Origin of the sequence: Pseudomonas sp. YY-1 (assembly GCF_002843095.1) — a bacterium.
Classification (GTDB): domain Bacteria; phylum Pseudomonadota; class Gammaproteobacteria; order Pseudomonadales; family Pseudomonadaceae; genus Aquipseudomonas; species Aquipseudomonas sediminis_A.
The window spans coordinates 219,918-275,414 of sequence record NZ_PJLX01000005.1; the positions used below are offsets into that span (position 1 = coordinate 219,918).

54 protein-coding genes and 1 pseudogene (2 of these 55 running past the window's edge) are annotated in these 55,497 nt (G+C 64.6%); 22 read left to right on the forward strand and 33 right to left on the reverse strand.

Translation table 11 applies throughout. From position 1 onward, the window contains the following. Positions 1-223: the final stretch of a TlpA disulfide reductase family protein gene (locus tag CXP40_RS09625; protein ID WP_106733521.1), read on the forward strand. Its footprint begins 584 nt before the window's first position; the window shows 223 of its 807 coding nt (coding positions 585-807); its start codon lies off the left edge, out of view; it ends in the stop codon at positions 221-223. A gap of 4 nt (positions 224-227) precedes the next feature. On the opposite strand, the gene CXP40_RS09630 is transcribed toward CXP40_RS09625, so the two are convergent. Both CXP40_RS09630 and CXP40_RS09635 read right to left on the reverse strand, forming a co-directional pair. Further along, entirely contained in the window at positions 228-962 is a 735-nt protein-coding gene (locus tag CXP40_RS09630; protein ID WP_106733522.1) for an ABC transporter substrate-binding protein, read from the reverse strand. A 96-nt stretch (positions 963-1,058) separates the two neighbouring features. Continuing rightward, on the reverse strand, positions 1,059-2,150 hold the full coding sequence (locus CXP40_RS09635; protein ID WP_106733523.1) for an endonuclease/exonuclease/phosphatase family protein: 1,092 nt from the start codon (positions 2,148-2,150) through the stop codon (positions 1,059-1,061). A gap of 222 nt (positions 2,151-2,372) precedes the next feature. Here CXP40_RS09635 and CXP40_RS09640 point away from each other — a divergent pair, with 222 nt between their 5' ends. Both CXP40_RS09640 and CXP40_RS09645 read left to right on the forward strand, forming a co-directional pair. Further along, a complete protein-coding gene (locus tag CXP40_RS09640; RefSeq protein ID WP_106733524.1) occupies positions 2,373-3,218 on the forward strand; it encodes an SDR family oxidoreductase in 846 nt (281 codons plus the stop codon). Beyond that, a complete protein-coding gene (locus CXP40_RS09645) occupies positions 3,218-3,961 on the forward strand; it encodes an ABC transporter substrate-binding protein (protein WP_106733525.1) in 744 nt (247 codons plus the stop codon). Before CXP40_RS09640 ends, CXP40_RS09645 begins: the two co-directional genes overlap by 1 nt. A 12-nt stretch (positions 3,962-3,973) precedes the next feature. Here CXP40_RS09645 and CXP40_RS09650 read toward each other — a convergent pair whose 3' ends face one another. The 3 genes from CXP40_RS09650 to CXP40_RS09660 form a co-directional block, all read right to left on the reverse strand. Next, complete coding sequence (locus CXP40_RS09650; RefSeq protein ID WP_106733526.1) at positions 3,974-4,408, reverse strand: VOC family protein; 435 nt, start codon at positions 4,406-4,408, stop codon at positions 3,974-3,976. Between the two features lie 177 nt (positions 4,409-4,585). Then, positions 4,586-5,254: a hypothetical protein gene (locus CXP40_RS09655; protein WP_106733527.1), complete on the reverse strand. Its 669-nt coding sequence runs from the start codon at positions 5,252-5,254 to the stop codon at positions 4,586-4,588. Between the two features lie 63 nt (positions 5,255-5,317). Then, positions 5,318-5,803, reverse strand: a complete 486-nt coding sequence (locus CXP40_RS09660) for a YbaK/EbsC family protein (RefSeq protein ID WP_106733597.1) — start codon at positions 5,801-5,803, stop codon at positions 5,318-5,320. Between the two features lie 101 nt (positions 5,804-5,904). Between CXP40_RS09660 and CXP40_RS09665 the strand changes: the two genes are divergently transcribed. From CXP40_RS09665 to CXP40_RS09675, 3 genes are all read left to right on the forward strand, one after another. After that, a complete protein-coding gene (locus CXP40_RS09665; protein WP_099526217.1) occupies positions 5,905-6,384 on the forward strand; it encodes an NYN domain-containing protein in 480 nt (159 codons plus the stop codon). Between the two features lie 8 nt (positions 6,385-6,392). Next, positions 6,393-6,995, forward strand: a complete 603-nt coding sequence (locus CXP40_RS09670; protein ID WP_106733528.1) for a PolC-type DNA polymerase III — start codon at positions 6,393-6,395, stop codon at positions 6,993-6,995. A 246-nt stretch (positions 6,996-7,241) separates the two neighbouring features. Next, positions 7,242-8,588, forward strand: a complete 1,347-nt coding sequence (locus CXP40_RS09675) for a DEAD/DEAH box helicase (protein ID WP_106733529.1) — start codon at positions 7,242-7,244, stop codon at positions 8,586-8,588. Between the two features lie 101 nt (positions 8,589-8,689). Here the strand turns inward: CXP40_RS09675 and CXP40_RS09680 are convergent, their stop codons facing one another. The 3 genes from CXP40_RS09680 to CXP40_RS09690 form a co-directional block, all read right to left on the reverse strand. After that, positions 8,690-9,121: a PAS domain-containing protein gene (locus CXP40_RS09680; RefSeq protein WP_106733530.1), complete on the reverse strand. Its 432-nt coding sequence runs from the start codon at positions 9,119-9,121 to the stop codon at positions 8,690-8,692. 4 nt (positions 9,122-9,125) lie between these two features. Then, positions 9,126-10,127 (reverse strand): response regulator, encoded by a 1,002-nt coding sequence (locus CXP40_RS09685; RefSeq protein ID WP_106733531.1) that lies wholly within the window; start codon positions 10,125-10,127, stop codon positions 9,126-9,128. A gap of 234 nt (positions 10,128-10,361) precedes the next feature. Next, entirely contained in the window at positions 10,362-11,600 is a 1,239-nt protein-coding gene (locus CXP40_RS09690; protein ID WP_106733532.1) for a TIGR03862 family flavoprotein, read from the reverse strand. Between the two features lie 113 nt (positions 11,601-11,713). Here CXP40_RS09690 and CXP40_RS09695 point away from each other — a divergent pair, with 113 nt between their 5' ends. Then, on the forward strand, positions 11,714-12,847 hold the full coding sequence (locus tag CXP40_RS09695) for an aminotransferase class V-fold PLP-dependent enzyme (protein ID WP_106733533.1): 1,134 nt from the start codon (positions 11,714-11,716) through the stop codon (positions 12,845-12,847). Positions 12,848-12,932: 85 nt separating this feature from the next. Here CXP40_RS09695 and CXP40_RS09700 read toward each other — a convergent pair whose 3' ends face one another. Then, complete coding sequence (locus tag CXP40_RS09700) at positions 12,933-13,853, reverse strand: histone deacetylase (protein WP_106733534.1); 921 nt, start codon at positions 13,851-13,853, stop codon at positions 12,933-12,935. Between the two features lie 58 nt (positions 13,854-13,911). On the opposite strand from CXP40_RS09700, the gene CXP40_RS09705 reads away from it, so the two are divergent. From CXP40_RS09705 to CXP40_RS09720, 4 genes are read left to right on the forward strand one after another with little or no spacing between them, the layout of a single operon-like run. Beyond that, positions 13,912-14,472: a GNAT family N-acetyltransferase gene (locus tag CXP40_RS09705; RefSeq protein ID WP_106733535.1), complete on the forward strand. Its 561-nt coding sequence runs from the start codon at positions 13,912-13,914 to the stop codon at positions 14,470-14,472. Beyond that, positions 14,469-16,091, forward strand: a complete 1,623-nt coding sequence (locus CXP40_RS09710) for a nitroreductase family protein (RefSeq protein WP_106733536.1) — start codon at positions 14,469-14,471, stop codon at positions 16,089-16,091. Before CXP40_RS09705 ends, CXP40_RS09710 begins: the two co-directional genes overlap by 4 nt. Further along, positions 16,072-16,941: an acyl-CoA thioesterase II gene (gene tesB / locus CXP40_RS09715; RefSeq protein WP_013717112.1), complete on the forward strand. Its 870-nt coding sequence runs from the start codon at positions 16,072-16,074 to the stop codon at positions 16,939-16,941. Before CXP40_RS09710 ends, tesB begins: the two co-directional genes overlap by 20 nt. Next, the gene (locus tag CXP40_RS09720) at positions 16,938-17,531 is read left to right on the forward strand and encodes an HAD family hydrolase (protein ID WP_106733537.1); all 594 of its coding nucleotides are present in this window, start codon (positions 16,938-16,940) and stop codon (positions 17,529-17,531) included. Before tesB ends, CXP40_RS09720 begins: the two co-directional genes overlap by 4 nt. Before the next feature lie 352 nt (positions 17,532-17,883). Here CXP40_RS09720 and adeC read toward each other — a convergent pair whose 3' ends face one another. The 3 genes from adeC to CXP40_RS09735 are packed head-to-tail and all read right to left on the reverse strand — an operon-like array spanning position 17,884 to position 23,620. Further along, positions 17,884-19,317 (reverse strand): AdeC/AdeK/OprM family multidrug efflux complex outer membrane factor, encoded by a 1,434-nt coding sequence (gene adeC / locus CXP40_RS09725; RefSeq protein WP_106733538.1) that lies wholly within the window; start codon positions 19,315-19,317, stop codon positions 17,884-17,886. Then, positions 19,314-22,457, reverse strand: coding sequence for an efflux RND transporter permease subunit (locus CXP40_RS09730; protein ID WP_106733539.1), 3,144 nt, complete (start codon positions 22,455-22,457; stop codon positions 19,314-19,316). The genes adeC and CXP40_RS09730 overlap by 4 nt, the downstream gene beginning before the upstream one ends. Before the next feature lie 14 nt (positions 22,458-22,471). Beyond that, positions 22,472-23,620 carry an efflux RND transporter periplasmic adaptor subunit gene (locus tag CXP40_RS09735; RefSeq protein WP_106733540.1) on the reverse strand — a complete coding sequence of 383 codons (1,149 nt, stop codon included), beginning with the start codon at positions 23,618-23,620 and terminating at the stop codon, positions 22,472-22,474. Between the two features lie 181 nt (positions 23,621-23,801). Between CXP40_RS09735 and CXP40_RS09740 the strand changes: the two genes are divergently transcribed. Next, complete coding sequence (locus tag CXP40_RS09740; RefSeq protein ID WP_106733541.1) at positions 23,802-24,437, forward strand: TetR family transcriptional regulator; 636 nt, start codon at positions 23,802-23,804, stop codon at positions 24,435-24,437. Positions 24,438-24,500: 63 nt separating this feature from the next. Here CXP40_RS09740 and CXP40_RS09745 read toward each other — a convergent pair whose 3' ends face one another. Continuing rightward, positions 24,501-24,683 (reverse strand): hypothetical protein, encoded by a 183-nt coding sequence (locus CXP40_RS09745; protein WP_106733598.1) that lies wholly within the window; start codon positions 24,681-24,683, stop codon positions 24,501-24,503. Between the two features lie 275 nt (positions 24,684-24,958). Next, positions 24,959-25,975 carry a zinc-binding alcohol dehydrogenase family protein gene (locus tag CXP40_RS09750; RefSeq protein WP_106733542.1) on the reverse strand — a complete coding sequence of 339 codons (1,017 nt, stop codon included), beginning with the start codon at positions 25,973-25,975 and terminating at the stop codon, positions 24,959-24,961. A 116-nt stretch (positions 25,976-26,091) separates the two neighbouring features. Between CXP40_RS09750 and CXP40_RS09755 the strand changes: the two genes are divergently transcribed. The 8 genes from CXP40_RS09755 to CXP40_RS09790 all read left to right on the forward strand — a co-directional run bounded on the left by CXP40_RS09755 (position 26,092) and on the right by CXP40_RS09790 (position 33,047). Then, entirely contained in the window at positions 26,092-27,006 is a 915-nt protein-coding gene (locus CXP40_RS09755; protein ID WP_106733543.1) for a LysR family transcriptional regulator, read from the forward strand. A 97-nt stretch (positions 27,007-27,103) separates the two neighbouring features. After that, positions 27,104-27,490, forward strand: a complete 387-nt coding sequence (locus CXP40_RS09760) for a DUF2946 domain-containing protein (RefSeq protein WP_106733544.1) — start codon at positions 27,104-27,106, stop codon at positions 27,488-27,490. Positions 27,491-27,570: 80 nt separating this feature from the next. Next, positions 27,571-28,968, forward strand: coding sequence for a PepSY domain-containing protein (locus tag CXP40_RS09765; RefSeq protein WP_106733545.1), 1,398 nt, complete (start codon positions 27,571-27,573; stop codon positions 28,966-28,968). Between the two features lie 44 nt (positions 28,969-29,012). Then, a complete protein-coding gene (locus tag CXP40_RS09770; RefSeq protein ID WP_177429646.1) occupies positions 29,013-29,507 on the forward strand; it encodes a copper chaperone PCu(A)C in 495 nt (164 codons plus the stop codon). Further along, entirely contained in the window at positions 29,507-29,881 is a 375-nt protein-coding gene (locus tag CXP40_RS09775; protein ID WP_106733547.1) for a DUF2946 family protein, read from the forward strand. Before CXP40_RS09770 ends, CXP40_RS09775 begins: the two co-directional genes overlap by 1 nt. A 59-nt stretch (positions 29,882-29,940) precedes the next feature. After that, complete coding sequence (locus CXP40_RS09780) at positions 29,941-32,025, forward strand: TonB-dependent copper receptor (protein WP_106733548.1); 2,085 nt, start codon at positions 29,941-29,943, stop codon at positions 32,023-32,025. A 219-nt stretch (positions 32,026-32,244) separates the two neighbouring features. Next, positions 32,245-32,511: a PepSY domain-containing protein gene (locus tag CXP40_RS09785; RefSeq protein ID WP_106733549.1), complete on the forward strand. Its 267-nt coding sequence runs from the start codon at positions 32,245-32,247 to the stop codon at positions 32,509-32,511. After that, positions 32,511-33,047, forward strand: a complete 537-nt coding sequence (locus tag CXP40_RS09790) for a cytochrome b/b6 domain-containing protein (protein ID WP_106733550.1) — start codon at positions 32,511-32,513, stop codon at positions 33,045-33,047. The genes CXP40_RS09785 and CXP40_RS09790 overlap by 1 nt, the downstream gene beginning before the upstream one ends. Positions 33,048-33,109: 62 nt before the next feature. On the opposite strand, the gene CXP40_RS09795 is transcribed toward CXP40_RS09790, so the two are convergent. The 18 genes and pseudogenes from CXP40_RS09795 to CXP40_RS09875 form a co-directional block, all read right to left on the reverse strand. Next, on the reverse strand, positions 33,110-34,057 hold the full coding sequence (locus tag CXP40_RS09795; protein ID WP_106733551.1) for an adenosine deaminase: 948 nt from the start codon (positions 34,055-34,057) through the stop codon (positions 33,110-33,112). A gap of 160 nt (positions 34,058-34,217) precedes the next feature. Beyond that, positions 34,218-35,177 (reverse strand): 2-oxoglutarate and iron-dependent oxygenase domain-containing protein, encoded by a 960-nt coding sequence (locus CXP40_RS09800; RefSeq protein ID WP_106733552.1) that lies wholly within the window; start codon positions 35,175-35,177, stop codon positions 34,218-34,220. Positions 35,178-35,368: 191 nt separating this feature from the next. Further along, positions 35,369-36,451, reverse strand: coding sequence for a BMP family ABC transporter substrate-binding protein (locus CXP40_RS09805; RefSeq protein ID WP_106733553.1), 1,083 nt, complete (start codon positions 36,449-36,451; stop codon positions 35,369-35,371). A gap of 356 nt (positions 36,452-36,807) precedes the next feature. Then, on the reverse strand, positions 36,808-38,163 hold the full coding sequence (locus CXP40_RS09810; protein WP_106733554.1) for an 8-oxoguanine deaminase: 1,356 nt from the start codon (positions 38,161-38,163) through the stop codon (positions 36,808-36,810). A 213-nt stretch (positions 38,164-38,376) separates the two neighbouring features. Beyond that, positions 38,377-38,826, reverse strand: coding sequence for a transposase (locus CXP40_RS09815; RefSeq protein ID WP_106733555.1), 450 nt, complete (start codon positions 38,824-38,826; stop codon positions 38,377-38,379). 144 nt (positions 38,827-38,970) lie between these two features. Continuing rightward, the gene (locus CXP40_RS09820; protein ID WP_106733556.1) at positions 38,971-39,897 is read right to left on the reverse strand and encodes an ABC transporter permease; all 927 of its coding nucleotides are present in this window, start codon (positions 39,895-39,897) and stop codon (positions 38,971-38,973) included. Between the two features lie 108 nt (positions 39,898-40,005). Beyond that, entirely contained in the window at positions 40,006-41,109 is a 1,104-nt protein-coding gene (locus CXP40_RS09825; protein ID WP_106733557.1) for an ABC transporter permease, read from the reverse strand. An 11-nt stretch (positions 41,110-41,120) separates the two neighbouring features. Continuing rightward, a complete protein-coding gene (locus CXP40_RS09830; protein ID WP_106733558.1) occupies positions 41,121-42,668 on the reverse strand; it encodes an ABC transporter ATP-binding protein in 1,548 nt (515 codons plus the stop codon). 374 nt (positions 42,669-43,042) lie between these two features. Beyond that, the gene (locus CXP40_RS09835) at positions 43,043-43,603 is read right to left on the reverse strand and encodes a DUF4234 domain-containing protein (protein ID WP_106733559.1); all 561 of its coding nucleotides are present in this window, start codon (positions 43,601-43,603) and stop codon (positions 43,043-43,045) included. A gap of 185 nt (positions 43,604-43,788) precedes the next feature. Further along, positions 43,789-44,223: a GNAT family N-acetyltransferase gene (locus tag CXP40_RS09840; protein ID WP_106733560.1), complete on the reverse strand. Its 435-nt coding sequence runs from the start codon at positions 44,221-44,223 to the stop codon at positions 43,789-43,791. Between the two features lie 65 nt (positions 44,224-44,288). Next, entirely contained in the window at positions 44,289-44,975 is a 687-nt protein-coding gene (locus CXP40_RS09845; RefSeq protein WP_106733561.1) for an SDR family oxidoreductase, read from the reverse strand. A gap of 45 nt (positions 44,976-45,020) precedes the next feature. Further along, a complete protein-coding gene (locus CXP40_RS09850) occupies positions 45,021-45,587 on the reverse strand; it encodes a DUF922 domain-containing protein (RefSeq protein WP_106733562.1) in 567 nt (188 codons plus the stop codon). Then, a complete protein-coding gene (locus CXP40_RS09855; RefSeq protein WP_106733563.1) occupies positions 45,584-46,168 on the reverse strand; it encodes a YigZ family protein in 585 nt (194 codons plus the stop codon). Before CXP40_RS09855 ends, CXP40_RS09850 begins: the two co-directional genes overlap by 4 nt. Positions 46,169-46,239: 71 nt before the next feature. Beyond that, positions 46,240-48,120: a PhoX family phosphatase gene (locus CXP40_RS09860; RefSeq protein ID WP_106733564.1), complete on the reverse strand. Its 1,881-nt coding sequence runs from the start codon at positions 48,118-48,120 to the stop codon at positions 46,240-46,242. A 54-nt stretch (positions 48,121-48,174) separates the two neighbouring features. After that, on the reverse strand, positions 48,175-48,840 hold the full coding sequence (locus CXP40_RS09865; RefSeq protein ID WP_106733565.1) for a TetR/AcrR family transcriptional regulator: 666 nt from the start codon (positions 48,838-48,840) through the stop codon (positions 48,175-48,177). A 152-nt stretch (positions 48,841-48,992) separates the two neighbouring features. Continuing rightward, positions 48,993-49,856 (reverse strand): methyl-accepting chemotaxis protein, encoded by an 864-nt coding sequence (locus CXP40_RS24235; RefSeq protein ID WP_371916946.1) that lies wholly within the window; start codon positions 49,854-49,856, stop codon positions 48,993-48,995. Beyond that, positions 49,851-51,065: pseudogene (locus CXP40_RS24240) on the reverse strand (HAMP domain-containing protein); the annotation flags it as partial. The pseudogene CXP40_RS24240 and the gene CXP40_RS24235, both read right to left, overlap by 6 nt. 159 nt (positions 51,066-51,224) lie before the next feature. Continuing rightward, positions 51,225-52,142 carry a LysR family transcriptional regulator gene (locus CXP40_RS09875; protein WP_106733567.1) on the reverse strand — a complete coding sequence of 306 codons (918 nt, stop codon included), beginning with the start codon at positions 52,140-52,142 and terminating at the stop codon, positions 51,225-51,227. A gap of 184 nt (positions 52,143-52,326) precedes the next feature. Between CXP40_RS09875 and CXP40_RS09880 the strand changes: the two genes are divergently transcribed. Next, entirely contained in the window at positions 52,327-53,673 is a 1,347-nt protein-coding gene (locus tag CXP40_RS09880; protein WP_106733568.1) for an aspartate aminotransferase family protein, read from the forward strand. An 82-nt stretch (positions 53,674-53,755) separates the two neighbouring features. Further along, positions 53,756-55,252 carry a CoA-acylating methylmalonate-semialdehyde dehydrogenase gene (locus tag CXP40_RS09885; protein WP_099526167.1) on the forward strand — a complete coding sequence of 499 codons (1,497 nt, stop codon included), beginning with the start codon at positions 53,756-53,758 and terminating at the stop codon, positions 55,250-55,252. Between the two features lie 102 nt (positions 55,253-55,354). On the opposite strand, the gene CXP40_RS09890 is transcribed toward CXP40_RS09885, so the two are convergent. Then, on the reverse strand, positions 55,355-55,497 hold the 3' portion of the coding sequence (locus CXP40_RS09890; RefSeq protein ID WP_256579270.1) for a hypothetical protein. 64 nt of this gene lie beyond the right edge of the window; the window shows 143 of its 207 coding nt (coding positions 65-207); its start codon lies off the right edge, out of view; the stop codon is at positions 55,355-55,357.

Here is a 55,497-nt window from a genome sequence, read left to right on the forward strand (position 1 = left end):
GGGAGAAAGCGCTGGGCTGGTGAGCGAGTTCATCGCTGCGCAGCAACTTAGCCTGGGCCATTTGCTGCTCGACGAACAGGTCAAGCTGGGGCTACTGGTGGGCTCGCGTGCACTGCCCACCACGCTGTTCTACGACGCCGAGGGGCGGCAGATTGGCAGCCATCTCGGCGAGCTGTCGCACGCGAGTCTGGAGCGAGCGCTGGCCAGGCTGCGAGGCGATTGAAGGGTCAGTACAGCCACAGGTTCTCGCCTGACTCCTGCAAGCGCTGGTAAACCTTGTCCAGGTCGTCGCGCAGGCGCTCGGCACCTGGTGCATGGCGAGAGTAGATCAGCCTCAGCGGCAGGCGTTGCACTTCGACGAAGGGTAGTTCGTCCATGCCCAGCGTGCGCATCGCCTGCTCGACGGGGGCGCGGTAGTCCAGCAGGTAATCGGCGCGCCGCCGCTGGAGCATTTCCAGAGCCGAGGTATGGCTGCGGGTGCGGTGATGGATGATGTTGCGCGCCGGATCTTCCAGCCATTGATTGACGTCCTGCCAGTAGCTGTAGCCAGTGATCATGATCACCCCACGGCCCTGTAGCTCGTCCGGAATGATGGGCGCCGGCGTGTCGAGGCGAAAGTACAGGTTGAGGGTGATTTCCCCCAGCAGGTGTCGGCTCTCCAGAGTGTGGCCGGCCAGCTCGGGCTTGCCGGATGCGCCTGCCCAGAGCTGGATGCTGCCGTCGAGCAGGCCACCGTAGAGGCGGGCGCCGGGGTAGGAGCGAAAGTCCGCCTGGTATCCCGCCTCGTCGAGCAGGCGGGCGGTCAGCTCCAGGCCCGAGCCACTGGGCTGGCCTTGTGCGTCGGTATAGGAATAGGGTGGAAACTCGTAGTAACCGACGTGAACGCGTTGCCTGGTTTCGGCAGCATGGGCGGCGTGTAACCAAAGCAGGGCGATGAATATCAGGCAGAAGCGTCTTGGCATCCGGGTATCGCGGCTCTTCGCCGTCTTTTCGTTGTTATCGAGTGGTGCTCGCCGAGCATGGACAAGTCTCGGTGGATTTGTCCAGCCCTGCCTCGGTTATTCCTCGCTGGGTAGAAAGAAGCGACCTATGACCGGCAGGTGGTCGGAGATGGCCAAGGTATCGCGTTGGCGAACCTGGCTGGCGAGTGGGGTCAGGCGTGGGCTGTAGAACAGGTAATCGAGGGTGCGGTCCGGGCCGCTGGCGGCCGGATCATTGGGGTAATGGGTGTACCACCTGGCCTGGTCGTCACCACTGGCCTGCTGCAGGCTGGGTATCATCGGGTAGCGACGGGCCAGGTCCTGCAGTTCGCTGTCAGCGGCGTACCAGCTACGTTGATCTTCCGGAAGATGCTGAAACTGACCGGGTGGCAGCAGGTTGAGATCGCCGCCCAGCACCCAGGGTTTGTCGCTGTTTTGCAATTGCTGGAGCAGACCGTCGGTCATCTCTACCTGGCGCTGCATGGTGTCCGCGCCCTGAGCGAAGGCATCGAAATGGGTGTTGATCGCTACCAACTCTTCACCACCACGAATCGGCAGGTAGCTGACCAGCAGCGCGCGCTTGAGTTGAAACTGACGGCTCAGCAGATCCGTTTCGAGCATGGGCAATTGCAGGCGCTCGGCGCGGGCGATCTGGAAGCGGCTGAGGGTGCCGAGCTTCATGCCAACGCTGCCCAGGATGTGCGGGTGCGGGACGAAGCCGGCCTTCCAGTAGAACGCCTGAGTGCTGCAGGGGTAGAGATCGCCCAGGCGCGCCTGTAACAGGGCCAACTGATCCTGGTAGTCGCTGGCCCTGGCGTTGTCATGCAGCTCCTGCAGTAGCACCACGTCGGGCTTTTCGTCGCGCAGGATGCGCACCACTTCATCCAGCGTCAGGGCCAGGTCTTCCCTGCTCGGGCGTTCGTCCGGGCCATCGCCGCCGGGCAGGTCGTACCAGAACACGTAGCGTTTGCCGGCCAGGTATTGCACGTTCCAGGTCATCACCTTGAGCGCTTGGCCAGGTTGCAGTTGTGCGACCTGGCCGCTACACGACACGGCCGCCTCTTCATGGGGTTGCGGGCGCCAGGTCAGGGCGTAGACCAACGCGAGCAGCACGGCGAGCGAGGGCAGCGCGATGAGCAGGAGCAGGCGAAGCGGACGATGCAGAGACATGATGAAACGGGCGACTATGCTGGAAGGAGGCGAGGATACCCGAGTGCGTCGGATCGGCCCAGGCATGCGCAGTGCATAGCGGTTCCCGCTCCGTTTCGCCCCGCCAGGGACAGCGGCCAGAGGCTGCAGTACCATGCCGAAAGGTTCGATAGGCTGCGCGTCGGCCGTCATGTGGGATGCTGACCGGCAGCGTCGCCGACACTGGGCTTTGGGGAGCCGTGCATGTATCGCAAGGTGTTTGCCAACAAGGTATTCGACCGCAAGGTGGTGCTGATCACCGGTGGCTGCGCTGGCATTGGCCGGGCGTTGGCCATGCGCCTGGCACAGGCGGGCGCGCGCCTGGTGATTCTCGACCTCAATCAGGCGGCGCTGGACAGCCTGGTGCAGCACCTGGCCGATCATCACAACGCCGAAGCGCTCGGCCTGCTCTGTGACGTCGCTGATGCCGGGGCCGTGCAGCGCGCCGTGGCGCTGGCAATCGAGCGTTTCGGTGGGATCGACGTGCTGGTCAACAACGCCGGCATCACCCACAGCAGCACGTTCGCCGAGACCAGCCTGGAGGTCTTCCAGCGGGTCATGGCGGTCAACTATTTCGGTGCCCTGCATTGCACGCAGGCGGCATTGCCCAGCCTGATCGCCCGGCGTGGGCAGATCATCGTGCTCAGTTCCTTGTCCGGTATCGCGCCCTTGCTCTATCGCAGCGCCTACAACGCCAGCAAGCACGCACTGCACGGCTTGTTCGAAACCCTGCGCTACGAGCTCAAGGGCTCGGGGGTGAACGTGATGCTGGTGTGCCCGGGCTTCACCGCCACCGACCTGCGCAAGAATGCCCTGGTCGGCGACGGCTCGGTGGCGGCCCAGGCACCGCTGGCGATGGGCAAGGTCGCCTCGCCGCAGGATGTGGCGGACGCCATCTACCAGGGCGCGCTCAAGCGTCGCCGCCTGTTGGTGCTGTCGAACGTCGATTGGCGCGCGCGGGTGCTGGCGCGTTTCTTCCCCAGGCTGTTCGAGCGCGTGCTGCTGCCACGCCTGTCCGGCCTGAAGCCGCGCAACCAGGGGCGCATCTGATGCGTGCCTGGCTGTTGATCCTGCTGGTGCTGGCGCCGTTGTGCCGGGCCGATGAGGCGCCGCCGCTGCGTGTGATGACCGATCTATGGCCGCCGTTTCGCATGCTCAGGGAAGATGGCCAGCTGCAGGGGCTGGATATCGATCTGCTCAACGAGCTGTCACGCCGCACCGGCATGCGTTTCGACGTGCAGCGCGCCCCCTGGGCGCGTGGGCTGGCGGCGTTGGAGCAGGGCTCCGCAGACATGATGACCGGCCTGGCCAAAACGCCTGAGCGCGAGCGCTACATCCGTTACCTGGATGCGCCGTACTACGCCTGCTCGCCGCGTTTCTACGCGAGCCCGGCGCGGGCTGCGCAATTGAACGACTATGCATCGCTACGCGGGCTGCGGATCGGCTATGTTCTGGAGTCGGTGTATTTCCAGCCGTTCGACAGCGACGAGGCGCTGGACAAGGTTGGCGTCAGCAACGAGCAGCAGCTGCTGGAAATGCTCGCGCGTGGTCGCATCGATGCCCTGGTCGGCACCGACTGCCAGGTCGACTATTCCCTGCTCGATCCAAAGCTGGCCGGGCGGATCGCCAAGGCTGCCTACCAACCCGAGGCGCGCACCGAACTCTATATCGGTTTCTCGCGCAAACGCCTGGCGCGTATGCCAGAGCTGGCTGCTGCGCTCGATACCCTGCTGCATGAAGGATGGCTCGCCAACGCCGCGCTGCGCTACCAGCCAGTGGTGGCGAACCAGTAGGCGCTTGGTGCGTCAGCCGTGGTCGTGCTGCGCCTCGCCGGCAAGCATCAGCGCCACGTCCCAGAAGGCAGCCTCGATCTTGTGGCCGTCGAGATCTCTGACGAAACACCCGTAGTAGGGCTCGCCATAATCCGGGCGCGGCCCTGGCTGGCCTTCGTCCTTGCCGCCGGCTGCCAGTGCTGCTTCGTGAAAGGCATGCACCGAGGCCTTGTCCGGAGCGACGAAGCCGAAGTGGCTGCCATTGCCCAGTGTTGCGGGTTGGCCGTTGATTGGTGTCTGCACCCAGAACTCCGGGTACTCGCGGCCGAAGGCCACCGCGCCGGGGTGGCTCATGATCTCCCGGCAACCGAGGGTGGCCAGCACCTTGGCGTAAAAGGCGCTGGCGGCATCGAAGTCATTGGTGCCGATGGATACGTGGGACAGGATGCTCGGGTTCGTTTCGCTCATGGCGCTCTCCTTACGCTGGCCAAAGCTGCAAGCCTAGCAGGTCGTTGAAAAACGTAGGCGAGGCAGCCACTGCAAGGCAAAAATAGGCGAAAAAGCGGAGTTTACGGGCTGTAAATGAGCATTTTGAGCCTGTTTTTAACGCAGCAAGGGCAACGCAGGTAGTTTTTCAACAGCCTGCTAGTCACTGTTCTCGGCATTCGCCGCTGGCTGCGGTTCGAGCAGCATGAACAGGCGGAACAGCACGACGATGGCGAACAGTTGCAGGAAGCCGTTGCCGGCCTGATGCAGCACCCACAGCAGGGGGTCGCTCTGGCTCGGCTGCGTCCACCAGTCGAGCAGCCACAGCGGTACCAGCACGTTGGCCAGGCAGGCGAATACCGGCCAGAAGCGCCCCTCGGTCATCGTGAAGCTGGCCTGCAGTGCGCGTAGCGGTGGCTCCTGGCGCAGCACCAGGATCAGTTCGGAGAAGGCCAGGCGCATCATGATCCAGATGCCCGGCACGATGAACAGCGACAAGCCGAGCATGATTGCCAGGGTGCTCAGCCCCGCCATCAGGGCGAAGGTCGGCCACAGCTGCAGGCCAGCCGCGAACAGCTGCGCATTGCCGGGCGTCTGACCGATGCTGCGTGCATGCAGGAAGAGAATCAGCGGCGCGGCATACAGCGGGTAGAAGAGAATGCCGAGCAAGATGCCATAGGCCGGGTTGGCGCCTTCGCCGAGCTGGGCGGCGAGCAGCGTCTGGGCGATGGCTTCGAGCAGCAACAGTGGCAGGGTCAGGCGGGCAATGGCCGCCAGGTTGTGGCTGGAGAAAAACCAGGCGTCGCGCAGGACGGACAGAGGCTTCATCGGCAGGTCACCAAGTGTGGGGGCGTGGGCGCTGTGGCCGTTCGCCGGGGCAGTCGAATGGGTTCAAGGGTACTCCAGCTGTGCGTTGGGCTGCGCCTTGAGCAGACGCGGCAGTTCGCTGCCGGGCACTTCCAGGGTCAGTTCGGGCGGGCCGGGCGAATACAGCAGAAAGTCGCAGGTCAGCACCGCGCGGTCGACCAGCAGGGTGATGCTGGCGTCATGCCCGAACGGGCAGGCGCACATCGGAACGCAGCCGGTTTGCTCGATCAGCTCCTCGTCGCTGGCGATGCGCGGGCGACTGCCGAGCAGCGCCTTGAGCCTGGCCCAGTCGGCGCGGGCGCCTTCGAGGGTGATCAGCATGGCGTAGCGCTGTGCACCGTTGCGCAGGAACAGGCTCTTGCTCTCCACGCCGCGCAGACCGAAACGTTGGCGCACGGCATGGGCGGTGGGGTAATCCAGCACCGGCTCATGCTCGACCAGGCGGTGGCTGATTCCCAGGCGCTGGAGCAGGTCGAGGTTACGCTGGCACAGCTGTTGGAGAGGCGTCATGGCGCCAAGGATAGGGGCTGCGCCGCGCCCGGGCCAGCCCTGGGCGCGCCTGCCGCCCGGCTCTGGCATACTGGCGCCTTCGTCGCCCCCGAGGACTCCAGGTGAAGAAGATCGCCGTATTCGCCGATGTGCAGAACCTCTACTACACGGTGCGCCAGGTTCATGGCTGCCATTTCGACTACAGCGTGCTGTGGGCCGAGGTCAGTCGTCGTGGGGTGATCGTCGAGGCCTACGCCTACGCCATCGACCGGGGTGACGCCAAACAGCAGCAGTTTCAGCAGATCCTGCGCAAGTTGGGTTTCACTGTGAAGCTCAAACCCTATATCCAGCGTGCTGACGGCTCGGCCAAGGGCGACTGGGACGTGGGCATCACCATCGACGTGCTCGACGCCATCGAGCGCGTCGACGAGATCGTTCTGGCCTCCGGTGACGGCGATTTCGACCTGCTGCTCGAACGCGTGCGCAGCCGTGGCGTCGAAGCCATCGCCTTCGGCGCGCCGGGGCTGACGGCGCAGTCGCTGATCCGCGCCGCCAGCCTGTACGTGCCCATCGAGGGCGAACTGTTACTACGCAATAACTGAGGTTTTACGTGGAATCCATCGCCGTCATCGACTTCGAAACCACTGGCGTGTCGCCGAGCCAGGCGCGCGCCACCGAAATCGGCGTGGCGATCATCGAGGACGGGCGCATAGTCGACCGCTATCAGAGCCTGATGAACAGTGGCGCCTGGGTCCCGCCGTTCATCGAGCAGCTCACCGGCATCAGCAATGCCATGCTGCGCAAGGCGCCGCCCTCCGATCAGGTGATGAACGAGGTGGCCGACTTCATCGGCGAGCGGCCGCTGCTGGCGCACAATGCCTCCTTCGACCAGAAGTTCTGGGACGCCGAGCTGGCGCGGGTGCGCCGGCGTCGCTTGCAGCCGTTCGCCTGTTCCCTGCTGCTGTCACGGCGTTTGCTGCCGGAGGCGCCGAGCCACAAGCTGGGCAACCTCAACACCTGGGCCGGCCTGCCGGATACTGGCCGCGCTCACCGTGCGCTGGCTGATGCCGAGATGGCGGCGAACCTGACCCTGCACCTGTTCGGCCTGCTGCGCGAGCGCCATGGCCGGCACCAGGCCGATCATGCCTTTCTCTGCCAGTTGCAGAACCTCTCGGCGGCCAAGGTGCGGGCGTTGCTGGCCAGCGCTTGCTGAGCTGACCCCGTCCCTGTAGGAGCGGCTGGGCGGCATCCCGCTTTAGCCGCGAAGCCTTTGTATTCGGGAGAGAACGCCGCGGATTTCAGGATGTTTCGTGAGAGACGCTTTCCACTCGGGCATCCTGCTTCGTTCTGCCTCCCGCATGCATGCAGTCGCAGCGGCGATTTTCGCGGCTGAAGCCGCTCCTACGGGTGGGGAAAGGGTAAACTGCGCGACTGTTTCCATTGCCATCCTGGTTGCCCCATGACCTTCGCCTCCCTCGGTTTGATCGAGCCGCTGCTGCGCACCCTCGCTGACCTCGACTACAAGACGCCGACCCCGGTGCAGAGCCAGGCCATACCCGCCGTGCTCAAGGGTCGTGACCTGATGGCGGCGGCGCAGACCGGCACCGGCAAGACCGCCGGTTTCGCCCTGCCGCTGCTGCAGCGCCTGACCCTGGAAGGCCCGCAGGTCGCCAGCAACAGTGTGCGTGCGCTGGTGCTGACGCCGACTCGCGAGCTAGCCGAACAGGTGCTGCAGAGCTTCCAGGCCTACGGCCAGCATCTGCCGTTGACCAGCTACGCGGTGTACGGCGGGGTCAGCATCAACCCGCAGATGATGAAACTGCGCAAGGGCGTGGACGTGCTGGTGGCCACGCCAGGTCGGCTGCTCGACCTGTACCGGCAGAACGCGGTGAAGTTCTCCCAGCTGCAGACGCTGATCCTCGATGAGGCCGACCGCATGCTCGATCTGGGATTCGCCCGCGAGCTGGACGAGTTGTTCAGTGCGCTGCCGAAAAAGCGCCAGACCCTGCTGTTCTCCGCCACCTTCTCCGATGCCATCCGGCAGATGGCTGGCGAGCTGCTGCGCGACCCGCTGTCGGTGGAAGTCAGCCCGCGCAATGCCGCCGCCAAGACCGTCAAACAGTGGCTGATCCCGGTAGACAAGAAGCGCAAGAGCGAGCTGTTCCTGCACTTGTTGCAGGTCAAGCGTTGGGGCCAGGTGCTGGTGTTCGCCAAGACCCGCAAGGGTGTCGATCAGCTCGAACAGGAGCTGCTGGCCATGGGCGTGTCCGCTGATTCGATTCACGGTGACAAGCCACAGCCCAGCCGTTTGCGCGCACTGGAGCGCTTCAAGGCCGGCGAGGTGCAGATCCTGGTGGCCACCGACGTGGCCGCACGCGGTCTGGATATCGACGACCTGCCGCTGGTGGTCAACCTCGACCTGCCGATCAACGCCGAAGACTACGTGCACCGCATCGGCCGTACCGGTCGCGCGGGCAGCACGGGTGAGGCGATCTCCCTGGTCTGCGCCGACGAAGTGGATCAGCTGGCAGCGATCGAGAACCTGATCCAGCAGTTGATCAAACGTGTCGACGAGCCGGACTTCATTCCCGATCACCGCGTACCGCTGACGGCGGTCGGCGGCCAGGTGCTGAAGAAACCGAAGAAGCCCAAGCAGAAGCTGATCCCCGGTGCGGGCAAGCCTGCCGGCAAGGGCAATATCCACCTTGGCCGCTGGTTCGAGGAAGAGGACGCCAAGCCCAAAGCCAAGGCGGTACGCAAGGTACCGAGCTTCGGCAGCAAGCCCAAGGGTGGCAAGAAGTCGTAGGTTGCGCCGTGTGCACCGGGCATGGACGCGGTCTCGGCGGGTTTCACCCGCCCTACGAGGCTGCGGTCGTATCGTAGGGCGGGGGCACCCCGCCATGGATTTCACCCGTTCGCCTGCGCCGCCACGGCCGCCGCCGTCATGTCATAGATCACCAGGCACACATGCTCCACCGGCTGGCCGGCCAGCGGCAGCAGGGTGACGTTCTGGTACATGAAGTCGGCCTGGCCGGTGATTGGCTGGTAGCTCTTGAAGCGCATCAGGTACGGGCGCTGTTGCCACAGGCTGAAGGCACGGGTGCCCAGCTGCACCACGCTTTCCACCTTGCGTTCCAGCCAGGGGCGGTCGATGTCCGGGAACAGTTCGAACAGCGAGCGGCCCTGAGCCTGATCCGGCCCCAGCCCGGAATGGTTTTCCATGAAGGCGTTCCACACCTCGACGCGGTACTGGCGGTCGAGCACCACCACGCCGACGTCGATGCATTGCACGATGTCGAGCAGCCAGTGAACTTCCTTGATATCGATCTGCGCGGGCATGGCCTCACTCCATCAGGTAGCCGATCTTGGCGGTCAGGCGCTTGATCGAGTCTTCGGTGAACAGCAGCAGCAGGTCGAAGTGGATGGCATGGCCCTCCAGGCTGTAGCTGATTTCCACGGCCAGAGTCTTGCGCCAGCGCCGCGAGTTGACCTGAATCAGCTGGTCGAGGCTGGCGTGTTGCCCGAGCAGTTGCGGGTGTCCCTGGGAAAAACGCAGGTCGAGCTGCTCGGCGATGCCGGCCAGACAGGCACCGATCAGGATGCTGGCCAGGTCCAGCAGCATCTCCGAGGTTTCTGCTTCGTTCTTCGGCTGCCAGCCAAGCAGGCGCGCCATGTCGTTCACTTCCGAATCATGGAACAGCAGCAGCGCCTCGCCGGCGATGGCCTCGCCGATGAAACCCTGACAGATGGCGCTGAAACGTTCACCGCGCTGGGCGTCGAGCAGGGTCATGTGCAGTTCGCTGACTTCGAAGATGTTCACCTGTGGCACCGGCAACTGCACGAATACTCCGAGCACCTTGGCCAGCAGCGCGGCGGCGCGGCCCATGGCGACGTTGCTCACCTCGCGCAGCGCATCGCGGAAGCTCACCTTCAGCTCCGACAGCGCCGCCGCCTGGGCCTGTGCCGCCGGCGTGCCCTGAGGGTCGAACAGTTTCAGCTCGATCAGCGTCTGGCGCAGGATTTCCGGATCGGCTGGTTTCTTGATGAATGCCAGCGCACCCAGTTCGCGTACGCGACGCACGGCTTCTTCCTGCACGTCGCCGGACACCACGATGACCTGGCTCTTGAGCGCTTCGGCGCGCAGCGCCGCGAGGGTCTGGTAGCCGTCGAGCACCGGCATGGTCAGGTCGAGCAGCATGACCTGGCCCAGGCCCTGGCGGATCAGCGCCAGCGCCTCCTCGCCGTTGCTCGCCTGACTGAGGGAAACCGGCCATTCAGCCGGCAGGGCGCGGATCAATTGCTTGCGCGCCATATTGGAGTCGTCGCAGACCAGCAGCGGGATCACGGCGGGGGGATTACCTGTGTGGGAGAGCGCTGAAACTCAGCATAGTCGCAGCCCGTGCGGCGTCACAGTGGTTTCAGCGGTTTTTCAGGCGTAGGGCGGGTGAAACCCGCCAACCGGATATGGCGGGTTGTACCCGCCCTATGGCCTTAGCCAGTCCGTAGGGTGGGCTTCAGCCCACCGACAGCGGCCAGCCTGGGTGGGCTGAAACGGAGCGCCGCCCGGCCCACCCTACAACTACACGGCATGCAACCAGTCGAGTACGCCCTGCGCGGCCACCCGGCCACTGGCGAAACATGCAGTGAGTAGATAGCCGCCGGTTGGCGCTTCCCAGTCGAGCATCTCACCGGCGCAGAACACGCCGGGCAGTGCCTTGAGCATCAGACCGTCATCCAGTGCCGCAAAGGGCACGCCGCCGGCGCTGCTGATCGCCTCGTCGAGCGGCCGGGTGCGTAGCAGGGTAATCGGCAGCGCCTTGATCCAGGCTGCCAGATCGGCCGGCTCGGCAAAGGCTGCGGCCGGCGCCAGTTCGCGCAGCAATGCGGCTTTCACGCCGTCGAGGCCGGCCTGGCGGTGCAGGTGCTTGGCCATGGAGTGCTTGCCGCGTGGTTTGCCCAGCGCCTGCTGCAGTTTGGCCAGGGGCATCTGCGGCAAGAGGTCGAGGTGGGTCAGGGCCTGGCCGTCGGCCTCGATGGCGCGGCGGATATCGGCGGAAAAGGCGTACGCCAGGCTGCCTTCGATACCGCCAGCAGTCAGCACGAACTCACCGACGCGAGGCGCCTGGCCGGGCAGGCTCAGGGCGACGTTCTTCAGCGGCGCCCCGGCGAATTTCTCCCTGAGATATTCACTCCAGCCAGCCACTTCGAAGCCGCAGTTGCTCGGCTTCAGCGCTGCCACCTCGATGCCGCGCGCCTGTAAAAGCGGCACCCAGGCGCCGTCGGAGCCCAGTCGTGCCCAGCTGCCACCGCCCAATGCCAGCAGGCAGGCGTCGGCGGCCTGTGCGCGTTCACCGTCCGTGCCGGCGATACGCAGGCTGCCGTCATCGTTCCAGCCCAGCCAGCGGCTGCGGGTATGGATGGTCACGCCCAGCTCGCGCAGACGGCGCAGCCAGGCGCGCAGCAGCGGCGCGGCCTTCATATCGGTGGGGAACACGCGGCCGGAGGTGCCAACGAAGGTGTCGATGCCCAGGCCATGAATCCAGGCGCGCAGGGCATCAGCATCGAACTCACGCAGCAGCGCCGCGACCTCGGCCTGGCGCTCGCCGTAACGGCCGATAAAGGCGTCCTTGCGCTCGGAATGGGTGATGTTCATGCCGCCGACACCGGCCAGCAGGAACTTGCGCCCCACCGAGGGCATGGCGTCGAACAGCTCCACACGCACACCGCCCTGTGCCAGCACTTCGGCGGCCATCAACCCGGCCGGGCCGCCGCCGATGATGGCGACATTATGAACGTTGGGCTTGGCGGCTGTGGTCATGGTGATGAGCAGACAGGAGAAAGGCCGCGCATTCTACCCGAGTGCCTTGCGGCCTTGTCATTTGCCCCGGGTTGGGGCAGGTTCAGCTCGAACCTTTTCGGCTGGAGCCCGTTATGTCTCAGATCTGCCCCGACATCGATCCCGATGGCCTGCTCGAATATTCGGTGGTCTACACCGACCGCTCGCTGAACCATATGTCGCAGTCGTTCCAGGGTGTGATGCGTGATATCTCCGCCACCCTGAAACAGGTGTACAACGCCCATGCCGTGGCTGTGGTGCCGGGCAGCGGCACCTATGGCATGGAAGCGGTGGCGCGCCAGTTGGCGACCGGGCAGAAGTGTCTGGTGATTCGCAACGGCTGGTTCAGCTACCGCTGGACGCAGATCTTCGACATGGGCCGGATTCCCGCCGCGGCGCAGGTACTCAAGGCACGCCCGGTCGCTGAAGGCCCTCAGGCTGCCTTCGCGCCGGCGCCGCTGGACGAGGTGCTGGCCACCATCGCCGCCGAGAAACCGCAGGTGGTGTTCGCCCCGCACGTGGAAACCTCCTCGGGCATGATCCTGCCGGACGACTACCTGCGCGCCGTGAGCGACGCGGTGCATGCGGTCGGCGGCCTGTTCGTGCTCGACTGCATCGCCTCCGGCACCCTCTGGGTGGACATGCGGGCCTGTGGCATCGACGTGCTGATCAGCGCACCGCAGAAGGGCTGGAGCGCTTCGCCGTGCTGCGCTCTGGTGATGCTCAGCGAAGCGGCGCAGGCGCGCGTCGAGGCGACGCAGAGCAGCAGCTTTGCCTGCGACCTGAAGAAGTGGCTGCAGATCATGCAGGCCTACGAGCAGGGCGGCCACGCCTACCACGCCACCATGCCTAGCGATGCCCTGGCGCGTTTCCGCGATGCCATGCTCGAGGCGAAGACCCTCGGCTTCGCCAAGGTGCGTGAGCAACAGCAGGAACTCGGTGATCGGGTACGCGCACTGCTGGCCGCCCGCGGCTTCAAGAGCGTCGCGGCCAAGGGCTTCGAGGCGCCGGGCGTGGTGGTCTGCTACACCGACGACGGGCAGATCAAGAGCGGCGCCAAGTTCGCCGCCGTCGGCCTGCAGATCGCCGCTGGCGTGCCGCTGCAGTGCGACGAGCCGGCCGACTTCCAGACCTTCCGCCTCGGCCTGTTCGGGCTGGACAAGCTGGGTAACGTCGAGCGCACGGTGAATACGCTGGAGCAGGCGTTGGACAAGGTGTTGGCCGGCTGAGTCATTCGCTGAACTGGCGGGTTGCACCCGCCCTACGTGTTGAGCAGGCCTGTAGGGCGGGTGCAACCCGCCATCGGAAGCACGCTTAGCCCAAGCCTCGCGCCGCCCACACCCTTGCCGCGCTGTGATGCAGGATGCCGTGGCGGCGGGCGAGGGCGGCGTGATCCTTCGAGTAGCCGCCGCCAATCACCCCCAGCACCGGAATGTCGCGGCCCAGGCAGTGCTGCAGCACGGCTTCGTCACGGGCGGCCAGACCGGCGTCGGTCAGTTGCAGGTAGCCCAGGGCATCGTCCTTGTGTACATCGACGCCGGCGTCGTAGAGCACCAGGTCCGGCTGGTAGAGCGGCAGCAGGTAGTTCAGCGTGTCGTCCACCACCTTCAAATAATCGGCGTCGCCCATGCCGCGTGGCAGGGGGATATCCCAGTCGCTTTCGGCCTTGCGCGCCGGGAAGTTCTGCTCGCAGTGCAGCGATACGGTGATCGCGTCCGGCTCGTTTTCCAGTAGCCGTGCGGTGCCGTCGCCCTGGTGCACGTCGCAGTCGAAGATCAGCACGCGGTGCACGCGACCCGCTTCGAGCAGGTAACGGGCGATCACCGCCAGGTCGTTGAAGATGCAGAAACCCGAGGGAAAGTCATAGTGCGCATGGTGCGTGCCGCCAGCCAGGTGGCAGGCGAGACCGTGGCGCAGGGCCAGCTCGGCGGTCAACAGCGAGCCGCCCACGGCGCGCACCGTGCGCCGCGCCAGCGCCTCGCTCCAGGGTAGGCCCAGGCGGCGCTGGTCCTCGTATGACAGTTCGCCCGCCATGTAGCGGGCGATGTAGTCCGGGCAGTGAACCAGGGCGAGAATCTCCGCCGGGCACAGCTCCGGGCGTTGCAGCTCGGCATCGCTGGTCAGGCCGCTATCGACCAAGTGATCGCGCAGCAGGCGGAATTTCTCCATGGGGAAGCGATGCCCGGCCGGGAAGGGCGGGCTGTAATCCTCGTGGTAGACCAGCGGTAGCGGCATACAATGACGACTCAAGCGAATTGACGGCTTATGGTCGCAGCCAATCGAGACAACTGCCATGCCCCTGATCGAAACCTCCACCGAACGCCTGCTGCTGCGCGCCTGGCGCGACAGTGACCTGCCGGCGCTGGCCGCGCTGAATGCTGATGCCGAAGTGATGCGCCATTTCCCCGCGCCACTGGATGCCGAACAGAGTGCGCACCTGCTGGCGCGCCTGCGTGCGCATCATGAGCAATATGCTTTCACCTTCTGGGCACTGCAGCGGCGCGACAGCGGCGAGCTGATCGGTTTCACCGGCCTGGCGCAGGTCGACTTCGACGCGCCTTTCGTACCGGCCGTTGAAATCGGCTGGCGTCTGGCACGGGCACACTGGCGCCAGGGCTATGCCAGCGAGGCGGCGCGCGCCGCGCTGGCCGTGGCCTTCGAGCAGCTTGGGCTGGACGAGGTGGTGAGCTTTACCGTGCCGGCCAACCTGCCGTCGCAGGCGGTGATGCGCTGCATTGGCATGCAGCGTGACGAGGCTGGCGATTTTCTCCACCCGCGTGTACCGGACGGTCATCCGCTGCAACTGCACGTGCTCCATCGCATCCGCCACGAGCAGTGGGAGGCAGGGCGATGAAGGATGTATTGGCCTACCACCAGCTCAGCAACCACGCACCCGAGCGCTTTGCGCCGGGGCCGGGGCAATTGGACTGGGCGACACAGCCTGCGCCGTTTCGCCGCTACGCTGGGGCCCGGCTGATCGAGCTGTACCACCGCCCGCTGGAAGAGGGGCCGGGCTACGACGCGGCATTCGCGGGGCCGCAGACGCCGCCCGCACCACTGGATCGCGCCAGCGTCTCGCAGCTGCTCTACGACAGCCTGGCCATTTCCGCTTGGAAGGAGGCCGGTGGCAGCCGCTGGGCGCTGCGGGTCAACCCGTCGTCCGGCAACCTGCACCCGACCGAAGCCTATCTGCTGTTGCCGCCGGGTGTCGTGGATGAGGGCGGTGTGCTGGCCCACTATGCCCCGGATATCCATGCGCTGGAGATACGCAGCGAGCTGCCCGCGCAGCTTGGCCGGCAGTTGGCAAGCAGCCTGCCGCCCGGTGGTTTTCTCCTCGGCCTGAGCAGCATCGCCTGGCGCGAGGCCTGGAAGTACGGCGAGCGCGCCTACCGCTACTGCCAGCACGACCTGGGGCACGCCCTGGCGGCGCTGGCCATCGCTGCCAGCGTGCAGGGTTGGCAGGTGCGCATGCTGCACGGCGTTGCCGAGGCGCGTCTGGACGGCCTGCTGGGGCTGGATGATGAAGGCTTTCACGAGGCCGAGCACGGCGACTGCCTGCTGTGGATCGGCCCGGCGCAAGCGATGGAGTTCGTGCTGCCCGAAGCTCTGCTGAGCGGATTGGTGCAGCTCGAGCGGGTTGGGCCGCCCAATCGTCTGTCGCGCGAGTATCGCCACTGGCCGGAGCTGCAGCGTGTACACGGGCTGTGCCGCGCGCCGGCGCGTCCTCGTGCTGCGTGGAGCGCGGAGGCAGCCAGGGTTCGCGATGACAACCCCGGCCTGCCACTGCGGCCGATCCTGCATCGCCGACGCAGTGCGCAGGCCATGGACGGCCGCAGCGGCATTCAGGCGTCACTGCTGCTGGCCTGGCTGCGTCGCCTGCTGCCGCAGCACTCGCCGGTGCCCTTCGCCGTGAACGGTGAGCCGAGCCAGATCGACCTGCTGCTGTTCGTCCATCGGGTGCAGGGCCTGCAACCGGGCCTGTACTGGCTGGATCGCACGGGCAGCGGTGTGCAGCCGCTACGCGAGGATTATCTGTGGCAGCAGGTGGACGACAAGCTGCCGTTGTACCGCCTGCTCGAAGGCGATGCCCGTGGCTTGGCGGGCTTTCTCAGCTGTGGCCAGGACATTGCCGCCGATGGTTGCGTGGCCTTGGCCATGCTGGCGCGGGTGGAACGCGTGGTGGCCAATGGCAATTGGCGCTATCCCAGGCTCTACTGGGAGTGTGGCCAGATCGGTCAGATGCTCTATCTGGAAGCCGAAGCGGCAGGGCTTTCCGGTACGGGCATCGGTTGCTATTTCGACGATGCTTTGCGCGAGTTGCTTGGAGATGCCGACAGCGGGCTGCAAAGTCTTTACCATTTCACCCTTGGCCGCGCCGTTTGGGATGAACGCCTGACATCGCTGCCGGCCTACCCGCAATTGCGTATACCCCCATGCAAGGAGACGACACCCCATGACTCAGGTTCTCGATGATCTGGTGGCGCTGCTCAGCCTGGAGCAGATCGAGGAAAACCTGTTCCGTGGCCGCAGCCAGGATCTTGGTTTTCGCCAGCTGTTCGGCGGCCAGGTGCTTGGCCAGTGCATCTCCGCTGCCAGCCAGACGGTCGAGGAAGCGCGTCACGTGCATTCCATGCACGGCTATTTCCTGCGCCCGGGCGATGCCAGCCTGCCGGTGGTCTATCAGGTCGAGCGCACCCGCGATGGCGGCAGCTTCAGCACCCGCCGGGTGGTGGCGGTGCAGAAGGGCAAGCCGATCTTCTTCTGCAGTGCGTCGTTTCAATATGAAGAAGAGGGCTTCCACCACCAGAGCCAGATGCCGGATGTCCCCGGCCCCGAGGGCTTGAAGTCGGAAACCGATCTGGCGCGGATGGTGGCACCAATGATTCCCGAGCGTATGCGCGAGCGTGCGATCAGCGACAAACCCATCGAGATTCGCCCGGTCACCCTGATCAACCCCTTTGCTCCGCAGCCTTGCGAACCGGTCAAGTACGTGTGGTTCCGCGCCGCCGGCGAGCTGCCGGACGACCCGCAGTTGCACAAGTACCTGCTGGCCTATGCCAGTGACTTCAATCTGCTGACCACCTCGATGCAGCCGCATGGCGTATCGGTGTTCCAGAAGTTCATGCAGGTGGCCAGCCTCGACCATTCGCTGTGGTTCCACCGCAACCTGCGCATGGACGACTGGCTGCTGTACGCCATGGACAGCCCCTGGGCCGGCAATGCCCGCGGCTTCTCCCGTGCCAGCATCTACAACCGCCAGGGCGAGCTGGTCGCGTCGGTGGCTCAGGAGGGGCTGACGCGCGTGCGCGAGGACTGGAAGTGAAGGTACTGCGCGAAGCACGTCACTGGGTGTTCGACATGGACGGCACCCTGACCCTGGCGGTGCATGATTTCCCGGCGATCAAGCGGGCGCTGGGCATTCCTCAGGAAGACGACATCCTCCACCACCTGGCGGCGCTGCCGGCAGACGAGGCAGCGGCCAAGCATGCCTGGCTGCTGGAGCACGAACGCGAGCTGGCGCTGGCCTCACGCCCGGCACCAGGGGCCATCGAGCTGGTGAGGGCGCTGTGCGAGCGCGGCTGCCAGCTCGGCATCCTGACTCGCAATGCCCATCCGTTGGCCCTGCTTACCCTGCAGGCCATCGGCCTTGATGACTGCTTCGCCACGGCCGATATCCTCGGTCGCGACGAGGCTCCGCCCAAACCGCACCCGGGCGGTTTGCTGCATCTGGCCGAGCGCTGGGCGGTCAAGCCGCAGGAACTGGTGATGGTCGGCGACTACCGCTTCGACCTGGAATGCGCCCAGGCTGCCGGTGCGCGCAGCGTGCTGGTCAACCTGCCGGACAACCCCTGGCCGGAGTTGACCGAGTTGCATGCGCAGGATTGTGCGCAGCTGCTGGCTGCGTTGGCCTGAGTGGCGGCACGGCGCTCTTAGGGCGAAATCGGGGCGAGCGGATCGCGAATGAATTCGCTCCTACAGAGAGGGCACTGCGCAGCAGTCGCCTTCAACGTTCTCTGAGGCCTCGGGTGTCTGCCACTGAATAAGGCGGCTTCAGGTTCTGTAGGAGCGAATTCATTCGCGAAAGCGAACTTCAGGCCGCATCCGAATTGCCGCCATACAGCTATCGCCAAGCCTCAGGGTCCCGGATTTCATCCGGGCTACGGTGCGGCGTCAGTCCGTCAGAACTCCCACAAAAAAACGCCCCCGCAAAGACTGCGGGGGCGGCGCGTTGGATAAGGTCGTCCTTGAAGCGGGTTACGCGCGGTCAACCTTGTGGGGCGTTGTTCCCGGTATTGCTCCAGCCACCCCCCAGGGCCTTGTACAGCTCCACTTCGCTGCTGAGCTGGGCCAGGCGGTCGGTGATCAGCTGCTGGCGCACGCTGAACAGCTGGCGCTGGGCGTCGAGCAGGGTCAGGTAGCTGTCCACGCCGGTGCGGTAGCGGCGCTCGGCGAGTTCGTAGTAGGTCTCGGTGGTTTCCAGCAGGGCGCGCTGGGCGTCCAGTTGCTGACGATAGGTGGTGCGCGCGGCGAGGCGGTCGGCGACTTCCTGGAAGGCAGTCTGGATGGCCTTCTCGTACTGGGCCACCTGGATGTCCTTCTGCAGCTCGGCATAGTCGAGGTTGGCGCGCAGACGCCCGGCGTTGAAGATCGGCAGGTTGATCTGCGGCTGGAACAGCCAGGTGCCCGAGCCGCTGTCGAACAGGCCGGACAGCTGGCTGCTGGCGGTGCCGGCATTGGCGGTCAGGCTGATGCTGGGGAAGAACGCCGCACGCGCCGCGCCGATATTGGCGTTGGCGGCCTTGAGCTGGTACTCGGCCTGCAGCAGGTCGGGGCGACGCTGCAGCAGGTCGGCGGGCAGACCGGCCGGAACCTGTTCCAGCAGTTCTGCATTGAGCTTCAGCCCCTGCGGCAGGTCGGCCGGCAGGCCGGTGCCGAGCAACTGGGTCAGGGCGTTGCGGTCCTGAGCGACCAGGCGCTGGTACTGCGCCAGGCTGACGCGGGCGCTGTCCACCGAGCTGCGCGCCTGGCTCAGGGCCAGGGCGTCGGCGACGCCGACGTCGAAGCTGCGCTGGGTCAGCTGGTAGCTTTCTTCAAAGGTCTTCAGGGTGTCCTGGGTCAGCTGTAGCAGCGCCAGGTCGGCCTGCCATTGCAGGTAGGCGTTGGCGACGCTGGCCACCAGGCTGATCTGCGTGCTGCGCTGCGCCTGTTCGGTGGCCAGGTATTGCTGCAGGGCCTGCTCGCTGAGGCTGCGGATACGACCGAAGAAATCCAGCTCCCAGGCGTTGACGCCCAGGGTCGCGCTGTACTGGCCGCTGGTGCGGGCTTCACCGGTCTGGCTCAGATCAGCCGGTAGGCGCTGGCGAGTGCCGGCACCATCGGCGGAGACCGAAGGCAGCAGGTCGGCGCGCTGGATGCGGTACAGCGCGCGATAGGCTTCGACGTTCAGCGCAGCGACACGCAGGTCGCGGTTGTTCTCCAGTGCCACCTGCACCAGTTGCTGCAGCGCCGGGTCGCGGAAGAACTCGCGCCATTGCAGGTCAGCCGCTGCACGGCTGCCTTCGCTGGCGGCGCTGCCATAGGCTTCGCCTTGCGGCCAGTCGGCAGCCACCGGAGCGTCAGGGCGTTCATAATCGGGAATCAGGCTGCAGCCGCTGAGCAGAGCGGCGGCCACGGCCAGGGACAACAGGGACTGCCTCATTGCAGTACCTCCTTCTCTTTTTCACTTGCCGGCTCGGGGCGCTTCTTCTCGAAAATCGAGCAGACCACTACGTAGAACAGCGGAATCCAGAAGATCGCCAGGATCATCGCGCTGAGCATGCCGCCGATCACCCCGGTGCCGATGGCGTGCTTGCTGCCCGCGCCGGCACCACTGGCGATGGCCAGCGGCAGACAGCCGAGGATGAATGCCAGTGAGGTCATGATGATCGGGCGCAGACGCATGCGGCAGGCTTCGATGGCGGCTTCAGCGAAGGTCATGCCCTGCTCGTACTGGGCCTTGGCGAACTCGACGATAAGGATCGCGTTACGCGCCGATAGACCGATGGTGGTGAGCAGGCCGACCTTGAAGAACACGTCGTTGGACAGCCCGCGCAGTTCGGTGAACAGCAAGGCGCCGATGATCCCCAGCGGTACCACCAGCATCACCGAGAACGGGATCGACCAGCTCTCGTAGAGTGCTGCCAGGCACAGGAACACGACGATGGCGGAGATCACGAACAGTGCAGTGGTCTGCGAGCCTGCCAGGCGCTCCTCGTAGGACAGACCGGTCCAGGAGTAGCCAACGCCCTGTGGCAACTGCGAGGCGATTTCCTCGACCGCTGCCATGGCATCACCGGTGCTGTAGCCGGGCGCCGGGGCGCCGAGGATTTCCACCGCCGACACGCCGTTGTAGCGTGCAAGCTTCGGTGCACCGTAAGTCCATTCACCGCTGGCGAAGGCACTGAACGGCACCATGCGGCCCTGGTCGTTGCGTACGTACCACTTGTTCAGGTCTTCCGGGCTCATGCGTGCGTCGGACACGCCTTGCAGGTAGACCTTCTTCACGCGACCACGGTCGATGAAGTCGTTGACGTAACTGGCGCCCCAGGCAATCGACAGGGTGCTGTTGATGTCCGCCAGCGACAGGCCGAGGGCACGGGCGCGCTCGTCATCGATCAGCAACTGATACTGCGCTTCGTCGCGCAGGCCGTTGGCACGTACGCTGTCGAGCACTGGATGCTCGTTGGCCAGTTTGAGGAACTTGTCACGTGCCTCGTTCATCACCTGATGGCCGACGCCCGCCTGGTCTTGCAGGAAGAAGTTGAAGCCGGTGGCGTTACCCATCTCCATCACCGCCGGCGGGGCGAAGGCGAACACCATCGCATCACGGAAGCTGAAGAAGTGCATCTGCGCACGTTGTGCCAACGCGGCGACGCCATTCTCCTCGCCCGGACGTTCGCCCCACGGCTTGAGCATGATGAAGGCCATACCGGAGCTCTGGCCGCGGCCGGCGAAGTTGAAGCCGGTGACAGTGAACACCGATTGGACTGTGCTCGCTTGGTCTTCCAGCAGGTACTGGCGCATTTCGTCGACCACCACCTGGGTACGCTCGGCACTGGAGCCGGACGGCGTCTGCACCTGGGCGAACAATACGCCCTGATCTTCCTCGGGCAGGAACGCGGTGGGGATGCGGGTGAACATCCAGGCCATGATGATGACGATCACCAGATACAGAATCAGGTACGGCGCCTTGCGCTTGATCATGCCCGCAACGCCGCGCTGATAGGCATTGCTGCCGCGCTCGAAGGTGCGGTTGAACCAGCCGAAGAAGCCGCGCTTGGCCTCATGGTGGTCACTGTCGATAGGCTTGAGGAGGGTAGCGCATAGCGCCGGAGTGAAGACCAGTGCCACTAGCACCGACAAGGCCATGGCCGAGACGATGGTGATGGAGAACTGCCGGTAGATCACCCCGGTGGAACCGCCGAAGAAGGCCATTGGCAGGAACACCGCCGAGAGCACGAGGCCGATGCCCACCAGCGCGCCCTGGATCTGGCCCATGGACTTCTTGGTCGCCTCCTTGGGCGACAGGCCATCCTCGCGCATCACCCGCTCGACGTTCTCCACCACGACGATGGCGTCGTCCACCAGCAGGCCGATGGCCAAGACCATGGCGAACATGGTCAGGGTGTTGATGGAAAAACCGAACGCGGCAAGTATGCCGAATGTACCCAGCAGTACCACCGGCACCGCCATGGTCGGGATGATGGTGGCGCGCAGGTTCTGCAGGAACAGGAACATCACCAGGAACACCAGCACGATCGCCTCGAACAGGGTGTGCACCACCCCTTCGATGGAGGCCGAGATCACCGGTGTGGTGTCGTAGGGGAAGACCACTTCCATGCCGGCCGGGAAGAATGGCTCAAGATTGGAGATGGTTTCACGCACCGCCTTGGCGGTGTCCAGGGCATTGGCCCCAGTGGCCAGTCGAACCGCCAGACCGGAGGCCGGCAGACCGTTGAACTGCGCGTTGATGGCGTAGTTCTCACCACCCAGCTCGACCTTGGCGATATCACCCAGGCGCACCTGGGAGCCATCGGCCTGCACCTTGAGCAGGATCTTGCGGAATTCTTCCGGGGTCTGCAGGCGGGTCTTGCCGATGATGGTGGCGTTGAGCTGATTGCCCGGCGACGCTGGAAGACCGCCGAACTGGCCAGAGGAAATCTGCACGTTCTGCGCCTGGATGGCGCTGCGTACGTCAACCGGAGTCAGCTGGAAACTGTTGAGCTTGGCTGGGTCGAGCCAGATGCGCATCGCATACTGCGCACCGAACACCTGGAAGTCGCCGACGCCCTTGGTCCGCGAGATCGGGTCCTGCAGGTTGGAGACGATGTAGTCGGACAAGTCCTCACGGGTCATGCTGCCGTCCTTCGACACCACGCCGATGACCATCAGGAAGTTACGCACCGACTTGGTCACACGGATGCCCTGTTGCTGGACTTCCTGTGGCAGCAGCGGGGTGGCCAGTTGCAGCTTGTTCTGCACCTGAACCTGGGCAATATCCGGGTTCACCCCCTGTTCGAAGGTAACGATGATCTCCATGCTGCCGTCGGAGTTACTCGACGAGCTGACATAGCGCAGGCCGTCGATACCGTTGAGCTGCTGCTCGATCACCTGCACTACGGTGTCCTGCACCGTCTGCGCCGAGGCACCCGGGTAGGAAACCTGAATGGCAACGGCGGGCGGCGCGATGCTCGGGTACTGGTTGATCGGCAGCTTGAGGATGGACAGGCCACCCGCCAGCATGATCACCAGGGCGATCACCCAGGCGAAGATCGGCCGGTCGATAAAGAATCTGGACATTCAGTACTTCTCCGTTAGTCCTGGCCGCTGGCTTGTTCGGCGTCTTGGGCAGGCTGTTCGGTCTTGACGTTGCCGGCCGGCACGGCCTTGACCTCGGCGCCAGGCTGCACGAACTGCAGGCCTTCGGTGATCAGACGGTCGCCTTCCTTCAGGCCTTCCTCGACCAGCCAGGCACTGCCGGCGGTGCGATCAGCCTTGAGTACGCGCAGCTCGACCTTGTTGTCGGCACCCACCACCATCGCCGTCGGCTCGCCGCGCTGGTTGCGCGTCACGCCCTGCTGCGGAGCGAGAATGGCGTTCTGCCTGACCCCGGAGAGCAGCTCGGCATGCACGAACATGCCCGGCAGCAGCAGATGGTCCGGATTGGGGAACACCGCGCGCAGGGTCACCGAGCCGGTGCTTTCGTCCACTGCCACCTCGGAGAATTCGAGGGTGCCTTCATGGGCGTAACGGCTGCCGTCTTCCAGTTTCAGCGCGACCTTGGCGGCGCTGTCGCTGGCCTTCTGTAAGCGGCCTTCGGCCAGGTCGCGGCGCAGACGCAGCAGTTCCTTGCTCGACTGGGTGACGTCGACGTAGATCGGGTCGAGCTGCTGGATGGTGGCCATGGCGTTGGCTTGACCATTACTGACCAGTGCACCTTCGGTCACCGCGGAGCGGCCGATGCGCCCGCTGATCGGCGCCATCACCTTGGTGTAGCGCAGGTCGATGCGCGCCTGTTCCAGTGCGGCATCGGCCTGTAGACCGGCAGCACGTGCCTCGTCATAGGCCTGCTGACTGACGGCCTTGTCGGCTACCAGCAGCTTGTAGCGGTCAGCCAGGGACTTGCTGGAAAGCTGAGTGGCCTGCGCGCTCTTGAACGCGGCTTCGTAGGTGGCCGGGTCGATCTGGTACAGCTGCTGACCTGCCTTGACCTCGCTGCCTTCGGTGAACAGGCGCTTCTGAATGATGCCGTTGACCTGAGGGCGTACCTCGGCGATGCGATAGGCGCTGGTCCGACCTGGCACCTCGCTGGTCAGTGCAAAGGGTTTGGCTTCGAGCGTGACCACTCCGACTTGCGGGGTTTGCTGGGTTTGTGGGGCGCTGGATTCCTGGCAACCGGTAAGACCGAGCATTGCCACGGCGATGGCGGAAACCAAGACAGCGAAGGCTGGCTTCGAGTGCATCTGAGAACCTCGTTTTTATCGAATCATGGCCCAAAGGGCGAAGGGGACGAAGGCAGGGGAAAAAATCGATGGGGAAATATACTTACGTACGTGAATGTTTGTAAATGCCTAAAGCTGCCTGCATACTCTCGCCCGTCCTCCTTTACCGGAGCTTTACATAGAGGCGAAATCGGGTAGACAGATGGCCAGAAGAACCAAAGAAGAAGCGCAGGCGACGCGAGTACAGATACTCGATGCTGCCGAGCGGGTGTTCCATGCCCAAGGCGTTTCCCGTGCGTCTCTGGCCGAAGTGGCGAAGGAGGCCGGCGTCACCCGCGGCGCCATTTACTGGCACTTCGAGAACAAGATAGACCTGTTCCAGGCCATGCTCGAGCGCCTGCGTCTACCACTCGAAGAACTGGCGCGTGCCAGCGAGAGCGAGGACGAGCCGGACCCGCTGGGCTGCATGCGTGAGTTGTTGATCAAGGCACTAACGCGTCTGGCCTGCGAGCCACAGACCCATCGCACCCACGACATCCTGCGTTACAAGTGCGAATACACCGGTGAGCTGCTCGGCCTGCGCGAGCGCATGCAGGCGCTGAGCATCGAGTGCGATCAGCGCATCGCCAAGGCGCTGGGTAATGCGGTCAACAAGGGCCAGTTGCCGAGCGACCTGGATTGCGCGCGCGCAGCCATGTGCCTGCACGCCTACATGGAAGGCATCGAGGCCAACTGGCTGCTGGTGCCCAACTTCGACCTGGCAGCCCAGGCCCCGGCGCTGGTCGATACCGTGCTGGATATGCTGCGCAGCCCGGCGCTGCGCCTGATGCCGGTGTAGGAGCGAATTTATTCGCGATTGCATCGCGGATAAATCCGCGCCTGCAAGGCACTGGGCCGAACCTCAGCCCGCCTTACGCTGCGCAGGCCAGTCAGGCAGGACGTGTGGCGCGAGCAGTCGTGCTTCCAGCCTGGCGACGAACTGCTGCGCCTCTGCTTCGCTGCGAAAACTCACGCAATGCTGATCCAGACGGACCTGCCACAGGCGCTCGCCGCCCTGATCGTAGGGTTGGACGACAATCTTCATGTTGACCACCTCCCTGAGCTGCGATGCCTCGCAGCGCTTGTTGGGGAGGCTCAGCATAGTCCTCGTGCATGACCTTTTTCTGACGTGGATCAAACAGCCGAGCAGGGCGATGACGGCTTTGCGATAAGCGGTACCGCGAAGGAAACGTGACCGGCTCGAACGAAGCGGTGGGCTGAAACGGATCGCTGCTCGGCCCATCCTACACGCCGTGACACGACCGTAGGGTGGGCTTCAGCCCACCACTCCAGCCCACCACAGACCCACCACCATTGGCTTCAAAACCCTTCGAGCACGATCTTGCCCTTGGCCTTGCCACTTTCCAGCAGCGCATGGGCGCGGCGCAGGTTGGCGGCGTTGATGGTGCCGAAATGCTCGCCGAGGGTGGTCCTGAGCACGCCGCTGTCGACCAGCCCGGACACCCGTTGCAGCAGGCGATGCTGCTCGATCATATCGTCGGTCTGGTACAGCGAGCGGGTGAACATCAGCTCCCAGTGCAGTGACAGGCTCTTACGCTTGAGCTGCATCACGTCCAGTGGTTGCAGCGGGTCATCGATCAACGCCAGACGCCCCTGCGGCTGCAGGCATTCGACCAGTTGCGCGTAGTGCTGGTCAGTCTGGGTCAGGCTGGCGACGTGGGTGACCTGGCCGACGCCAATGCGCGCCAGTTCCTCGCTCAGCGGCTTGCCGTGATCGATCACATGATGCGCGCCCAGCTCACGGACCCAGACCTGGGTTTGCGGGCGCGAAGCGGTGCCGATCACGGTCAGGCCGGTCAGGCGTCGCGCCAGCTGGGTGAGGATCGAACCAACACCGCCGGCCGCACCGACGATCAGCAGGCTCTGGCCCTGATCGGTCGAACCTTCGGCGATCTGCAGACGCTCGAACAGCAGCTCCCAGGCGGTGATGGCGGTCAGCGGCAGGGCCGCCGCCTCGGCGAACGAAAGGCTTTGCGGCATTTTGCCGACGATGCGCTCGTCGACCAGGTGCAGCTCACTGTTGGCCCCGGCACGGTCGATGGCGCCGGCGTAGAACACCCGGTCGCCAGGTCGGAACAGGGTCACTTCGCTGCCCACGGCCTTGACCACGCCGGCTGCGTCCCAGCCCAGCACCTTGGCGGCACCGTTTTCGGGGGCGACGCCTTTGCGGATCTTGGTATCGACCGGGTTGACCGAGATGGCACGCACCTCCACCAGCAGGTCATGCGGGCCGGGTGAGGGAGCGTCCAGTTGCACGTCCAGCAATGCTTCGGGATGGTCGACCGGGAGGGATTGGTAGTAGGCGATGGCTTTCATGCTAGGGCTCCGGTTTACGGGTTCAGGCGATAGGACTCATGGTCATCCGTTCTGCTGGTTGAAAAAAGCGCCTGCGGATAGAGTCTCTTTCATTATTATTTTGAAAGTGAGCCGCCATGCTGCGTTTCGACGACCTGCAACTCTTCGTGCGTACCGCTGAAACCGGCAGCCTGTCGGCCGCGGCGCGGCTACTCGACGTATCACCGGCGGTAGCCAGCGCCGCGCTCAAGCGCCTGGAGCAGCAACTGCAGGTGCGTCTGCTGGCGCGCTCGACGCGCAGCCTGCGTCTGACGCCCGAGGGCGAGCTGTATCTGGTGCACGCGCGCCTGGCCTTGCAGAGCCTGGAAGAGGGGCGCCAGCAACTGGCCGGCAGCCAGGAAGGCATTCGTGGAGTGTTGCAGCTGTCGGCGCCCTCGGACTTCGGCCGCAACACCCTGCTGTCCTGGCTGGACGAGTTCCAGGGCGAGCATCCGCAACTGCAGCTGCGCCTGCTGCTGGCCGACCGGGTCGCCGATCTGTTCCGCGAGCCGGTGGACATCGCCCTGCGCTATGGCGCGCCGGAAGACTCCAGCCTGGTGGCCTTGCCGGTGGCGCCGGACAATCGCCGCGTGCTCTGCGCCTCGCCGGCCTATCTCGCGCGGCAGGGTACGCCGCAGACGGTGGAGGAGCTGCGCCAGCACAACTGCCTGCTGTACATGCTGCACGGCCGCGTGCATGACCGCTGGCGCTTTCAGGATGGCAAGCGCGAGATGGTCATGAGCGTTGCCGGCAACCGGGTGTGTGACGATGCCGATGTCACCCGACGCTGGGCCGTGGCCGGGCAGGGCGTGGTGTATAAGTCCTGGCTGGACGTGGCCGACGACGTGCGCGCAGGCCGGCTGCAGGTGCTGCTGCCCGGCTGGCTGGGCGAGCCGACGCCGCTGTATCTGGTGTGTGCGCACCGGGCACAACTGAGCAAGGCGGTGCATCTGCTGCGCGAGTTTGTGCAACTGCGTTGCGAGACGCTGCTGGCAGCGGCGCTCTGGCGTTGACGATAAAGTGCCGGACGCCTGCTAGACTCCTTCACTTGACCGCTGCGGCAATGCACCGCAGTGCCGTGCTGCCATCCTCTGTTTAGAGTCGCGCCCCATGAAACTGGCCCGCAAAGACCGCTCACTGACCGCCTGGGTGCTGTACTTCAGCATCCTGTTCAGTGCGTTCGTCTGCGCCATCAGCCACGGCCAGATGGCCGGCATGCAGCTCAGCGGTCTGGACGGGCAGTACTGTTCGTTCGAAGGCAACTTCGGCGCGGGCGCCGATCTGGACGGCTCCGGTATCGTCGCGCCGAACCCGGCCACCGGTGCGGGCTGCGCCCTGGCCAGCCTGTTCAGCGCGATCATCCTGGCGGCGTTCTTCGGCCTGCTCGGTTTGCTCGCTGCCGAACGCGTGCGTCCGCTGCCAGCCCTGCATATCCCTCGGCTTGCCCGTTATCGCTGGCCTCCCGCCAACCCTCGCGCTTCTCCCTTTTTCGCCTGATCCGTCCGCCCGTTTGGGCGTCCCTATCATGCGTATGCCTTGCCGCACATTCACGCCTGCGGCTGGCTGGAGAAAGCTTCATGGCGTCTTCCCCCAATAGCACCGCACCTGCTCGTGAGCGTGCGGCGCCGTCGTTCTACAACCTGGCCTGGCGCTGGCACTTCTATGCCGGGCTGTTCGTCATCCCGTTCATGATCCTGCTGTCGGTCACCGGGATGATCTACCTGTTCAAACCGCAGCTCGATGCGTGGATGTACGCCGACCTGATGCAGGTGCCGGTCGCCGAGCAGCGTCTGAGCGCCGATCAGCAACTGGCCATCGTCCGCGAGGCATACCCGCAGGCCGCTGTCAGCAAATACCTGCCGCCTGCTGCGCCTGATCGTAGCGCGCAGTTCGTGATCAATCAGGATGGACGCGATCTGAACCTGTTCGTCGATCCCTACAGCGGCAGCATTCTCGGCACCCAGGATGCGCTGTGGAATTTGCAGGCGGCCTCGCGCAAGTTGCATGGCGATCTGCTGATCGGCACCGTCGGTGACCGCCTGATCGAGCTGGCCGCCGGTTGGGGCATCGTGCTGGTGGTGTCCGGGATGTACCTGTGGTGGCCGCGGGGCAGCAGCGGGGCGGGTGTGCTGTGGCCGCGCCTGAGCGCACGCGGGCGTTTGTGGTGGCGCGACCTGCATGCGGTTACTGGTTTCTGGGGCAGCGCGCTGCTGTTGTTCATGCTGCTCACCGGCATGACCTGGACAGGCTACTGGGGCGCGCAGTTCGCTGGCGCCTGGAACCACTTCCCCGCCGCCATGTGGGATGACGTGCCCAAGTCCGGGCAACTGACCGGCAGTCTCAACAGCAGCAGCCAGCAAACCGTGGCCTGGGCGGTGGAGGTCACGCCGCTGCCGGCGTCCGATCCGCATGCCGCGCACCAGGGCCATGCCGGGCATAGCGCCCCGGCAACTTCCGCGAGCCTGCTGCAGCATGTCGTCGACACGGCGGCTGAGCGTGGTGTGCAGCCTGGCTACAGCATCAGCCTGCCCAAGGGCGAGCAGGGCGTTTACACCGTCGCGCTGTTCGCCAACGACCCGCGCAACGACGCCACGCTGCATCTGGATCAATACAGCGGCGCAGTGCTGGCCGACGTGCGCTGGGCGGACTACGGCCCAGTGGCGCGGGCCGTGGAGAGCGGGGTGAAGCTGCACGAAGGCAAGATGTTCGGCCTGGCCAACCAGATCCTGATGGCGCTGGTCTGCCTGCTGATCATCTTCAGCTCGCTCAGCGGCCTGGTGCTCTGGTGGAAACGCCGCCCGGCTGGCCGCCTCGGTGTACCGCCACTGCGCCATGACCTGCCGCGCTGGAAGACCGCCATCGGCGTGATGATCGTGCTGGGCATGATCTTCCCGCTGGTGGGCGCCTCGCTGTTGCTGATTTGGGCGCTCGACCGCTCGCTGTGCTTGCTACCCAGAACCCGATTCGCCAATTGAGGCGTGCCATGTTTTTCGACCTTACCCACCCGGAGACAACCCATATGAACCTGCGCAAAAACCTGCTGGGCCTCGCTCTGATCCTGCCCGCGATGCTGGCCCAGGCCCACGAGTACGAAGTCGGCGAACTGCATATCGACCACCCCTGGTCGCGCGAGATGCCGCCCGTGGCGCCGACCGCGGCGGCCTATTTCGTCGTGCACAACAAGGGCAGCGAGGCCGATCGCCTGCTCACAGTCAGCAGCCCGGTGGCCGGCAAGGCCGAACTGCACGAGCACGTACACGCAGATGGCGTGATGAAGATGCAGCAGGTGCAGGACGTGACCATCCCGGCCGGTGGCGAGGTTAAGTTCGAGCCCATGGGCTATCACGTCATGCTGTTCAACCTGAAGCAGCAGGCCAAGGCCGGTGAGCGTTTCCCGCTGACGCTGACCTTCGAGAAGGCCGGCAGCGTCGAAGTGGAGGTGGCCGTGCAGCAGGAGGCCCCGGCTGGCCATGATCATGGTGATGCTCACGACCACGGCAAGCACCAGCACTGATGCTGTTCACGGCACGCAGGCGCACCTTCGCCGCCCATCTCGGGCTGCTGGCGCTGGTCCTTACCCTGCTGGCGCCTCTGGCGTCGCAGTTGCGTGCCGAGCCCACTGACTGGCGCTGGCTGAACGAGCTGGCCTGCCATGACGGCGGCGACCCTGAACCGGTTGCCAGCGATGGCGGCAGACCGGCGCTGCAGGTGGATGCCTGCGGCTACTGCTCGCTCTTCTCCCATTGCCCCGCGCTGGCGGGCAGCCGTTGGGCAATCGCCGCGCGACAGTCGCCCGTTCACCAGAGGGGCGCAGCGCTCCCGCTTGCACCGCTGCCCTGCACTCATTTCCCCCGCGCACTGTCACGTGCGCCTCCCATGCACGCCTGAGTTCTTCTTTCGCGAGGGCTAGCCGGCCCTTTTTGCAAATCGACCATTCAGGTATTCGCATGTCCGTTTCCTTCGTTCCGGGCGCTGTTTCCGTTCGCCCTGGTTTTCCCCTCTCTGCCCTGGCCATCGCCTGTGGCCTGTGCACCATTACGCCGTTGCATGCCGAGGAGCATGTTCACGAACTGCCGCCCACGGTGATCACGGCAATCCAGCAAAGCTCACCGCTGACCGTGGTGGCCGATCCCAAGGACCCGCGCCAGCCGGTGCCAGCCAGCGACGCTGCTGATTACCTCAAGACCATCCCGGGTTTCTCGGCGATTCGTAGCGGCGGCAGCAACAGCGACCCGGTGCTGCGCGGGATGTTCGGTTCGCGCCTGCTGCTGCTCACCGACGGCGGGCAGATGCTCGGCGCCTGCCCCGGTCGGATGGATGCCCCAAGCTCCTATATCGCTCCAGAAACCTATGATCTGCTGACCGTCACCAAAGGCCCGCAAACGGTGATCTGGGGCCCAGGTGCTTCGGCCGGCGTGGTGCGCTTCGAACGCGAGCCGGAGCGTTTCGGCGAGCTGGGCGCGCGCCTGCATGCCAGCGTGCTGGCAGGCTCGAACGGTCGCTTCGACCGCCTGATCGACGGCGCCGTGGGTGGTGAGCAGGGTTACCTGCGGGTGATGGCCAACCGTTCGCATTCGGATGATTACGACAATGGTGACAGCGACACCATCGGCTCGCGCTGGGATAAATGGAACACCGACGTGACGTTGGGCTGGACGCCGGATGCCGACACCCTGATCGAACTCAGCGCCGGCCGTGGCGATGGTGAGGCGCGCTACGCCGGGCGAGGCATGGACGGCACCCAGTTCAAGCGCGAAAGCCTGAGCCTGCGCGTGGAGCGCAGCAACCTCGGTGGCGTGCTGGATAAGGTCGAGGCCAAGGTCTACTACAACTACGCCGACCACATCATGGACAACTTCCGCCTGCGCGTGCCGAACCCGGCCAGCATGATGGCCATGCCGATGGCCTCGCAGGTCGACCGGCGCACCCTCGGTGCCCGGTTGGCGGCGATCTGGAAGTGGGATGACCTCGAGCTGATCACCGGCATCGATGCGCAGCGCAGCGAGCACCGTGGACGTCGCTCCACCTACAGCATGATGACGGGCTACACGGACGCCGACCGCTTCCCCTGGAGCAAGGACGCGCTGATGCACAACTACGGCGCCTTCACCGAGGCCACCTGGAGCCTGGCCGAGCGTGATCGGCTGGTTTCCGGGGCGCGGGTGGATCGAGCCTCGGCCAAGGATTACCGGCAGAGTTCTCGCAGCATGATGGGCATGACTCGGCCCAACCCAACGGCGGGCGAAACGCGCGCCGAGACCCTGCCCAGCGGCTTCGTGCGTTATGAGCACGACCTGTCCGGCTCGCCGACCACCCTCTATGCCGGCATTGGCCACGTACAGCGTTTCCCGGATTACTGGGAGCTGTTCTCTGCAGGGCTGAACGGCCCGGCCGGTTCGCGCAATGCGTTCGACGGCATCGAGCCGGAGAAGACCACCCAGCTCGATATCGGTATCCAGTACCAGGACGACAAGCTGCAGGCCTGGGCTTCGGCCTATGCCGGGCAGATCCGCGACTACATCCTGTTCGACTATCGCGGCATGGGCACCCAGGCCGACAACATCGATGCGCGCATCATGGGCGGTGAGTTGGGTGTGGCCTATGCCTTCGCCTCCAACTGGAAGGCCGATGCCACACTGGCCTACGCCTGGGGCAAGAACAGCTCGGACGGCGAGGCGCTGCCACAGATGCCGCCGCTGGAGGCGCGCCTGGGCCTGAGCTATCAGCGTGACGCCTGGAGCGTCGGCGCGCTCTGGCGTGTGGTCGATGGCCAGGGCCGCACCGCCGACGGGCGTGGCAACGTGGTAGGGCAGGACTTTGGCGACAGTGCCGGCTTCGGCGTGCTCTCGCTCAACGGTGCCTACCGCCTCAGCGAGCAGGTCAAGCTCAGCGCCGGTGTGGATAACCTGCTCGACAAGCGCTACGCCGAGCACCTTAACCTGGCGGGCGATGCCGGCTTTGGTTTCCCGGCCGAAAGCCGCATCGACGAGCCGGGCCGCACCCTCTGGGCCAAGGTCGATTTCGATTTCTGAGCCACTCGGTTGTGGGAGGGGCTTTAGCCGCGACTGACAAGGCTCCAGTCCCTCCCTGCGGTATTGGACCCGTAGCCCGGATGCAATCCGGGAGTTTGCTGTTGACCCTCCCGGATTGCATCCGACCTACGATTTGGCGCGCTAATACAGCCTTAAGGTTCACGCGCGAGAGTGGTCCTCGCAGACCCACTTTCACCCTGCACCGAAGAGGACTTCATCATGCGCAAACTGCTTCTGCTGTCTCTGGCTCTGGCCAGCCCGCTGACCTTCGCCGCCACCGAATGCACCACCGCCGACAAGGCGCAGTGGCAGGATCAGGACATCTTCCAGGCCGACCTCAAGGCCCAGGGCTACCAGATCAACAAGTTCAAGGTCACCAAAGGCAACTGCTACGAAATCTACGGCTTCGACAAGGACGGCAAGAAGGTCGAGATCTACTTCGACCCGGTCAGCGGTGATGCCGTCAAGAGCAACGTGGAAAGCTGATGAACGCCGCGACCGTACGCCTGTGGGACCCGGTGGTGCGCCTGTTCCACTGGTCCCTGGCCGGCGCTTTCCTGGCCAACTACTTCCTTACCGAAGAGGGCGAAAACTGGCATCGCTGGTTCGGTTACTACGCCGTGGCCTGGTTGGCGATTCGTCTGGTCTGGGGCTTCGTCGGTACGCCGGCGGCGCGCTGGGCCGATTTCTGGCCGACCCCGGCACGCCTCGGTGCGCACCTGCGTGCGTTGATTGGCGGGCAGCCGTATCACCGGCTGGGCCACTCGCCGCTGGGCGCGCTGGTGATGATCCTGATGATGACGCTGATGCTCGGTCTGGGCGTGACCGGCTTTCTGATGGAGGAGGTCGACTACTTCTGGGGTGCGGATCTGCCGCAGGAGATTCATGAATTCTGTGCCAACGCGCTGATGGCGCTGGTCGGCCTGCATATCGCGGCCGCCTTGTTCGAGAGCTACCGGCTGCGTGAGAACCTGCCGCTGTCGATGGTCACCGGCAGGCGGCGCAAGCTGCCGGAACACTGATACGACAGTCGCGGCTAAAGCGCCTCCCGCTGTGGGAGGCGCTTCAGCGGCGACGGCCTTGCTCAGGCCAGTCGCGCGTCCAGGCTGTTCTGCGCCAGGCGCCTGGCCTGTGCTTCGGTCATACCCAGGTGCTCATGCAGGGCGGCGAAGTTCTCGCCGACGTAGCCGCCGAAGTAGGCCGGGTCGTCCGAATTCACCGTCACCTTCACACCGCGCTCGAGCATGTCGAGGATGTTGTGCTGGCCCATATGCTCGAACACGCACAGCTTGATGTTGGACAGCGGGCAGACGGTCAGCGGAATCTGCTCGTCGATGATGCGCTGCATCAGGCGCTCGTCCTCGATGGCGCGCACGCCGTGGTCGATGCGCTTGACCTTGAGCAGGTCAAGCGCTTCCCAGATGTACTCGGGCGGGCCTTCCTCGCCGGCATGCGCCACCGCGTGCAGGCCTTCGCTGCGCGCCTTGGCGAACACGCGCTCGAACAGGCGCGGCGGGAAGCCCTTTTCCGAACTGTCGAGGCCGACGCCGATGAAGGCATCGCGGAACGGCATGGCCTGTTCCAGGGTCTTGAACGCCTCTTCCTCGGGCAGGTGACGCAGGAAGCTGAGGATCAGCCCATGGCTGATGCCCAGTTGCTGCTCGCCATCGCGCAGCGCCTGCTGGATGCCGCGCAGCACCACCTCGAATGGAATGCCTCGGTCGGTGTGGGTTTGCGGGTCGAAGAAGGGTTCGACGTGGATGACGTTCTGCGCCTTACAGCGTTGCAGGTAGGCCCAGGTCAGGTCGTAGAAGTCCTGCTCGGTACGCAGCACGTTGGCGCCGGCGTAATACAGGTCGAGAAATTCCTGCAGGTTGTTGAAGGCGTAGGCTGCGCGCAGGGTCTCGACATCGGCCCAGGGCAGAGCGATCTGGTTGCGTTCGGCGAGGGCGAACAGCAGTTCAGGCTCCAGCGAGCCCTCCAGGTGCAGGTGCAGTTCGGCCTTGGGCAGGGCGTTGAGCCATTCGGGCATGGTCGGTTCTCGTTATCAGGCTTGGGTAGGGTAGAAGTTTAACCCTTTTGATCCTTCCCACGCTCCGCGTGGGAATGCCCTTGCAGACGCTCTGCGTCTGAGGGATGCAGAGCGTCCCAGGCTGGTCTCCCACGCCGGAGCGTGGGAGCCATCATCAGCCCTACGCTTCCTCGCGCCGATAGGCATAGGTATCGGCGAAGCGCGACAGCAGGTACGCGGCGCTGGTCACCGGTGTGTACCTGGCCGGGTTGGCCGCGCTGGAGCAGTTCGGCAGGCAGTCGATCAGCGTGTCGGGATGCGGTTCGGCGAAGAACGGCATCGAGTAGCGATCCACCCCCAGTGGGCTGATCACCCGATGTGGCGTCGAGGTGTACCGGTCGTTGCTCCAGCGCGCCATCATGTCGCCGATGTTGACCACGAAGCTGCCGGCAATCGGTGGCGCGTCGATCCACTCGCCATCGCGTGCACGTACCTGCAGGCCGCCGGCATCGTCCTGGTAGAGCAGGGTGATGCAGCCGTAATCGGTGTGCGCGCCAGCGCCTTGCTGATCACTGCTGGTGGCGGTGTGGCGCGGCGGGTAGTGGATCATGCGCAGCACGCTGATCGGCTCATGAAAGCGCGCGTCGAAGAAGTCGTGCTCGATGTCCAGCGCCATGGCCATGGCGCGCAGCAGGGTCTTGGCCAGGTCCTGCATGTCGGCGTAATGCTGTTCCATCAGCACCTCCCAGCCGGGCATCTCCGGGTGGCGATTCGGTCCGCGCAAGGGTTTGTCGGCCAGCACCTCGGGGTGATCGGCGGGCATGTGGAAACCCATGTCGAAGGTTTCCTTCAGATCGCTCGGTTTGCTCGGGTCGAGCTGCTCGGTGGCGATGGCGCCGTAGCCACGATGGTGGGTGGTCTGGGTGATATCGATCCTGAGTTTCTCTTCGGCGGGCAGTGCGAAGAAGGTCTTCGCCGCACTGAGCAGGGCGTCGATGCGCTCGGCGCCGATAGGGTGACCGACGATGTAGAAGAAGCCCCAGTCGCGGCAGGCGCGGTCGATCTGCTCGGCGACGGCAGGCCAGGCCGAAGCGTCGGCGGCGTAGAGCGGGGCGATGTCGATGATGGGCAGGCTGTTCATAAAAGCTCCGGGATGTTGCTGCGAGTCTTCTCGTACCCAGGGCAGCGATGCGTGGCACCAAAGGCCGGCGCCACGGTGATGCGGTTCTGCTGAGATAAGCAGGGACGGCATCGGTGATTTCCAAATTATCGCGGCTGAAGCCGCTCCTACAGGTGTGGGAGCGGCTTCAGCCGCAGGCTTTACCAATCTGCTTACTTCGGCATTTCGGCCTTCACGTTTTCCACGTAGTAGTTCATCGAGGCCAGCTCGGCGTTGGTCGCGCTCACGCCCTCGGCGATGCGTACCGCGCCACTTTGGTCCTTGATCGGACCGGTGAAGGGGTGGAACGCGCCGCTACGAATGTCGGCGATGATCTGCTCGGCCTCGCTCTTCACGTCAGCCGGCACCAGATCGCTGATCGGCAGTTCGATGGTGTCCTCCGCCAGGCCACCCCAGAAGTCCTGTGGCTGCCAGGTGCCGTCGATCACCGCCTGGGTGGATTTGACGTAGTGCGGGCCCCAGCCGTTGACGATGGAGGTGAGCACTGCCTTGGGTCCGAAGTGAGCCATGTCCGAGGCGTAGCCGACGGAGTAGATACCACGACGCTCGGCGGTCTGGATCGGTGCCGGGCTGTCGGTGTGCTGGAACATCACGTCCACGCCCTGGTCGATCAACGCGTTGGCGGCGTCGGATTCCTTGCCCGGATCGAACCAGGTGTTGACCCACACCACCTTGATCTCGGTGCCGGGGTTGTATTTGTCCAGCGCCAGCTGGATGGCGTTGATGTCGCGGATCACCTCCGGGATCGGGAAGGAGGCGATGTAGCCGACTTTCTTGGTCTTGGTCATCTTCGCCGCGAGGAAGCCGCCAACGTAGCGACCCTCATAGGAGCGCGACAGGTAGGTGCCGACGTTCTTGTCCTGCTTGTAGCCGGTGGCGTGCTCGAAGGTCACCTTGGGGAATTGCTTGGCCACCTTGATGGTTGGGTTCATGTAGCCGAAGGAGGTGGTGAAGATCAGGTCGAAACCGCCCTTGGCCATGTTGCGGATCACCCGCTCGGCGTCGGCACCTTCCGGCACGTTCTCGACGAAGCTGGTGGTGACCTTGTCGCCCATTTCCTTGATCAGCATCTGCCGGCCTTGTTCGTGCTGGTAAGTCCAGCCGTGGTCGCCGATAGGGCCGATGTAGACGAAGCCGACCTTCAGCGGATCGGCGGCGGAGGCGCTGAGCATGGCGCCAAAGCCCAGGGCGGCGACGAGGGTGCGCAGCAGCGGTTTTTTGCTCTTCTCGAACATGGTGGGTGCAGCTCCAGTCTTGGTATTGGGATGGCCGTTGGTTGGCTGATCCCATGACTGCAAAAAGCTGACCAACAAGACAGATAGCCGTGGCGGACCCATTTCATGCAGATGCGGTTGTACGGGATGGAACGGTCTTGGTGCGCAGCGCGTGCAGTTGCCGTTTTGTGGTGCGCAAAGGGCGACTGCTTGTGGGATGTACGCAGGTAGGAGCGAGCTCTGCTCGCGAAGCGTTCGAGGTATGAGCCTTCGCGAATAGTGCTCGCTCCTACAGCCGATTAATCGCTGACCGCTCGTAGGGTGCGCCGTGCGCACCTTGGTTCACCAGCGCGCACTGTTCACCCTGCGGATCGTCCTCAGCCGTTGATCAACTCACGCGCCGCCTGGCGGTGATCGGCGATCAGCTGCGCCACATCGAGTCCTTCGATCTGCCCATCGATAACGCGCCAGGTGCCGCCGATCATCATCCGGTCGGCGCGGTCGGCGCCGCACAGCAGCAGTGCGGAGAGTGGATCGTGGCTGCCGGAGAAGCGCAGCTCGTCGAGCTTGAACAGCGCCAGGTCGGCCTGCTTGCCCACCGCCAGCTCACCGATGTCGCTGCGCCCCAGCAGTTTCGCCGAGCCCTTGCTGGCCCAGCCAAGCACGCGCTGCGGGGTGATCTGCTCGGCGCCGTAGCGCAGGCGCTGGATGTACAGCGCCTGGCGCGCCTCGAGGATCATGTTCGAGGCATCGTTGGAGGCGGAGCCATCGACGCCCAGGCCCAGCGGCGCGCCGGCGGCTTCCAGCTCGACGCTGGGGCAGATGCCCGAAGCCAGGCGCATGTTGGAGCTGGGGCAATGACAGATGCCGGTGCCGGCAGCGCCCAGGCGGGTGATTTCGTCGGGGTTGAAATGGATGCCATGGGCCAGCCAGGTGCGTGGGCCGAGCCAGCCGACGCTGTCCAGGTAATCCACGGTGCGCAGGCCAAAGCGCTGCAGGCAGAAGTCTTCCTCGTCGAGGGTTTCGGCCAGGTGGGTATGCAGGCGCACGTCTAGCTCCTCGGCCAGTTCGGCGCTCTGGCGCATGATTTCCTGAGTCACCGAGAAGGGCGAGCAGGGCGCCAGGGCGATCTGGATCTGCGCCCCGTCGCCGCGCTCATGGTACTGGCCGATCAGGCGCTGGCTGTCCGCCAGGATCACCTCACCCTGCTGCACCGTTTGCTGCGGCGGCAGCCCGCCGTCCGCTTCGCCCAGGCTCATCGAACCGCGGGTGAGCATGGCGCGCATACCCAGTTCGCGTACCGCTTCGACCTGCACATCGATCGCGTTCTCCAGGCCGCCGGGGAACAGGTAATGATGATCGGCGGTCGTGCTGCAGCCGGACAGCAGCAGTTCGGCCAGCGCCACCTTGCTGGCCAGGGCGAGCTTCCCGGGAGTGAGGCGTGCCCAGACTGGGTAGAGCGTCTTCAGCCAGGGGAACAGCGGCTGGTTGACCACCGGCGCCCAGGCGCGTGTGAGGGTCTGGTAGAAGTGATGGTGGGTATTGATCAGGCCCGGCAGCACCACGTGCTCGCGTGCGTCGAACACTTGCTGGCAGGGAGCGGCAGGTTGCTGGCCGGCGCCGAGCACTTCGGCGATGCGGCCATCCTCGATCACCAGGCCGCCGGAAGCGTCCAGGTCATTGGCGGTGAAGATGGCGAGGGGGTTCTTGATCCAGATACGGGTAGCTGCCATGAGCAGGCTCCTCTGAGGTTGATGTCAGGTAAGCCAGCTCAGTGTTGACCCTGTCTGCTGATCCAGGTGCGTCGGAAATGACGTGCGCGGAAGATAGCTGACTCTGAAGTCAGGGGCAACAAGCCTGTCGCGGCTAAAGCCCCTCCCACAATGCGATATGACACCTGTAGGCGGGCTTTTGTGGGAGGGGCTTCAGCCGCGACTCTCCCAAGCTCAGAGCCATACCGAATCCCACAATGGATAATCGCCTACCCGGTTGACTAAACCAGCCCTCAGGGGATTGGCGACGATGTAACGTGCGGCGGGCAGAACATCCTCTTCCCGGCGCAGCGCTCGGTCATGAAAACCATCCTGCCAGAGCTTTCCCTGACGATCGACCAACGCGTTGATTCGCTTGGCGCTGCGTCCCTTGATGCGCCGCATCAGGTCGCTGATCGAGCCTTGCTGCAGTGCAATCAGCCAGTGAAGGTGATCCGGCATGAGCACCCAGGCCAATGATTCGGCCAGACCTTCTTGCTGGGCAGTTTTCAGTTCCGCGACGACGAGTCGACCCACAGTGAGGTTCGAAAACAGCATTTCGCGGTTTTCGGTCGTTGCGGTGAGTAGATAGATGCGCTGCGTTTCCGAGAAACGGCCAGCACGCAAGCAGGCTGAGTGGGGCATTCCTTTGCCTCCTGATTGGGGTGTGGCTGAAGGTATAGCCGAAAAAGGCTTGTCGCGGCTAAAGCCCCTCCCACAGTGCGATATGACACCTGTAGGCGGGCTTTTGTGGGAGGGGCTTCAGCCGCGACTAATAACTGTCGAACCTCAATGCCCCGGCTGCCAAGGCTGGCCCAGCGACACTGGCGCATACAGCCGGGTCTTGATCGCATCACGTGAGAGCAGTACCAGCACCACGATGGTGGCCACATAAGGCAGCATGGCCAGCAGGTTCGACGGGATTGATAGGCCGATGCCCTGCGCCACCAGGTGGAGGATGCTGGCCAGGCCGAACAGGTAGGCGCCGAGCAGCACACGGAATACGCGCCAACTGGCGAACACCACCAGCGCCAGGGCGATCCAGCCGCGGCCGGCGGTCATGTTTTCCGCCCACATCGGCGTGTAGGCCAGCGACAGGTAACCGCCCGCCAGACCAGCCATGGCGCCGCCGAACAGCACCGCCAGGGTACGCACGCGCAGCACCGGCAGGCCCATGGCGCTGGCAGCGTCCGGGTTCTCGCCGACGGCCTGGATGATCAGGCCGATGCGGCTTTTCAGCAGCACCCAGGCCACCAGCGCGAACAGGGCGAAGGACAGGTAGATCAGCACGTCCTGGGCGAACAACATGCGACCGATCAGCGGAATATCGGACAGCAGCGGAATGACGATGGGCTCGAAGCCGGACAGCGGTTTGCCGACCCAGGCGGCACCGACGAAGGTGGAAAGACCCACGCCGAAGATGGTCAGGGCCAGGCCGGTGGCTACCTGGTTGGCGTTGAAGCCCAGCGCCACAGCGGCGAACAGCAGCGACAGCAGCATGCCGGCGGCAATCGCCAGCAACACGCCCAGCCACAGGCTGCCGGTGCTGAAGGCGACGATGAAACCGATCACCGCGCCGAACAGCATCATGCCTTCCTGGCCGAGGTTGAGCACGCCGCTCTTCTCGCACACCAGCTCGCCCAGGGCCACCAGTAGCAGCGGCGTGCCGGTGCGCGCCATGGCGTAGAAAATATTGGTCAACAGATCGAGATCCATGGGGATTCCTTTGTGTATAGCTTTGTAGGCGCGAGGGGGACGCCCAATTCTTGCTCGCGATCAGTGTCGCCAAGGATCGCGAGCAAGCTCGCTCCTACAGGTTCTTTGTCAGGCCATGGCCTCGGTGTTGTTTTTGGCGCCGCGCTTCGCCCATTTCCACTTCAGCCGTGGCCGGTAGAAGATCAGCACGTCACAGGCCAGCAGGTAGAACAGCATCATTCCCTGAAACAGCTGGGTGATCGCCTGCGGCAGGTTGAGGTTCATCTGCGCGTTCTCGCCGCCCAGGTACAGTAGCGCCATCAACAGGCTGGCAAACAGAATGCCGAGCGGATTGAGACGGCCGAGAAAGGCCACAGTGATCGCCGCGTAGCCGTAGCCGGGCGAGACCTGCGGTACCAGTTGGCCAATCGGCCCGGCCACTTCGCCGACGCCGGCCATGCCGGCCAGCGCGCCGCTGACCAGCAGGGCGAACCACACCAGGCGCTTCTCGCGAAAGCCGACGAAACCGGCGGCGCGCTTGTCCAGGCCGAGCACCTTGATCTGAAAACCGAGAAAGCTCTTGTGCAGCAGTACCCACACCGCCACCAGAGCCAGCAGCGCCAGGTACAGGCCGCCGTGCAGGCGCCCGTCCTCGCTGACCAGCGGCAGGCGGCTGGCATCGCCGAACATGGCCGACTCAGGGAAGTTGAAACCAGCCGGGTCCTTCAGCGGGCCATGCACGAAGAACAGCAGCAGGTTCAGCGCGATGTAGTTGAGCATGATGCTGGTAAGGATTTCGTTGGCGTTGAACTGGGTGCGCAGCCAGGCGGTTAGCCCGGCCCAGGCCGCACCGGCAGCGGTGCCGGCCAGCACCACCCAGGCCAGTGCCCAGCGGCTTTCCCAGTCGATCAGTTGCAAGGCCATGGCACTGCCGGCCAGGGCGCCGATCAGCAACTGGCCTTCGGCGCCGATGTTCCAGATGCGCGCCTGGTAGGCCACCGCCAGGCCCAGGGCGCACAGCAGGATCGGCAGTGCCTTGACCAGCAGCTCAGACACGCCGTACCAGTCGCTGACCGGGGCGATCAGCAGGGTGTGCAGGGTTTCCAGCGGGTCATGGCCGAGCAGAGTGAACAGCAGCATGCCGCTCACCAGCGTCAGTACGGCGGCCAGCAGCGGCGACAGCCAGAGCATGGGGCGCGACTCTTGGCCGCGCGGTTCCAGGGATAACAGCATGACGGGCTCCGTCAGCAGGCCGCAGCAGCGGCGGGTTGATAGAACTCACCGGCCATCCAGCGGCCGACTTCCACGGTGGACACCTGAGCCGTCTCGGCCAGCGGCGACAGCCGCCCGCTGCACAGTGCGCCGATGCGGTCGCTGATCTGGAACAGCTCGTCGAGGTCTTCGGAGATCACCAGGATCGCCGCGCCGGCATCGCGCAGGGCGATCAGCGCGCGGTGGATGGCCGCAGCGGCGCCAACGTCCACGCCCCAGGTCGGATGCGCGGCCACCAGCAGTTTCGGGTTCTGCAGAATCTCGCGGCCAAGGATGAACTTCTGCAGATTGCCGCCGGACAGGCTGCGCGCGGCGGTGTCGGCATCTGGCGTTTTCACCGCGAAGCGCTGGATGATCTGCTCGGCCAGCGCGCGCACCTTGCCGCGCTGCACCAGGCCACCCTTGACCAGGCCCTGACCGAAGGCAGTGAGCAGGGCGTTGTCCACCAGGCTCATCTCCGGCACCGCGCCATGGCCGAGGCGCTCGGCGGGCACGAAAGCCAGACCCAGCCCGCGCCGTGCATCCGGATGCAGATTGGCTACCGGTTTGGCATCCAGGCTGACTCGCTCGCGTTCGCCACGGGGCAGGCGGGTTTCGCCGCTGAGCAGGGCAAGCAGCTCGTCCTGGCCATTGCCGGCCACGCCTGCGATACCGACGATCTCGCCACTGCGTACTTCCAGACGAATACGCTCCAGCGAGCAGCCGAAGGGATCGGGGTTGTGCCAGCTGAGGTCATCGACGCGCAGCCGTGGCAGGCCGCCGCTGACTTTCGGGTAACTGCTTTCCAGCCCCTCGGCGTCGCCGACCATCAGTCGCGCCAGCTCCAGGTCGCTGCATTCTGCCGGTACGCAATGGCCGGACACCCGCCCGCCGCGCAGCACCGTGGCGCTCTGGCACAGCGCGCGCACTTCGCCGAGCTTGTGGCTAATGAAGAGGATGCTGCAGCCTTCGACGGCCAGGCGGCGCAGGGTGACGAACAGCTCTTCGGCCTCCTGCGGGGTGAGTACCGAGGTGGGCTCGTCGAGGATCAGCAGTTTGATGTCCTGCATCAGGCAGCGCACGATCTCCACTCGCTGGCGTTCGCCGATGGACAGGCTGTGCACCAGACGCGTCGGCTCCAGCGCCATGCCGTAGCGCTGCGATACCTCGCGAATTTTCGGCTCCAGCTGCTTCGGCGTGCCGGCCTCCGCGCCCATGGCCAGGGCGATGTTCTCGGCCACGGTCAGCGTCTCGAACAGCGAGAAATGCTGGAACACCATGCCGATGCCCAGACCGCGCGCCATGGCCGGGTCGCGCATCTTCAAGGCCTGACCCTGCCAGTGAATCTCGCCGCTGCTGGGCTGAGTGACGCCGTAGATGATCTTCATCAGCGTGCTCTTGCCGGCGCCGTTCTCGCCGAGCAGGGCGCGGATCTCGCCGGGGGCGATGGCCAGGTCGATACGGTCGTTGGCCAGACAGCCGGGGTACTGCTTGCTGATGGCAGTGAGCTGCAAGCGGGGGGAGTCGGGTGAGGCAGACATGGAAAGCGCTCATGGTGATAACTGAGCGGGGTTAAAGCAAAAACTTGGCCAGGGAGTCAGAAAATGTGCTGGCACGAGGTTCGCCCACTGCTACGAGTGTTTTAGTGCCCACTATTGGTGCTCGCCTCTGCGTGCGCAGCGAAAGGCGCACCTTATTCGCGCGCTCGCGGTTATAGCGGCTACGACGTTATGGGTGACGCTCGTGTAGGAGCGGCTTCAGCCGCGATTCGTAACCCCAAAGCCTCGACGCCTGGGCTTGGCGACCTTCTGGCGGAGGTCACCTGGATTCAGCACCGCGATACCCAAGTTGTGTGGTCATGAGGGTTTTGACTGCGCTCAATCCACCCTACAACTGCGCTGCCTGTATTCGAGCGTCAGATAAAAATGCCCATCACAGCCAGTATCCACAGCAAGGAGCAGGGAATGATGAACAGCAGGTTCTGGCCGCTGATCCGTGCATTGCTCTGCCCATCCTCATCACCGCTGGCCTGGTTGGCTTGTCGCTGGATCTGCGCCAGAGGAAAGGCTGGCGCCATTACGCAGCCGAGCAATAGCAGCAGGTCGAGAGCGCCGTTCTGGATATCCACGCGTGACAGGCCATTGCTGGCGAAGAGCAGCAGGACATAGAGCCAGGCGGTGCCCGAGTAATCCCATGATCCCAGACCCTGGCGCTGCTGGTGCTCGCTGATCAGGCGGCACAGCGAGTGGGTGTAGAAAATCTGAAAGAGTGAACGTGCCGCCGGCATGATGTGTTTCGGCAGCATCGTGGCGCGCTGACTGTCCCACTGCTTGTAGAACCAGTAGAGGGAGTACAGGCCGAAGGTGGCGAAATTCAGCAGGTAGAGTTTGTTCTCTGAGGTGACGAAGAAGGCGTTACGAGAGGGCGATTGTTCGTCCAGCAGCTCGGCTTTGGGAGGCTGATACAGGTTGTCCATTGACCTGGTTCCGATTGACGGTGGTGGGAGGCTCGCATCCGGCGAGTGTTTGAAGCACGCAGAGTATACGGACTCTCTGCCTAAGCACGCTGGCGAAATGGCGTTGGCCTATCCGGCCCGGTAGAAACGCTGGGCGTCGCACTCTCGCCCTCACGCTGGTGCCTGGGAGCTATCGTCTTAAGCCGCTATGCGCGTGCGAGTTGGCGTCGCATTTCAATGAGCTGATGTTCGCCCACGATTTCAACTTCCTTGATGAACTCAAACCCGAATTTTTCGTAATAGCCTTTCAGGTGGCTGTGAGCATGAAGTTCAATGGAGGTGGCGCCTATCTCTTGCGCATGCTGCATCAATGCCTGGACAACGGCCGACGCAACTCCCGCGCTCCGATAAGCCTCACTGACCGCCACCCTGGCCAGGGTAGAAGCCCCGTCTTCTCTCAGTGTTAGGCGGGCCGTGGCAATTGGCTCACCCTGTTCTATCGCCAGCGCATGGTAGGACTCTTCATCCAGTCCATCGAGGTCCAGCTCCGCAGGAATCCGTTGTTCACATGTGAAGACCTGATAGCGGATACCTTGAGCCAGGCGGATCAACGCTGGGTCATTACCGATGTTTACTTCCATCGTTATTCTTCTCCAACACAATTGCACGGCCTGCCTGGTGGCAGGCCGATATCCAGCGCTGAGGCTTACCAGGGCAGCGCATTGCCCTCGAAGTCGAGATAGCGCAGGCCGGGTTGGCCGACGGCGGCGCTGACCTGTCGGACCATGCCCTTGCAACTGCTGTCGATATCCAGCGGCGCGTCGGCGCCGCCCATGTCGGTGCGTACCCAGCCCGGGTGCATGAGCAGCACGCCGAGCTTTGGGTTGTCCTGAGTACGTACGAAGCACTGCGCGAGGTGGTTGAGCGCGGCCTTGCTGGCGCCATACAGCGGCATGCCCAGGCCGGCGCCGGTCTCGATGCTGCCGAGGATCGAACTCATGAATACGATCAGCCCGTGCCCGGCGGCCAGCTGCGGCAGCAGGCGCTCGGCCACGCGTAGCGGGGCGACGGCGTTGGTCAGAAACAGCTGACCCATTTCCTCGGCGCTGGCCTGGGCAGTGCTGTGGTGGTCGGGACCGGCAACGCCAGCGTTGACGAAGATGACGTCGAACTGCTGGCCGCTCAGGCGCTTGGCCAACTGTTCGAGGCTGTCTGGATCGGTCATCTCCAGTTGCTCGACACGTACGCCGGGCAGTGCCTGCAGCGGCGCTTGTTGCGCAGCGCTGCGCACGGTAGCGGTCACGGCCCAGCCCTGGGCAGCGAATTCACCGGCCAGACCAAGGCCGAGGCCGCGCGAGGCACCGATGATCAGGATGGATCGGGAGGCAGTCATGTCAGGCTCCATGAGAGATGAGAACGGTGAGTCAGGATAGCGCACTTATTCCGTCAACCAGGCGCCCTGGCTACGGCCATGGCCGGTCTGCTGGTCGTACTGCCGCTCCTGTTCGGCATGTCGCTGCAGGATGGCATTGGCGCGCTGGTTGGCCTGCTGTTGCAGCTCGGCGCAACTGGGGTATTCGGGCGTTTGCAGCAGGGCGGCGTCGATCTCGGCGGCGGCAGCCTGGCCGATGCGGTAATGGCCCAGCTCATGCTCGCGCAGTGCATTCAGGTACTGTTCGAAACGCTGGCGCTGCTGCGCGTCGCCACCGCCCAGGCGGGGCAGGGTGACGGTGGCGTTCAGCTGGGTGCGGGTGAGGTCGATCTGGCAGCGACCGTCGCGTTGCTCGCGCCACCAGAAATTCCATTGCACCTGCCAACGGGTGTAGGCGTGGTAGATCTGGCCGTTCTGGCGAATCGGCGAGGCCTGGTCGATGGCGCGGCTGAGGGACTCGCCAGACGCCACCTGCAGGTCGTAGTACTGCTCCTGCAACTGCTCCTGGACTTCGGCCAGGGCCGGCAGGGCCAGCCATAGCAGCGGCAGCAGTGCAGTAGTCGTCCGCTTCATGGCGCCCTCAGGCTTTCGCGGCCGCGGCTGATATCGCCCAGCAAGCGCTCCATCGCGGCGCGCTCGGCCGGCGCTACGGCCAGGTGCAGGCATGCGCCGGTGGCGTCGTAGTCCTCGCGCTCGATCAGGCTGTCGAAGTCGTTCAGGCGTGCCTTGAACAGCGATAGTTCGGCGAACTGCAAATGGCAGGTGAAGGCCTGGCGCACGATCAGTTCGCGGCGCTCGCCGGCCTGCAGGCATTTGGCGGCGCTGCCGCCGTAGGCGCGGGCCAGGCCGCCGGTGCCGAGCTGGATGCCGCCGTACCAGCGGATCACCAGCACCACCACCTGGTCACAGTCCTGCCCTTCGATGGCGGCGAGGATGGGCCGCCCAGCGGTGCCGCCGGGTTCGCCGTCATCATTGAAACGGTACTGATTGCCGACCTTCCACGCCCAGCAGTTGTGCGAGGCCGCCAGGTCGCTGTGGCTGTCGATGAAGGCTTGCGCCTCGGCTGCGTTGCTGATTGGCGCGGCGAGGGCGAGGAAGCGGCTCTTGCGGATTTCCTCGCGGTACTCGCAAGGGCCGAGCAGGGTAGTGGGCATGGCACGCGGGTCTGCAAACGAAAACGCCCGCCAGTATAAGCCGGGCGGGCGTCATTTCATGCGGCGCGGGTTCAGGCGCCGATCACGCCGCCGTCGTTACGGCGAACCACCACCACCGAGGAGCGTGGGCGCATGCCCGGCTGATGGTCGGGGAAGCTCGAGTCGCCGTCTTCCCCCGGATGCTGCACGCCGATGAACAGCGCGCGGTGATCGGGGCTGAAGGCCACACCGGTAATCTCGCAGCCCCTGGGGCCGACCAGGAAACGACGAATCTCGCCGCTGACCGGGTCGGCGCAGAGCATCTGGTTGTTGCCCATGCCGGCGAAGTCGCCGCTATTGCCATAGTTGCCGTCCGTCTGGATCCACAACCGGCCATCCTGGTCGAAGGCCAGCCCGTCCGGGCTGTTGAACATGTTGTCGGCGTTGACGTTGGCCGACCCGGCGTTGGCGCTGCCGGGGTGCACCACCGGGTTGCCGGCGACCACGAACAGATCCCAGTCAAAACGCTCGGCGGCGGCGTCGTCAGCCGCTTCGCGCCAGCGCAGAATCTGCCCGTAGAGGTTGTTGGCGCGCGGGTTGGCGCCGTCCACCGGCTGACCTTCGCTGCCACGCTGCACATTGTTGGTCAGGGTGCAGTAGACCTGGCCGTCCTGCGGGCTGACGGCGATCCATTCCGGGCGGTCCATGCGGGTTGCGCCCACATGGCTGCCGGCAGCGCGGGCGCGAATCAGCACATCGCCCTGGTCGCTGAAGCCGTTTTCCGGGGTCAGGCCATTGTGGCCGAAGCCCAGTTTGATCCAGCGGCCGGAGCCACGCGGCTGCTGCGCGTCGCCATCCAGTTGGGCCACGTACAGATCGCCATGATCGAGCAAGTGACGGTTGGCCTTGGGGTTGCGCTTGTCGAGATGGTCACGGCTGACGAATTTGTAGATGAACTCACCGCGCTCATCATCGCCCATGTACACCACCACACGGCCATCGCGGCTGAGGGTGATGGCCGCATTCTCGTGCTTGAAGCGGCCCAGCGCGGTGCGTTTGATCGGCTTGGATGCGGGATCGAAGGGATCGATTTCGGTGACCCAGCCGTGGCGGTTCAGCTCGTTGGGGGTGCGGGCGATATCGAAGCGCTCATCGAACAGGTGCCAGCGGTTGTCGCTGGCACCTTCGAGTTTGACGCTGTAGCGCTTTTGCGCAGGCGTCAGTTGCAGCGCGGCATCGGTGCTGCCAAAGCAGTCACTGAAGTTCTCTTCGCAGGTCAGGTAGGTGCCCCAGGGCGTCATGCCGTTGGCGCAGTTCTGAAAGGTGCCGAGCACTTCGATACCGGCAGGATCAGCGGCGGTCTTCATCGATGCATGGCCGCGCGCCGGGCCGCTGACTTCCATGGGCAGGTTGGCGTGGATGCGGCGGTTGTAAGGCGAGCCCTGGACGAACTGCCAGGCGCCCCCAGTATCGCGTTTGACCTCGATGACGGTGACACCCACGGCAGCTTGCGCCTTGCGCACATCGTCCAACGACTGCGGCGGCTTGCCGTGTGCCAGCAGGTAGGGGTAGTTGCAGTATTCGTTGTTGATCGCCATCAGCGCACGGTTGGCGTCGCCCGGCCAGGGGAAGAAGCTCATGCCGTCGTTGTTCTCGCCGAACTGGCCAAGCTGCTCCTTGGCGCTGTGGCTGCCGTCGCCGCGATAGGGGGTGGAGTCGGCATGCAGCGGCTGGCCCCAGCTGATCAGCACGTCGAAGCTATAGCCTGGCGGCAGGGTGATGGTGTCCGCCGTGGTCGCGGCGATGTTGTCGAAACCCAGCAGCGGGGCGGCGCTGATGGCATTGGCCAGTGCCGTACGGCCCAGCGGGGTTCCAGCAAGGAACAGGGCGGCACCTGCCAGGGCGCCGGTACCGATGAAGCGGCGGCGGCTCAGTACCAGGCGCTGCAGGTCCGTCAGATCATGGTTATCCATCAGGCATGTCTCCTCCAGAAATGGAGGGCAGCCTAGTGCGCGGATGTGACGAATCTATGAAGCTTTTTTGGCGGGCGTCAGGCCGCAGCCCTTGAGAATGATCTGCACCAGTTGATCGGCAGCTTCCTCGAAGTCCTGCTTGGTCAGGCGCGAGCTCTGCTTCACACGGCAGATCTGCGAGGCGAAGTCCGCATAGTGTTGGGTGCTGCTCCACAGCAGGAAGATCAGGTGGATCGGGTCGACCGGGTCCATCTTGCCGGCGGCGATCCAACCTTCGAACACGGCGGCACGGCCACGGAACCAGTCCAGGTAGTTCTGGTTGAAGTACTGCGACAGGCAGTCGCCACCGCTGATCACTTCCATGGCGAAGATGCGCGAAGCCTTCGGCTGGCGCCGGGAAAATTCCATCTTGGCGCGGATGTAATGCTCCAGCGCCTCGGCCGGATCGTCGTCGACCGTGAGGTTGTTGAAGGTGCTGTCCCACAGCTCGAGGATATTGCTCAGCACCGCCAGGTACAGCCCCAGCTTGTTGTTGAAGTAGTAGTGCAGGTTGGCCTTGGGCAGGCCCACGTTCTGCGCGATGGTGTTCATGCTGGTGCCCTTGAAACCGTGCCGGGCGAATTCTTCCTCGGCAGCCTTGATGATGGCTTCTTCGTTCTTCTGGCGGATGCGTCCGGCGGGCTTGTCGTTGGCGCTGTGGGCGGGGACTTCGAAGGTCATGAGGCGATTCCGGACTGATCAGGGAGCGGGGCGTTTGCACAGATACCCCAGCACCGCCTGGGTGACAAGTATTACGGCGTGAAAAAGCCCGTTTGCGTCGGCTGCGTCACCCCAGGCCGGCCGTGAGCGGGTCTCGCTGACGGCCACGCGGGTCATACCTTGAAGTTGGCAATCAGGCTGTGCAGGTTGCGGGTCATGCCGGTCAGCTCGTCGCTGACGTTCACCGTGCTCTGCGCTTCATGGGCGTTGCTGTCGCTGAGGCTCTTGATCTCCAGGGTGTTCTGCTCGACGCCCTGAACCACCGCAGCCTGCTGCTCGGCGGCCGAGGCGATCTGGATGTTGTGGTCGATGATCTGATCCATGCTGCCGGTGATCTGCTCGAAGATGTTCGCCGTCAGGGTGATCTGCTCGACGCTCTGCGCCGCGCTCTGGTGGCTGCCACGAATGGTCTTCACCGCGCTGCCGACCTGCTGGCGCAGGCGGGCGATGGTCTGGTCGATCTCGCCGGTCAGCTCGTGAGAGCGGATCGCCAGGCTGCGCACTTCGTCGGCCACCACGGCAAAGCCGCGGCCCTGTTCGCCGGCGCGCGCGGCCTCGATGGCGGCGTTGAGGGCGAGCAGGTTGGTCTGCTCGGCGACGCTCTTGATCAGGTCGACGGCCTTGGCGATCTCTTCACTTTCCTTTTCTACCGAGGTGATGGCACCGATGGAGTCGTCCATCTCGCTGAACAGCTGGTTGATGCGCGACACGGCGTGATCGACCTGCACGCGGCCTTCGCGGCATTTCTCGCCCGCGGTATTGGCCTTGTCGGCCGTCACGTGGGAGTTCTGGCTGACCTCCTGAACATTGCTGACCAGCTCGCTCATCGAGGTGGCGATCAGCTCCAGTTCATTGGCCTGACGCTCGACGCTGCGCTGGCTGGTGGAGGCGCTGTCGCTGACGCTCTGCGCCTTGTCCAGGGTGGTTTCGGAGAAGCGTGCGACCTGCGCGATCAGTTCGCTCATGCGCGTCTGCATCTCGTTGAAGTCCTTGGCCAGGTCGCCCAGCTCGTCACGCGCAGCGGTCTTCACGCTTTGACGCAGGTCACCTTCGGCCATGCGTCGGGTGGCATTGGTCAGGTCGCGAATGGCGCCGCGCACTGACAGGTAGAAACCGACGAACAGGTACACCAGCAAGGCGATCACCACTAGCAGGGTGCCAGCCCACAGCACCAGTTCGCGCAGGTTGGCGTCGGTGCGAGCCTGCAGCAGTCCGGCAGTTTCCTCCAGCAGCAGGCTCGCGGCCTTTTCCAGCTCGGCTGCCTGCGGCGCATAGGATTCGTAGCGCTGCAGCCAGTGTTCCACCGCGTTCTGGTCGAAGTAGCCGCTCCGGGTATAGATATCGACGATCTCGCGCTTGTATTGCTCGGCGGCATCTCGCGCGGCGCTCGTCATCAACTGCTGGGCCTCGGCGTTGCCCTTGGCCTCGATGCCGCCGGCGTAGCGTTGCAGGGTGCTGAGCTGGTTGGTGATGGCCGAACGCGACGAGGATTCGAGGAAGCCGTAGGCAGTCATGTAGCCAGCATAGGTGCGGGTCTGGGTCAGCACTTCGTACAGCGGCAGCAGTTGATTGAGCAGCAGGTCTACGTTGCGGTAGATGCGCGGGTTGCTGTCCTGGCTCAACTTGGACAAGGCGGCGATCTCGCGCATGTTGGCGCTCAGGTCATGCACCGAGCTGACGTGCTCGATCATTTGCGAGCTCAGGCCCTGTGTCGAGAGTTTCCTGTCCATGCTGAAGCCAGGGTCGCTTTCGGCGAGCTTCATGTCAGCGAACACGCCGCTATCGAGGCTGGCATTGAGTTCCGCGATGGCCGCGACGAAGCTCTGGCTGCGGCGCTCGATCTCCTGCTTGGCGTCGTCCTTGTTACGCGCATAGCCGATCACATGCATGCCGGCCTGCTCCAGGGCCTGGCGATACACCGGCAGGTAGTGCTCGATGGTCTGCAGGCCTTGTAGCTCGTGCTGCGACTGCTCCAGCGTGGCGTTGACGTCGAGCAGCTTGCTCACGGATAGCCAGCAGTAGGGCAGCATGAACACAGTAAAGATCAGCAGGAACTTGTGGGCGTAACGCGCGCGGTTCATCAACGCCAGAACCGGTTTGAAGAAGAACATCATGAGCCTCGAGAACCAGGAGTAACGACAGCCGAGTGGCCGGCCATGCGAAGGGCGTAAGCGCAGTGCGATCATCGCTCTGGCGATTTGCCAGCAAGAAACTTGCCGTCATTAATATGGCGACATGATATCGGCGTTCTGCGCCGGTAAGTCTGATTTCGACTGGGTTGTTCGGGCGCGACAGGGACTAAGGGTTGCCCGTTATTGGTGCTAGGGCGCTTTTTTGGTGCGCGGTCAGGCTTCGGCCAGGGCTTCCAGAAAGCTCTCCAGCACCAGGTGCGCGCGACGCCCCTTGCGCGTGACCGCAGCCAGGTTGATGTCGTAGAAGCGGCTGCTGGCCTTGAGTGCGCGCAGGCGGCCCTGCTGCACCCAGGCCTGGGCATAGTGGTCCGGCAGATAGCCGATGTAGCGCCCGGTGAGAATAAGGAAGGCCATGCCTTCGCGATCCGAGGCGCTGGCCGTGCAGTTCAGTGCCTGATAGTGGCTCTGCACCTCGGGGGGCACGCGGAAGGTTGGGGCGATGGCCTCCTGAGCGTTGAGACGTTGGTCTTCAAGCTGCTGGTCATCGACATAGAACAGCGGGTGGCCGACCGCGCAGTAGAGCAGCGAGCGCTCGTCGTACAGCGCCTGGTATTCCAGACCGGAGAGGGCGCCTACCTGCGGCACCACGCCGATATGCAGGCGGCCGTCGAGCACGCCCTGTTCCACCTCTGACGGCGGCGTCATGCGAATATTGATGCGCACGTCCGGCCCCTGCACCTTGAGGCGCGCCAGGGCGTTGGTGATGCGCATGTGCGGGATGGTCACCAGATTGTCGGTCAGGCCGATGTTCAGCTCGCCACGCAGGTGCTGGTGCAGGCCGTTGACCTCGGTGCGAAAGCTCTCCAGCGCCGCCAGCAGTTGCAGGGTGCTCTGGTACACCTCGCGACCTTCCTCGGTGAGGGCGAAGCCGGCGCGCCCGCGCTGGCACAGGCGCAGGCCGAGGCGTTGCTCCAGGTCGCTCATCTGCTGGCTGATGGCCGAGCGACCGATGCCCAGAGCGCTTTCCGCCGCAGAAAAACCGCCACATTCCACCACGCTGCGAAACAGTTTGAGCAGGCGGATTTCAAAGTCGCTGACCTGGGCCAGCGGATCGGGACGGCGGCTGCTCATTTGTTTAGTAGGCCTTGAACTGAAGATAAGAAGAGTACTGTTTTACTGACTCTATGCCCGTGGCACATTTCCGTGCAACCACCCTGTAGGAGCGAGCTCTGCTCGCGAACGAGCATTTGCAAGGCAGCTTCGCGAGCAGAGCTCGCTCCTACACCGAATTGCCTGCCCGAACGAGGCCACCCCGATGAACATGCCGCAGACCGCAACCCCGTCCCTGGCCAGCCAGCTCAAGCTGGATGCGCACTGGATGCCGTTCTCCGCCAACCGTAACTTCCAGCGCGACCCGCGTCTGATCGTCGGCGCCGAAGGCAGCTGGCTGACCGACGACCAGGGCCGTAAGGTCTACGACAGCCTGTCCGGTCTGTGGACCTGCGGCGCCGGCCACTCGCGCAAGGAAATCCAGGAGGCCGTGGCCAAGCAGCTCGGCACCCTCGACTATTCGCCGGGCTTCCAGTACGGCCACCCCCTGTCGTTCAAGCTGGCCGAGCAGGTCGCTGACCTGATGCCGGGCGACCTCAATCACGTGTTCTTCACCGGCTCCGGCTCCGAGTGCGCCGACACCGCGGTGAAGATGGCCAAGGCCTACTGGCGCCTCAAAGGCCAGGCCTCCAAGACCCGCTTCATCGGTCGTGCCCGTGGCTACCACGGCGTCAACATCGCTGGTACCGCGCTGGGCGGCATCGGTGGCAACCGCAAGATGTACGGCCAACTGATGGACGCCGACCACCTGCCGCACACCCTGCAGCCGGGCATGGCCTTCACCAAGGGCATGGCCGAAACTGGCGGCGTGGAGCTGGCCAACGAACTGCTCAAACTGATCGAGCTGCACGACGCTTCCAACATCGCCGCGGTGATCGTCGAGCCGATGTCCGGCTCGGCCGGTGCCATCGTGCCGCCGGTGGGCTACCTGCAGCGCCTGCGCGAAATCTGCACCCAGCACAACATCCTGCTGATCTTCGACGAAGTCATTACCGGCTTCGGTCGCATGGGCAAGTGGAGCGGCGCGGAGTTCTTCGGCGTGACCCCGGACCTGATGAACGTCGCCAAGCAGATCACCAACGGCGCCATTCCGCTGGGTGCGGTGATCGCCAGCAGCGAGATCTACAACACCTTCATGCAGCAGCCGTCGCCGGAGCACATGATCGAGTTCACCCACGGCTACACCTACTCGGCGCACCCGGTGGCCTGCGCCGCCGGTCTGGCGACGCTGGAGCTGCTCAAACGCGAGAACCTGATCCAGCAGTCCGCCGAGCTGGCGCCGAAGTTCGAGGCAGCGCTGCACGGCCTGAAGGGCACCAAGCACATCATCGATATCCGCAACTGCGGCCTGGCTGGCGCCCTGCAGATCGCCCCGCGTGACGGTGACGCGGTGATCCGTCCGTTCGAGGCCGGCATGGCCCTGTGGAAGGCCGGTTTCTACGTGCGCTTCGGTGGCGACACCCTGCAGTTCGGCCCAACCTTCAACGCCAAGATCGAAGACCTCGACCGCGTCTTCAATGCCGTCGGCGATGTACTGAACAAACTCGATTGATTCCTGTGGGAGGGGCTTTAGCCGCGACGCTCATTCAGTCGCGGCTGAAGCCCCTCCCACCAACCTGACTTTGGAGATCCCCATGAGCCACATTCCGCACCTGATCAACGGCGAACGCGTTGCCGGCAACGGTCGCAGCGCCCCGGTGTACAACCCATCCACCGGCGACTCCACCAGCGCCGTCGGCCTGGCTGATCGCGCCACCATGCAACTGGCCATTGATGCCGCCAAGGCTGCCTTCCCGGCCTGGCGCAACACCCCGCCGGCCAAGCGTGCGCAGATCATGTTCCGCTTCAAGCAACTGCTGGAGCAGAACGAGAACGAAATCGCCGCGCTGATCAGCGCCGAGCACGGCAAGACCATCGAAGACGCCGTCGGCGAACTCAAGCGCGGCATCGAGAACGTCGAGTTTGCCTGCGCCGCCCCGGAAATCCTCAAGGGCGAGTACAGCCGCAACGTCGGCCCGAACATCGACGCCTGGACCGATCTGCAACCCATTGGCGTCGTGGCAGGCATCACCCCGTTCAACTTCCCGGCCATGGTGCCGCTGTGGATGTACCCGCTGGCCATCGTCTGCGGCAACTGCTTCATCTTGAAGCCGTCCGAGCGTGACCCGAGCTCCACCCTGTTCATCGCCGAACTGCTGAACCAGGCCGGCCTGCCCAAGGGCGTGCTGAACGTGGTCAACGGCGACAAGGACGCGGTCGATGCGCTGATCGAAGCGCCCGAGGTCAAGGCCCTGAGCTTCGTCGGCTCGACCCCGATCGCCGAATACATCTATAGCGAAGGCACCAAGCGCGGCAAGCGCGTGCAGGCTCTCGGCGGCGCCAAGAACCACGCAGTGTTGATGCCCGATGCCGACCTGGACAACGCCGTCAGCGCACTGATGGGCGCGGCCTACGGCTCCTGCGGCGAGCGCTGCATGGCCATCTCCGTGGCCGTGTGCGTGGGCGACCAGATCGCCGATGCGCTGGTCGAGAAGATCGTCCCGCAGATCCAGGCACTGAAAATCGGTGCCGGTACCTCCTGCGGCCTGGACATGGGCCCGCTGGTCACCGCCGCTGCGCGCGACAAGGTCAAGGGCTACATCGACGCCGGGGTCGAGCAGGGCGCCAAGCTGGTGGTCGACGGCCGTGATCTGGTGGTCGCTGGCAACGAGAACGGTTACTTCGTCGGCGGTACCCTGTTCGACAAGGTGACACCGGAGATGACCATCTACACCGACGAAATCTTCGGCCCGGTGCTGTGCATCGTCCGCGTCGGCAGCCTGGAAGAAGCCATGCAACTGATCAACGATCACGAGTACGGCAACGGCACCTGCATCTTCACCCGCGACGGTGAAGCCGCGCGCCTGTTCTGCGACGAGATCGAAGTCGGCATGGTCGGCGTCAACGTACCGCTGCCGGTACCGGTTGCTTACCACAGCTTCGGCGGCTGGAAGCGTTCGCTGTTCGGCGACCTGCATGCTTACGGCCCGGATGGCGTGCGCTTCTACACCCGCAAGAAGGCCATCACCCAGCGCTGGCCGGCACGCAAGAGCCACGAAGCGGCGCAGTTCGCCTTCCCCAGCAATGGCTGAGTGAGCTGATGCTCTGAACGAAAAGGCCGATCACTTGATCGGCCTTTTTGTTGTCAGGCGGCGCGTTGCTCGTTGCAAGCAGCGCTCAGCTGGAGACGCCATTCACTGCGCCTGATCGATGGCCTCCTGCAGACGCTGGGTGTTCGCCGCATTGGCCTGGTCGATCTGCTGCTTGAGCTGCTCCATTTGCTGCTGAGCCTGTTTGGCCTGCTCAGCCTGGAGTGTCGCCGTGGTGGCTGTCTCAC

Bases quoted from the DNA above. Each gene is read 5' to 3' on its own strand.
- CXP40_RS09630 (WP_106733522.1), bottom strand. From the start codon at position 962: ATGCCAAGACGCTTCTGCCTGATATTCATCGCCCTGCTTTGGTTACAC.
- CXP40_RS09635 (WP_106733523.1), bottom strand. From the start codon at position 2,150: ATGTCTCTGCATCGTCCGCTTCGCCTGCTCCTGCTCATCGCGCTGCCC.
- CXP40_RS09640 (WP_106733524.1), top strand. From the start codon at position 2,373: ATGTATCGCAAGGTGTTTGCCAACAAGGTATTCGACCGCAAGGTGGTG.
- CXP40_RS09645 (WP_106733525.1), top strand. From the start codon at position 3,218: ATGCGTGCCTGGCTGTTGATCCTGCTGGTGCTGGCGCCGTTGTGCCGG.
- CXP40_RS09650 (WP_106733526.1), bottom strand. From the start codon at position 4,408: ATGAGCGAAACGAACCCGAGCATCCTGTCCCACGTATCCATCGGCACC.
- CXP40_RS09655 (WP_106733527.1), bottom strand. From the start codon at position 5,254: ATGAAGCCTCTGTCCGTCCTGCGCGACGCCTGGTTTTTCTCCAGCCAC.
- CXP40_RS09660 (WP_106733597.1), bottom strand. From the start codon at position 5,803: ATGACGCCTCTCCAACAGCTGTGCCAGCGTAACCTCGACCTGCTCCAG.
- CXP40_RS09675 (WP_106733529.1), top strand. From the start codon at position 7,242: ATGACCTTCGCCTCCCTCGGTTTGATCGAGCCGCTGCTGCGCACCCTC.
- CXP40_RS09680 (WP_106733530.1), bottom strand. From the start codon at position 9,121: ATGCCCGCGCAGATCGATATCAAGGAAGTTCACTGGCTGCTCGACATC.
- CXP40_RS09690 (WP_106733532.1), bottom strand. From the start codon at position 11,600: ATGACCACAGCCGCCAAGCCCAACGTTCATAATGTCGCCATCATCGGC.
- CXP40_RS09695 (WP_106733533.1), top strand. From the start codon at position 11,714: ATGTCTCAGATCTGCCCCGACATCGATCCCGATGGCCTGCTCGAATAT.
- CXP40_RS09700 (WP_106733534.1), bottom strand. From the start codon at position 13,853: ATGCCGCTACCGCTGGTCTACCACGAGGATTACAGCCCGCCCTTCCCG.
- CXP40_RS09705 (WP_106733535.1), top strand. From the start codon at position 13,912: ATGCCCCTGATCGAAACCTCCACCGAACGCCTGCTGCTGCGCGCCTGG.
- CXP40_RS09710 (WP_106733536.1), top strand. From the start codon at position 14,469: ATGAAGGATGTATTGGCCTACCACCAGCTCAGCAACCACGCACCCGAG.
- tesB (WP_013717112.1), top strand. From the start codon at position 16,072: ATGACTCAGGTTCTCGATGATCTGGTGGCGCTGCTCAGCCTGGAGCAG.
- adeC (WP_106733538.1), bottom strand. From the start codon at position 19,317: ATGAGGCAGTCCCTGTTGTCCCTGGCCGTGGCCGCCGCTCTGCTCAGC.
- CXP40_RS09730 (WP_106733539.1), bottom strand. From the start codon at position 22,457: ATGTCCAGATTCTTTATCGACCGGCCGATCTTCGCCTGGGTGATCGCC.
- CXP40_RS09735 (WP_106733540.1), bottom strand. From the start codon at position 23,620: ATGCACTCGAAGCCAGCCTTCGCTGTCTTGGTTTCCGCCATCGCCGTG.
- CXP40_RS09740 (WP_106733541.1), top strand. From the start codon at position 23,802: ATGGCCAGAAGAACCAAAGAAGAAGCGCAGGCGACGCGAGTACAGATA.
- CXP40_RS09745 (WP_106733598.1), bottom strand. From the start codon at position 24,683: ATGAAGATTGTCGTCCAACCCTACGATCAGGGCGGCGAGCGCCTGTGG.
- CXP40_RS09750 (WP_106733542.1), bottom strand. From the start codon at position 25,975: ATGAAAGCCATCGCCTACTACCAATCCCTCCCGGTCGACCATCCCGAA.
- CXP40_RS09755 (WP_106733543.1), top strand. From the start codon at position 26,092: ATGCTGCGTTTCGACGACCTGCAACTCTTCGTGCGTACCGCTGAAACC.
- CXP40_RS09760 (WP_106733544.1), top strand. From the start codon at position 27,104: ATGAAACTGGCCCGCAAAGACCGCTCACTGACCGCCTGGGTGCTGTAC.
- CXP40_RS09765 (WP_106733545.1), top strand. From the start codon at position 27,571: ATGGCGTCTTCCCCCAATAGCACCGCACCTGCTCGTGAGCGTGCGGCG.
- CXP40_RS09770 (WP_177429646.1), top strand. From the start codon at position 29,013: ATGAACCTGCGCAAAAACCTGCTGGGCCTCGCTCTGATCCTGCCCGCG.
- CXP40_RS09775 (WP_106733547.1), top strand. From the start codon at position 29,507: ATGCTGTTCACGGCACGCAGGCGCACCTTCGCCGCCCATCTCGGGCTG.
- CXP40_RS09780 (WP_106733548.1), top strand. From the start codon at position 29,941: ATGTCCGTTTCCTTCGTTCCGGGCGCTGTTTCCGTTCGCCCTGGTTTT.
- CXP40_RS09785 (WP_106733549.1), top strand. From the start codon at position 32,245: ATGCGCAAACTGCTTCTGCTGTCTCTGGCTCTGGCCAGCCCGCTGACC.
- CXP40_RS09790 (WP_106733550.1), top strand. From the start codon at position 32,511: ATGAACGCCGCGACCGTACGCCTGTGGGACCCGGTGGTGCGCCTGTTC.
- CXP40_RS09795 (WP_106733551.1), bottom strand. From the start codon at position 34,057: ATGCCCGAATGGCTCAACGCCCTGCCCAAGGCCGAACTGCACCTGCAC.
- CXP40_RS09800 (WP_106733552.1), bottom strand. From the start codon at position 35,177: ATGAACAGCCTGCCCATCATCGACATCGCCCCGCTCTACGCCGCCGAC.
- CXP40_RS09805 (WP_106733553.1), bottom strand. From the start codon at position 36,451: ATGTTCGAGAAGAGCAAAAAACCGCTGCTGCGCACCCTCGTCGCCGCC.
- CXP40_RS09810 (WP_106733554.1), bottom strand. From the start codon at position 38,163: ATGGCAGCTACCCGTATCTGGATCAAGAACCCCCTCGCCATCTTCACC.
- CXP40_RS09815 (WP_106733555.1), bottom strand. From the start codon at position 38,826: ATGCCCCACTCAGCCTGCTTGCGTGCTGGCCGTTTCTCGGAAACGCAG.
- CXP40_RS09820 (WP_106733556.1), bottom strand. From the start codon at position 39,897: ATGGATCTCGATCTGTTGACCAATATTTTCTACGCCATGGCGCGCACC.
- CXP40_RS09825 (WP_106733557.1), bottom strand. From the start codon at position 41,109: ATGCTGTTATCCCTGGAACCGCGCGGCCAAGAGTCGCGCCCCATGCTC.
- CXP40_RS09830 (WP_106733558.1), bottom strand. From the start codon at position 42,668: ATGTCTGCCTCACCCGACTCCCCCCGCTTGCAGCTCACTGCCATCAGC.
- CXP40_RS09835 (WP_106733559.1), bottom strand. From the start codon at position 43,603: ATGGACAACCTGTATCAGCCTCCCAAAGCCGAGCTGCTGGACGAACAA.
- CXP40_RS09840 (WP_106733560.1), bottom strand. From the start codon at position 44,223: ATGGAAGTAAACATCGGTAATGACCCAGCGTTGATCCGCCTGGCTCAA.
- CXP40_RS09845 (WP_106733561.1), bottom strand. From the start codon at position 44,975: ATGACTGCCTCCCGATCCATCCTGATCATCGGTGCCTCGCGCGGCCTC.
- CXP40_RS09850 (WP_106733562.1), bottom strand. From the start codon at position 45,587: ATGAAGCGGACGACTACTGCACTGCTGCCGCTGCTATGGCTGGCCCTG.
- CXP40_RS09855 (WP_106733563.1), bottom strand. From the start codon at position 46,168: ATGCCCACTACCCTGCTCGGCCCTTGCGAGTACCGCGAGGAAATCCGC.
- CXP40_RS09860 (WP_106733564.1), bottom strand. From the start codon at position 48,120: ATGGATAACCATGATCTGACGGACCTGCAGCGCCTGGTACTGAGCCGC.
- CXP40_RS09865 (WP_106733565.1), bottom strand. From the start codon at position 48,840: ATGACCTTCGAAGTCCCCGCCCACAGCGCCAACGACAAGCCCGCCGGA.
- CXP40_RS24235 (WP_371916946.1), bottom strand. From the start codon at position 49,856: ATGCAGACGCGCATGAGCGAACTGATCGCGCAGGTCGCACGCTTCTCC.
- CXP40_RS09875 (WP_106733567.1), bottom strand. From the start codon at position 52,142: ATGAGCAGCCGCCGTCCCGATCCGCTGGCCCAGGTCAGCGACTTTGAA.
- CXP40_RS09880 (WP_106733568.1), top strand. From the start codon at position 52,327: ATGAACATGCCGCAGACCGCAACCCCGTCCCTGGCCAGCCAGCTCAAG.
- CXP40_RS09885 (WP_099526167.1), top strand. From the start codon at position 53,756: ATGAGCCACATTCCGCACCTGATCAACGGCGAACGCGTTGCCGGCAAC.